Origin of the sequence: Brevibacillus borstelensis, from assembly GCF_003710865.1 — a bacterium.
In the GTDB taxonomy this organism is placed as follows: domain Bacteria; phylum Bacillota; class Bacilli; order Brevibacillales; family Brevibacillaceae; genus Brevibacillus; species Brevibacillus borstelensis.
Genome location: NZ_RHHO01000033.1, coordinates 227,108 through 273,691 on the forward strand (window position 1 = coordinate 227,108; position 46,584 = coordinate 273,691).

At 53.3% G+C, this 46,584-nt stretch carries 31 protein-coding genes (1 of these 31 running past the window's edge); 29 read left to right on the top strand and 2 right to left on the bottom strand.

Annotated elements, in window-relative coordinates; translation table 11 throughout:
* The 25 genes from EDM54_RS17035 to EDM54_RS17160 all read left to right on the top strand — a co-directional run.
* On the top strand, positions 1 to 8,134 hold the 3' portion of the coding sequence (locus EDM54_RS17035) for a non-ribosomal peptide synthetase (protein WP_122958504.1). The gene continues 2,396 nt to the left of window position 1, outside the view; 8,134 of the gene's 10,530 nt are visible here — the last part of the coding sequence; its start codon lies beyond the left edge, outside the window; its stop codon occupies positions 8,132 to 8,134.
* 178 nt (positions 8,135 to 8,312) lie between these two features.
* Entirely contained in the window at positions 8,313 to 9,263 is a 951-nt protein-coding gene (locus tag EDM54_RS17040; RefSeq protein WP_031931897.1) for a GHMP family kinase ATP-binding protein, read from the top strand.
* A complete protein-coding gene (locus tag EDM54_RS17045) occupies positions 9,241 to 10,293 on the top strand; it encodes a cysteine synthase family protein (protein WP_003389549.1) in 1,053 nt (350 codons plus the stop codon). The genes EDM54_RS17040 and EDM54_RS17045 overlap by 23 nt, the downstream gene beginning before the upstream one ends.
* Positions 10,268 to 11,023 carry a hypothetical protein gene (locus tag EDM54_RS17050; protein WP_051925349.1) on the top strand — a complete coding sequence of 252 codons (756 nt, stop codon included), beginning with the start codon at positions 10,268 to 10,270 and terminating at the stop codon, positions 11,021 to 11,023. Before EDM54_RS17045 ends, EDM54_RS17050 begins: the two co-directional genes overlap by 26 nt.
* Positions 11,020 to 11,742 carry a thioesterase II family protein gene (locus tag EDM54_RS17055; protein ID WP_238986187.1) on the top strand — a complete coding sequence of 241 codons (723 nt, stop codon included), beginning with the start codon at positions 11,020 to 11,022 and terminating at the stop codon, positions 11,740 to 11,742. The genes EDM54_RS17050 and EDM54_RS17055 overlap by 4 nt, the downstream gene beginning before the upstream one ends.
* A 515-nt stretch (positions 11,743 to 12,257) precedes the next feature.
* Positions 12,258 to 13,604: an MFS transporter gene (locus tag EDM54_RS17060; protein WP_122958505.1), complete on the top strand. Its 1,347-nt coding sequence runs from the start codon at positions 12,258 to 12,260 to the stop codon at positions 13,602 to 13,604.
* 170 nt (positions 13,605 to 13,774) lie between these two features.
* Positions 13,775 to 15,007 carry a M20 family metallopeptidase gene (locus EDM54_RS17070; RefSeq protein WP_003389545.1) on the top strand — a complete coding sequence of 411 codons (1,233 nt, stop codon included), beginning with the start codon at positions 13,775 to 13,777 and terminating at the stop codon, positions 15,005 to 15,007.
* Positions 15,008 to 15,159: 152 nt separating this feature from the next.
* A complete protein-coding gene (locus EDM54_RS17075) occupies positions 15,160 to 16,848 on the top strand; it encodes a sigma-54 interaction domain-containing protein (protein ID WP_024983395.1) in 1,689 nt (562 codons plus the stop codon).
* 129 nt (positions 16,849 to 16,977) lie between these two features.
* Complete coding sequence (locus tag EDM54_RS17080) at positions 16,978 to 17,910, top strand: NAD(P)-dependent oxidoreductase (RefSeq protein ID WP_227277884.1); 933 nt, start codon at positions 16,978 to 16,980, stop codon at positions 17,908 to 17,910.
* Between the two features lie 214 nt (positions 17,911 to 18,124).
* The gene (locus tag EDM54_RS17085) at positions 18,125 to 21,022 is read left to right on the top strand and encodes a WG repeat-containing protein (RefSeq protein WP_122958507.1); all 2,898 of its coding nucleotides are present in this window, start codon (positions 18,125 to 18,127) and stop codon (positions 21,020 to 21,022) included.
* 392 nt (positions 21,023 to 21,414) lie between these two features.
* Positions 21,415 to 22,422 (top strand): asparaginase, encoded by a 1,008-nt coding sequence (locus EDM54_RS17090; RefSeq protein WP_003389540.1) that lies wholly within the window; start codon positions 21,415 to 21,417, stop codon positions 22,420 to 22,422.
* Positions 22,423 to 22,525: 103 nt separating this feature from the next.
* Positions 22,526 to 23,953: a leucyl aminopeptidase family protein gene (locus EDM54_RS17095; RefSeq protein WP_122958508.1), complete on the top strand. Its 1,428-nt coding sequence runs from the start codon at positions 22,526 to 22,528 to the stop codon at positions 23,951 to 23,953.
* A 112-nt stretch (positions 23,954 to 24,065) separates the two neighbouring features.
* Positions 24,066 to 24,758, top strand: a complete 693-nt coding sequence (locus EDM54_RS17100) for a copper homeostasis protein CutC (protein WP_003389538.1) — start codon at positions 24,066 to 24,068, stop codon at positions 24,756 to 24,758.
* 250 nt (positions 24,759 to 25,008) lie between these two features.
* Positions 25,009 to 26,307, top strand: a complete 1,299-nt coding sequence (gene hcp, locus EDM54_RS17105; protein WP_122958509.1) for a hydroxylamine reductase — start codon at positions 25,009 to 25,011, stop codon at positions 26,305 to 26,307.
* A gap of 414 nt (positions 26,308 to 26,721) precedes the next feature.
* Positions 26,722 to 27,690 (top strand): agmatinase, encoded by a 969-nt coding sequence (gene speB / locus EDM54_RS17110; RefSeq protein WP_003389535.1) that lies wholly within the window; start codon positions 26,722 to 26,724, stop codon positions 27,688 to 27,690.
* 117 nt (positions 27,691 to 27,807) lie between these two features.
* On the top strand, positions 27,808 to 29,280 hold the full coding sequence (locus tag EDM54_RS17115) for an aldehyde dehydrogenase family protein (RefSeq protein ID WP_031931891.1): 1,473 nt from the start codon (positions 27,808 to 27,810) through the stop codon (positions 29,278 to 29,280).
* A gap of 510 nt (positions 29,281 to 29,790) precedes the next feature.
* Entirely contained in the window at positions 29,791 to 30,594 is an 804-nt protein-coding gene (locus EDM54_RS17120; RefSeq protein WP_122958510.1) for a serine hydrolase, read from the top strand.
* Between the two features lie 116 nt (positions 30,595 to 30,710).
* Entirely contained in the window at positions 30,711 to 31,580 is an 870-nt protein-coding gene (locus EDM54_RS17125) for a YitT family protein (RefSeq protein ID WP_003389530.1), read from the top strand.
* 264 nt (positions 31,581 to 31,844) lie between these two features.
* Positions 31,845 to 32,315 (top strand): nucleoside deaminase, encoded by a 471-nt coding sequence (locus EDM54_RS17130; RefSeq protein ID WP_122958511.1) that lies wholly within the window; start codon positions 31,845 to 31,847, stop codon positions 32,313 to 32,315.
* A gap of 264 nt (positions 32,316 to 32,579) precedes the next feature.
* Positions 32,580 to 32,933 (top strand): DUF1516 family protein, encoded by a 354-nt coding sequence (locus EDM54_RS17135; RefSeq protein ID WP_003389528.1) that lies wholly within the window; start codon positions 32,580 to 32,582, stop codon positions 32,931 to 32,933.
* Between the two features lie 187 nt (positions 32,934 to 33,120).
* The gene (locus EDM54_RS17140) at positions 33,121 to 34,044 is read left to right on the top strand and encodes a MurR/RpiR family transcriptional regulator (RefSeq protein ID WP_003389527.1); all 924 of its coding nucleotides are present in this window, start codon (positions 33,121 to 33,123) and stop codon (positions 34,042 to 34,044) included.
* A 28-nt stretch (positions 34,045 to 34,072) separates the two neighbouring features.
* Entirely contained in the window at positions 34,073 to 34,834 is a 762-nt protein-coding gene (gene nagB, locus EDM54_RS17145) for a glucosamine-6-phosphate deaminase (protein WP_003389526.1), read from the top strand.
* A 140-nt stretch (positions 34,835 to 34,974) separates the two neighbouring features.
* Positions 34,975 to 35,727, top strand: a complete 753-nt coding sequence (gene hemQ, locus EDM54_RS17150) for a hydrogen peroxide-dependent heme synthase (protein ID WP_003389525.1) — start codon at positions 34,975 to 34,977, stop codon at positions 35,725 to 35,727.
* Positions 35,728 to 35,874: 147 nt separating this feature from the next.
* A complete protein-coding gene (locus EDM54_RS17155; protein ID WP_170208331.1) occupies positions 35,875 to 37,590 on the top strand; it encodes a YcdB/YcdC domain-containing protein in 1,716 nt (571 codons plus the stop codon).
* Between the two features lie 135 nt (positions 37,591 to 37,725).
* Positions 37,726 to 39,978 carry an S-layer homology domain-containing protein gene (locus EDM54_RS17160; RefSeq protein ID WP_122958513.1) on the top strand — a complete coding sequence of 751 codons (2,253 nt, stop codon included), beginning with the start codon at positions 37,726 to 37,728 and terminating at the stop codon, positions 39,976 to 39,978.
* Positions 39,979 to 40,052: 74 nt separating this feature from the next.
* Here the strand turns inward: EDM54_RS17160 and EDM54_RS17165 are convergent, their stop codons facing one another.
* Positions 40,053 to 40,889, bottom strand: a complete 837-nt coding sequence (locus tag EDM54_RS17165) for an SDR family NAD(P)-dependent oxidoreductase (protein WP_003389521.1) — start codon at positions 40,887 to 40,889, stop codon at positions 40,053 to 40,055.
* A 295-nt stretch (positions 40,890 to 41,184) separates the two neighbouring features.
* Between EDM54_RS17165 and EDM54_RS17170 the strand changes: the two genes are divergently transcribed.
* The 4 genes from EDM54_RS17170 (at position 41,185) to EDM54_RS17185 (ending at position 46,176) form a co-directional block, all read left to right on the top strand.
* A complete protein-coding gene (locus EDM54_RS17170; protein WP_122958514.1) occupies positions 41,185 to 42,678 on the top strand; it encodes a sensor histidine kinase in 1,494 nt (497 codons plus the stop codon).
* Entirely contained in the window at positions 42,675 to 43,367 is a 693-nt protein-coding gene (locus EDM54_RS17175) for a response regulator transcription factor (RefSeq protein WP_122958515.1), read from the top strand. The genes EDM54_RS17170 and EDM54_RS17175 overlap by 4 nt, the downstream gene beginning before the upstream one ends.
* Positions 43,368 to 43,496: 129 nt before the next feature.
* A complete protein-coding gene (locus EDM54_RS17180; RefSeq protein WP_122958516.1) occupies positions 43,497 to 45,005 on the top strand; it encodes an S-layer homology domain-containing protein in 1,509 nt (502 codons plus the stop codon).
* Positions 45,006 to 45,192: 187 nt separating this feature from the next.
* On the top strand, positions 45,193 to 46,176 hold the full coding sequence (locus EDM54_RS17185) for an aromatic acid exporter family protein (RefSeq protein WP_122958517.1): 984 nt from the start codon (positions 45,193 to 45,195) through the stop codon (positions 46,174 to 46,176).
* Between the two features lie 102 nt (positions 46,177 to 46,278).
* On the opposite strand, the gene EDM54_RS17190 is transcribed toward EDM54_RS17185, so the two are convergent.
* A complete protein-coding gene (locus tag EDM54_RS17190; RefSeq protein WP_122958518.1) occupies positions 46,279 to 46,539 on the bottom strand; it encodes a hypothetical protein in 261 nt (86 codons plus the stop codon).
* Positions 46,540 to 46,584 lie beyond the last annotated feature (45 nt).

Below are 46,584 nucleotides of genomic sequence, written 5' to 3' on the forward strand. Positions count from 1 at the left end.
CTACGGACCATCGGAAAGCCATGTGGTAACCAGCTACACCTTGCAGGGAGAACCGGAGGAGTGGCCTGTCCTGCCGCCAATTGGACGGCCGATTGACAACGTACAAATTTACCTGCTCGACCAGCATCTGCAGCCTGTGCCGATTGGCGTGCAGGGAGAGCTGTATATCGGTGGCACGGCACTCGCCCGTGGCTATTTGAACAGACCCGATCTAACCCTTGAAAAATTTGTTCCACACCCGTTTTCTACCGATCAGACGGAGCGCTTGTATCGCACAGGCGATGTAGCCCGCTTTTTGCCGGATGGGACGATTGAGTATATCGGCCGGATCGATCACCAGGTAAAGGTGCGCGGCTTCCGAATTGAGCTGGGAGAAATTGAAGCAACGCTTGGACAGCATCCGCAGATCAGGGAGACAGCCGTGGTTGTACGAGAGGATGTTCCAGGCGACAGGCGTCTGGTCGCTTATGTCGTGACCGAAGCAGGTGCTTCCTATTCCACCAAGGAACTTCGCGGATTTCTGCAAAAGCGGCTGCCGGAATACATGATTCCCGGCACTTATGTGCAGTTGGAGGCTCTTCCACTGTCGCCAAACGGAAAGATCGACCGGCGTGCACTGCCTGTTCCTGATTACGCAAATAGGAGCATGGAGCGAGAGTACGTACCCCCTTCGACACCGGAAGAAGCATGCGTGGCCAAGATCTGGAGCGAAGTGCTGCGTACAGAGCCGATCGGTCTTGGCGATAACTTTTTTGAATTGGGCGGTCACTCGCTGCTCGCCACACAAGTGATCTCAAGACTAAACCATGCATTCCGGATGGATATTCCGCTGAAGACATTGTTTGAAGCTCCTACCGTCCGCGCCTTGGCTGAGTCCATTGCCCACGCCCGGCAAAAACGGCAGGAAAATGATGCACCCCCGATCCAGCCGGCGCCGCGTGAACAGGAAATGCCGCTTTCGTTTGCCCAGGAGAGGCTATGGTTTTTTGAGCAGTTTGAGCCGGGGACGGCCACGTACAACATTCCGGGAGCAATTCGCTTGGTTGGTGTGCTCGATGTTCATGCATTGGAGCGCAGCTTTGCAGAAATCGTGCGCAGACATGAATCACTTCGTACCGTTTTTTCGGCATCAAATGGCAGACCGATTCAAACCGTCCTCCGGGAAATGAAAATTCCATTGGTGACAGTCGACTTGCAACAGCTTCCGGCCGACCGTCGGGAGAGTGCCTTGCGTGAGCTGATCAAAACAGAAGCGGCGCTGCCATTTGACATCACGCAGGGGCCACTGCTTCGTACCACTCTTGCAAAGCTGGGGGAGACCGAGCACGTTCTGCTGATCACCATGCATCACATCATTTCCGACGGGTGGTCTCTCGGTGTATTCATTCGTGAAATGGCGGTACTCTATGACGCGTTTTGCAATCAGGCCTCTTCACCGCTGCCGGACCTCGATCTGCACTACGCCGATTTTGCCTATTGGCAGCGGCAGTATCTGCAGGGAGAAGAATTGGAAAAACAACTTGCCTATTGGAAAGGAGTCTTCCAACAGGAGCCTCCCGTCCTGCAGCTTCCGACCGACCGGCCTCGCCCGGCATCGCAAACATTTAACGGAGACGCCCAGCGCTTCGTTTTGGGAAAACAACTGACCGATGCACTCAAGACACTGTCTGTCCAGTCCGGAGCGACCTTGTACATGACCCTTCTTGCCGGTTTTAAAACGTTGCTGCACCGCTACAGCGGGCAGGAAGACATTGCAGTGGGTTCTCCGATCGCAAACCGGAATCGGAGCGAGTTGGAAGGGATGATTGGTTTTTTTGTCAATACACTGGTGATTCGCAGTCAGCCAAACAGTGTGATATCGTTCCGTGAATACCTGGACCAGGTGCGTGAGGCAGCCGTCGGTGCTTTCGCCCACCAGGACCTCCCGTTCGAGCGGTTGGTAGCGGAGCTCGTACCGCAACGAAACAGGAGTGCCTCCCCGCTGTTTCAGGTGCTGTTCGTATTGCAAAATACGCTTGCATCAGACTTGGCATTGCCGGGACTGACAATGGAGCAACTAGATGCTGAAAGCGGAACTGCAAAATTTGACCTGACCCTCTCCATGCGGGAATCAGGTGATGAACTGATCGGCTATCTCGAATACAACACTGACCTGTTCAACCCAGATACAATTGCTCGCTTGATTGGACATTTTGAAACGCTGCTCGGGTCTATTGTCCAAAATCCGGACTACAAGCTTCACGAGCTGCCGCTGCTTACAGACAAGGAACGCCACCAATTGTTAATGGAGTGGAATCAGACACAGACGGACTATCCATCTCTTAGTTCGATCCAGCAGGTATTTGCCGAGCAGGTTGCCAAGGCTCCTGACGCAATCGCACTTGTCTGTCAAACAGAACAAGTAACTTATGATGAGATAAACCGCCGTGCCAATCAACTCGCCCGCCACCTCGTGAAGCTGGGTGTCACAAGGGGAGAGTTGGTCGCGGTCTGCATGGATCGTTCCATCGATCTGATCGTCGCATTTTTGGCTATTCTCAAAGCGGGAGCAGCTTTCTTGCCGCTAGACCCTACTTATCCGAAAGAACGCCTGGCCTACATGCTGGAGGACGCACGCGCATCCGTTTTGATCACGGGTGGGAAAAGGGAGGATGTTCTGCCTTGGCAGCATCTTCGCGTGATTGACCTTGATCGAGACAGGCAGCAGATTGCCAGCGAAAGAGAGGGAGACATCGATACCGGCACAACTGCTGACGATCTAGCCTACGTCATGTATACGTCGGGCTCTACGGGCAAACCGAAAGGAGTTTGCATCCCTCATCGCGGAGTCATTCGCTTGGTGAAGGGGAACGGCTATGCCTCTTTTTCGCCGGAAGAAGTCTTTCTGCAATTTTCTCCCGTTTCATTTGATGCGTCCACGTTTGAAATCTGGGGCAGTCTCTTGAACGGCGCCCGCCTGGTCCTGTACCCAGGCAGCAAAGCGTCTCTGGAGGAATTAGGAAAAACGCTGCGGGAGCATCGGGTTACGACCTTATGGCTGACGGCGGGGCTGTTTCACCAGATGGTTGACCAGCGTCTGGATGATCTCATCCATGTAAAACAACTGTTGGCCGGAGGAGACGTCTTGTCCGTCTCTCACGTGAAAAAGGTACTGGAACACCTGCCCGGCATTAAGCTGATCAATGGATATGGACCTACGGAAAACACGACGTTTACCTGCTGCTATCCAGTGACAGACGGGAGTTTGGTTCAAGGATCGGTTTCGATTGGAAGGCCGATCGCCAATACGCGCGTATACATTTTGGATTCGTATCTTCAGCCGGTTCCGGTGGGAGTAACAGGCGAGCTCTACATCGGCGGAGACGGCTTGGCCAAAGGGTACCTCAATCAACCGGAGCTTACCTCAGAGCGATTTGTTTCCCATTCGTTCGATGCAAATATGGATACCCGTTTATACAAAACGGGCGATCTTGCTTGCTATCGCCCGGACGGAAACATCGAATTTCTCGGGCGGGCAGACCAGCAAGTGAAAATTCGGGGGTTCCGAATTGAATTGGGAGAAATAGAAGCTGTCTTGGATCAACACCCCGCTGTGCAGGAGAGTGTCGTCCAGGTATGGCAGGGAGAGAATGCCGATAAGCGACTGGTGGCTTATTTGGCTATTCCGCAAGAACCAAAGCCGGGCGTTGGCGAACTGCGTGCCTATCTCCAGAGCAGAGTGCCTGAACATATGATTCCTTCCTTGTTTGTTCTACTGGACGCTTTTCCGCTAACGTCAAACGGCAAAGTGGACAGAAAATCACTGCCGGCCCCTGATGAATCACAATTCGCACGGGATCGGGAATGGGTTGGTCCGCGTACACCTGCCGAACAGTCCCTGGCGGAGATTTGGTCGGAAGTGCTGGGCGTCCAACGAATAGGGGTTCATGACAATTTCTTTGAAATCGGCGGCCACTCCCTTTTGGCGACGCAAGTCATTTCGCGGATATCCTCCCATTTTGGGGTTGAGGTCTCTCTGCGAACGTTTTTTGAACAACCCATCATCGAACATCTCGCTGCCCTTGTCGATAACCGTGATCGTTCAGATCGACGGATTCCACTGAGGCCGCTGCACTCACCCGCAAGGGAACTGGCCCCGCTTTCCTTTACCCAGGAGAGGGTATGGTTTTTTGAACAGATGGAACCGGGAACCGGCGTTTATCACATTCCAGGGGCGATTCGGCTGAGTGGGCAGCTTGACATTTTTGCATTGCAACGGGCCTTTGGGGAAATTGTTCAACGTCATGAAGCGCTGCGGACGACATTTGTCGAGGCAGATGGTCACCCGATGCAGAAGATTCATCCCACGATGAATATTTCTGTACCATTTTCCGATTTGCGAAACCTTCCGGAGGAGTTGCGAAATAGGGAAGTGGAGCGGCTGGCCAGTGAGGAAGCGGAACGTCCATTTGACCTGGCTGCCGGGCCGCTGGCACGGTTTCGACTGCTCCAGCTAGAGGATCGGGAATACGTGCTGTTGTTTGCCTTGCACCATATCATTTCCGACGGCTGGTCCATCGACATCCTTTTCCGTGAATTCGGTGCACTGTACGAATCTTGCGTAACGCGCAAAAAACATGCTCTTCCCGAGATGACGATGCAATACGCCGATTATTCCGAATGGCAGCGGGATTGGCTGCAAAGCGAAGAACGCAAACGGCAGCTCCACTACTGGAAAGGCAAGCTGGGCGGGCATCTTCCGGTCCTGCAGCTCCCGACAGATCGGCCGCGGCCGGCGGTTCAGACGTTCCGGGGGGCATCTGAATCATTTACATTGTCAAAAGAGTTCACGGATACACTCAGTGCGATCAGCCAACGGGAAGGTGCGACTCTGTTCATGACACTGTTGGCGGCATTCAAGACGCTGCTCTATCGTTACTCGGGCCAGCATGACATCCTGGTAGGGACGCCAATTGCCAACAGGATGAATCGCGATTGCGAGAGTGTTATCGGATTTTTTGCCAATACGCTTGTATTGCGATCGGATTTGTCCCATGAATTGTCCTTCACACAGTTGCTGGCCCAAGTCAAACAAACGTCCATCGATGCCTACGCCAATCAAGAATTGCCGTTTGAGAAACTGGTGGAGGAGCTCCAACCGGAGCGTACTTTGAGCCACTCGCCTCTGTTCCAGGTGATGTTTGTGCTGCGGAACACGCCGAAGACGGATGTCGTCCTACCAAACCTTGCGTTTGTTCCTGTTCAGGCGGAGACGCGGGTCAGCAAGTTTGACATCACCTTGTTCATGGAACAGACGGATCAAGGGTTGACCGGCAGCTTCGAATACAATACCGATCTCTTTGACGCAAGCACGATTCAACGCATGATTGGCCACTACCAAACACTGTTGGAAGGCATTGCTATGGAACCTGGCTGCCAGATTTCCAAATTGCCGCTTTTGACCGCGACAGAGCGTCATCAGCTGTTGGTTGAGTGGAACGATACAAAGGCGGAGTATCCGGAAGACATGTGTTTTCACCAGCTGTTTGAAGAACAGGTGGAAAAGACGCCCGACGAGGTAGCAGTCGTCTGCGGAGATGTGCGGTGGACGTACAGGGAATTGAATCGGCGGGCCAATATGCTAGCCCGCTATTTGCAAAAAAACGGTGTTGGACCGGAGCAGCTCGTTGGGATCTGCCTGGAACGCTCCGCGGAGCTGGTCTTGGCCATCCTTGGCATTCACAAGGCGGGAGGCGCCTATGTACCGATTGATCCGGGGTATCCGAAGGAGAGAATCTCGTTTATCGTGAGCGATGCGAAACCGTCGCTGTTGTTGACACAAGAGCGGTTGTGCAGCGTTCTGGAGCCGGGAGAAACAACCGTGATCAATCTGGATGCGGATTGGGACATCGTGCAGCAAGAGAGCGACAGCAACCCGGTTTGCATCGCAACGCCGGAAAATCTGGCCTATGTAATTTATACTTCGGGTTCAACGGGAACGCCGAAGGGAGCCCTAATCATTCATCGGGGACTGGTCAATTATTTGCACTGGTGCAAAAAGGCATATCCGGCAGAAGAGGGCACGGGTGCTCCTGTTCACTCGTCCGTTGCCTTCGATTTGACCATCACGAGCATGTTTGTGCCACTGATCGCGGGAAGAACCGTGATGATGCTCCCCGAGACGGCGGGAGTTGAGGGATTAGGGAATCTCCTGAAGGAATCGGAAAACTTCAGTTTGGTGAAAATCACACCGGCTCATATTCAGCTCCTCAATCAACAGCTATCGCCTGACCATGTAAAAACATGCACCAGATCGCTCGTCATCGGGGGAGAGAACTTATTGGCAGAGACAGTTGCCTTGTGGCGCAGGCATGCCCCGGGGACCGCACTGTTTAACGAATACGGTCCGACAGAAACCGTAGTAGGTTGTATCGTTTATCAAATACCGGAGAATATGGCGGCTACCGAATCGGTTCCGATCGGTCGTCCGATCGACAACATGCGCGTGTATTTGTTGGATTCAAACATGCAGCCCGTACCCATTGGCGTTCCAGGAGAAATTTATATCGGTGGAGCGGGCGTGGCACGTGGGTACCTCAATCGCCCCGAGTTGACGGCTGAGCGATTCATCGAGGACCCGTTCTACCCAGAACAAGGTTCGCGTCTTTACAAGACAGGGGACTTGGCTCGCTATCTGCCGGATGGCACTCTGGAATATTTGGGGCGTACGGACCACCAGGTGAAAGTGCGCGGATATCGGATAGAACTCGGAGAAATTGAAGGGGTGCTGAGTCAGCATCCCGCTGTAAAAGACAACGTCATTGCCGTGATGGCTGACGGCAGCGGAGAGAAAAGCTTGGTTGCCTACGTGGTGATGAACCCGGACACCCGATCTGCCCATGTGGAACTGCGGGCGTATTTACAGGAAAAACTGCCTGTGTACATGGTTCCCTCCCATTTTGTCACGCTGGATGAATTGCCATTGACGAGCAACGGAAAAGTTGATCGGAATGCCTTGCCTTTACCGGAAAGAAGCGGGACGGAGCTGGAGAGCAGCTACATGGCTCCACGAAATCCGGTGGAAGCAAAACTGGTCACGATCTGGGAAGAGCTGCTGTCGGTAAGCCCGATTGGCGTGTACGACAACTTCTTCCGCCTGGGAGGCCATTCGTTATTGGCGGTCAGGTTGTTTGCGCGAATAAAGGAGGAGTTCCATCAGAACGTCCCGTTGTCCGTTCTTTTTAAAGATCCTACGATCGCCCACCTGGCGCAAATGATCAGCCAGTCAAAAACAGAAATAGGCCATTCTTCGCTTGTTACCATACAGCCCAACGGTTCGCATCTGCCTTTCTTCTGCGTCCATCCGATTGGCGGAGGTGTCTTCTGCTATCAGCGTTTATCCGGTTTGCTAGGCAGTGAACAGCCGTTTTACGGATTACAGTCCAGGGGCCTTGCAGATGATCAGGAGCCGTTAAGCAGTGTGGAAGAGATGGCGATCCATTATCTGGAACAGATTCGATCGGTTCAAAAAAGCGGGCCGTACGTTCTCGCAGGCTGGTCATTTGGAGGAATTGTTGCGTATGAGATGGCGTATCAACTGCGGGAGGCGGGAGAACAAATCGCTGCCTTGATCTTGATGGACAGCTTTGCCCAAGCATACCGCAAAGACGCTGTACATGATCAGGTTACCGTGCTTGCAATGTTTGTCCAAGATTTGCTGGGCATAACAGCAAAAGAGATCCCCGGCTGGTTCCAATCGTTGCGCGATATTCCGATAGAACAGGCGATCCATACGTTGATGAACACCCTGATTGAACAGGAACTGCTGGGACAAAGCACATCATTTGAAGAGTTCGCGAGACTTTTTCGAGTATTCCAAGCCAACTGGACGGCCTACCGCCACTACGTGCCGAAGTCTTCCGGGCAGCCTATCATTCTCTTTACATCAGGCGACCGGGATGAGGGAGTCACCGGTATTTACAGCAGCCCGTCGAACGGGTGGGAAGAGGTGACAAACGGTGAAATAGAGATTCACGAACTCCCCGGCAATCATTTCACCATCCTGCAATCGCCCGGCGTTGAACAGATTGCCCAATCCATTGCAACTACAATGCGGAGAATCCATGATCGGAACTGGCTGCCAATGAACAGGTGATCGCCGTTGTCCATTCTTTCCCTCGTCGGGAGGAGGTAAGTGCACGATGAAGCAAGATCTTTCAGAAGAGATGACGTCCACCGGAAGAATCGGATGGTTGGAACGAAAATTACGAATACAGTCCAGGTATAAACAGGTAGAAGCCTTGCTAATTTCGGTGGGGGGGTAAATCGTCCATATGAGTTTTTACACGCAAAGCAATCCAGTCAAACATTCACTGGAACCCAAGATGTTAGGGAGAGGCAGTTCATATGGTACGTTCGGCGAGTTATTGCAGGGCGTTTTGGAGGAAGACAATTCAGATTTTCTCGTTACCTTTCCGATCAATCGTTATGCCCATGCATTGTTTGTTCCCGAGCCGGAAAGCGACACCGTATCTGTTTATCCGTCACACAAGCAGAAATCACGCAGACTGGCAGAGATTATTCTGGACCATTTTTCATTGCCAAAGGGAGCCACATTAAAAATCTCCGGCAACATTCCCGTCGGCAAAGGATTGGCCAGCTCTTCTGCTGATCTGGTGGCGACGGCCAGAGCGATAACCGACTGCTATTCCCTCCATCTGCCTGTGACACTCCTCGAAATGCTCATTCGGCAGATCGAACCCACCGACGGTGTGATGTATCCGGGAGTGGTTTCCTTTTACCACCGGAGGGTACAGCTTCGCGAGTCAATCGGTGAGCTTTCGCCGCTTACCATCGTCAGCATTGACGAGGGGGGCGAAGTGGATACCGTTGAGTTTAACAAGCTGCCAAAACCGTTTACAGCAGCAGAAAGACAGAAGTATCAAAGCCTTCTGGATACCATCACCATCGCCATTCGGCAAAATGATCTGGCTTCCGTGGGGAAAGTATCGACAGAAAGTGCGCTTCTTAACCAGAAACTTCGGCCCAAGAGGACGCTTGATGCCATGCTGAGCATCTGCGAAGAAATCGATGCGCTTGGCGTTTGTGTAGCGCATAGTGGTACCTGCCTCGGACTTCTGCTGTCACCTGAGAGCAGCCGCTATCAGGAGCAATTGACAGCGGCCGGCGCACTTCTGGAGAAAGTGGCCGGCGAAGTGATGTTTTATCAGTCGTGGTCTTATAAGGAAGGATGGGACAATCATGCTGCGTTCAACGATTATTGATGCTATCGGACAAACGCCGTTAGTGAAACTTCGCCTGGACGAAAATGCGATAGGCCCGGTATACGCAAAGCTGGAAATGATGAATCTGTTCGGGATGAAGGACCGGGTGGCAAAAAAGATTATTTTGGAGGCAAAACGGGACGGAATTCTGCCTGACGGGGCTCCGATTATTGAAAGCTCCTCCGGAACAATGGCCTTGGGTGTCGCTCTCGTAGGAACGTATCTGGGACACCCCGTTCATATCGTGACCGATCCGCGAATCGATTTGATCACCCTTCGAAAACTGGAATCGCTCGGATGCCAGATTCATGTTGTGGAAAAGATGACCGGCCGGGGTTGGCAAAGTGCCCGCCTGGAACGGCTGCATGACCTGTTGGAACAATATCCGGGAGCCTTTTGGCCCCGCCAGTACGAAAATCCCAACAATCCGCTGGCGTACGCGGCATTGGCGAAGGAATTGCTTGATGACATTGGCAGAGTGGACATTCTCGTCGCCTCCGTTGGCAGCGGCGGTTCCTTGTGCGGAACTGCCCAAGAGCTGCTCAAGTACAATCCGGAACTGCGGGTAGTGGCCGTCGATTCCGTCGGCAGCGTCATTTTCGGTCAGCCGGATAATCCGAAGCGGCTGCAGAGCGGATTGGGCAACAGTCTGGTGGCGCCCAATGTTAATCACGAACTGGTTGACGAAGTTCACTGGCTCAGCGACGAGCAGGCCTTCACTGCGACGCTGGAGCTGGCCAAACACGAAAAGGTCTTTGCCGGAAACAGCTCTGGTTCCGTATATGCGGTGGCCCGCTGGCTGAGCAGCCAAGTATCGCCGGAAACAAACATCGTGGGGATATTTCCCGATCGGGGAGACCGTTACTTTCAAACCATTTACGATGAACAATATCGTCGGGATAAGGACATCAACTCATCCGTACCGCTTTCTCAACCGGCCAAGGTATCGTATCAGAGCGTGGTGACCTCCTGGTCGTACGCAGCGGTCAAAAGGGGGAACAGACGTGAAAAAGCTCCTGCTCTTCGTTGAGTCAAATACGACAGGTACGGGCATGATTGCTCTGAAAAAGGCGCAAGAGCGGGGCTTTTCCCCCGTTTTTTTAACAAGCAAGCCGGAGAGGTATGCGGGTCTGGCGGAAACGGGATGCAGGGTTCTCGTATGTGACACCAATTCCTTGGACGCATTGCGAACCACGATTAAAAAAGAGCTACCCGCAGACCAGATAGCCGGGATTATGACGACAAGCGAATTTTACCTCGTCACGGTTGCGACGCTAGCAGAAGAGTACGGTTTGCCCGGCAATCCGCCGGAAGCCATGCTTGTTTGTCGCAACAAGGCGCAAACCCGGTTGCGATTGGCAAAAGCCAATGTGGCTCAGCCGCGATTTGCGATTATTCGTACAGCCAAGGAAATCCCTGAAACGGTGAAGGCGATCGGTCTGCCGTGTGTAGTAAAACCTACCGATGACAGCGGTTCAAACGATGTAAAGCTGTGCAGCGGTTTCCTGCTATCTGGCAAAGAAGGTACGTTGCAAAAAGTAGAAGGGGTTGAGGAGGTCCGCAGCATGCCAGGCATACGGAATGTGACGATTTCCGCAAGAGCGGGAGATCGGGTGTATATACCGCAAAATGCGTACCATCGCTTGGGGTATGTAATAGCTTCCGGCGGTACATATGCGCAGACCGAGTATCGTTTACAAGAAGCGGTAGACAACATCGTGGTTACCGTGAAGGAACAGGTGGAAGCGAGTTGGAGATGATGATGAGAAAGGGAAAACTATTTATGCTTCCTTACGCAGGGGGAAGTGCATCTGTATATTTGAGCTGGAAAAAACACCTGCCTGCGGAAGTCGAACTCATTCCCATGGAGCTGCCAGGCCGAGGAAAACGCTATAAGGAGCCCCTTATTGATTCCGTGCAGAATATGATCCCAGTTTTACTGGAAGATATCACATCACATGAATTATCCACTTCATACGCCATTTTCGGGCACAGCATGGGAAATCTACTCGCACTGGAGTTGGCCAGAGAGCTGGCGAAACAAGACCACCCCTTGCCTGCTGCATTATTTTTATCCGGCAGAAATCCCCCGCATGTGAAGAGCAATTTTTTACGACATGTTTTGTCTGAGCAAGAGCTGGTGCAAGAGATCCTAAAATTGGGGGGGACTCCGCCAGAATTAATGGAAAACCGCGAATGGCTTGAACTGTTTTTGCCGATTATCCGCTCCGATTATAAGCTAGTAGAGACCTACCAATTCAAATGGGATGCACCTCTCGATTGTCCTTTCATGATCTTCAACGGAAAACAGGACCTGCTTATTGATGCGGGGCAAATCGAAGAATGGAGCCGATTTACATCGAGGGAGTATTCTGCTGCTTGGTTTGAGGGAGATCATTTTTATATCCATGACCAGGCGGAGGAAATATGTCGGCAAATGGTGCGGCATCTCGGTACCCCCACATCTCCTCTGCACTGACAATCGAATGGAAAATGGGCCAATTTGGTGGCCCCAGGCTGTCGAGAGAGTCTCGGCAGCTTTTTTTATGCCCGTGATGCAATCAGGTGTGAAAACAAAAAGTGACGGGATAGTTGTGCAAAGAGACGGGACAGTTATGCCCGCTTCTAGTTTGAAAAAGCTATGCAAACATACAAAACTCATATGCAAATGTGCATAAACGCAAGTGCATCCTGTTGTGATGCGCTTTTTGTTCGTCGCTTGAAAAGAGGTGACGCGTTCGGATTATGCGTTTTTACATAAAAAGCAAGACCGCCTTGGCATATTGAAACAGCAGAAGTCTGAATATTCTTATCCATTTCCGGCGAAACGCTGCCCCGAGCCTATCGTTGGCACACTCCTTGCGTTATGAGCTTCGCATGAAATGATTTTTGATAGCGCTTACAAGTCATCGGGAAAGGGGGCGGGAGGTCGTTCATGAGAGCGGCTGCAGGGTACGGCATGCCTCATCAAATAACTTTGAAAGGAAGAGGTGTATGAACGCTATCGTAAAAAAAGCCTGGGGATACCGGCATATCGTCTTGGTCGTGCTATGGCTGCTGTACATTATCAACTACTTTGACCGGCTTGCGGTACTTACCTTTTTGCCCTTCATTCAAAAGGACTTGAATCTCACACCTGTTGAGCTGGGGCAGCTCGCATCCGTCTTTTTCTTTGCGTATTCGCTGGCACAGGTGACCGCAGGATTTTTGGCGGACAAATTCGGTCCGAAAAGAATCATGAATATCGCCATCATCGTCTTCACGCTTGTGACCGCACTGACTGGCGCCGTGAAGTCTTTTGGTCAGTTTCTGGCATTGCGGATCGGACTTGGACTGGGAGAAGGGCATCATTTTGCCCCGGCGTGCCGGACGATCAACAACTGGTTTCCGATTGCGGAGCGCGGGCGTTCCGTCTCCTTTTTTGCCACCTCCTGGGCTGTCGCTCCCGCTATCGTACCGGTTTTGATCACAAGCATCTCGTTCTACTTTTTTGACGGCTCCTGGCGCCCTGTCTTTTATCTGCTTGCGATACCCGGTCTGATCGGCATATGGGCCTTGTGGTACTTTATCACCAACACGCCAAAGGAGATGCTGGAAAAGGGGAGACTCAGCCAGGAGGAGTACGCCCATATCATGGATGCAAATTCAGCCAGTTCCGTGGAAGAGCAAGCTTCCGCTGAGAAAAAGGCGGATAAAAAAAGCAACCGGATTTTTCTCCAGGATGGATATTTCTATGTTTACACAGTCTTGTTGTTTTGCCAATGCGCCGTTTATTGGGGCACGACTACCTGGCTCACGACCTTCCTTGTTCAACAGCATGGCCTGAATCTGAAAGAGATGGGCTTCTTTGCTTCGGCCCCTTATATCGTCGCCTTTTTTGCGATGATGCTGGGGGGCTGGCTGATGGACAAGGTCATGCATCGGATGAAGCCTGTCGCGCTGATCGCCTACATCGGCTGCATTCCGGTCCTGTACCTTCTGGGGAGCGTAGAAAAGGGACAGACCGGCTTGCTTTTGCTGATGCTGCTGCTGGCTGGCTTTTTCGTCAACCTGAACTTTGGCACGATCTATGCCTACATCCAAAAACGCTACCCGACCGAGGTGGTCGGCGGAGCGACCGGCCTTGCCAACGGCATCGGACAAATGGGCTCATTCGTCTCGCCGCTTGTCGCCGGCTATCTGGTGGTTGTTCAGGCTGACGGGTCGCAGGATTTCAGCCGGGTATTCCTCTTCTTTTCGCTGACGGCCGCTGTCGCTGCTGTATGCGCTATGATCCTGAAAGAATCCAAGGTGAAAGCGGCAGAGACCGGAGTGAGGAAAGAAGCGGAGCAGGCGGTTTGAGTGTACAGGCGGCTTGCGGAAGCAGGCAGTTTTGCAGAACAAGCCATAGAACAAGCCATATGGAAGAAACAAATGAACTGGAATAGTAGATTTGGCAGTAATAGCGGTTTGAGGCGACAGGAGCGGCTTGCAAGGCTCAGAGAGAAAAAGAACGGAGAGGATGGGAAGCAATGGAAAGAGGGAATGAAAGAGAGAACACCGTAAGCGGGAGCGGGTTGGAACAGGCATTTTCCTTGATCGACGAAGCGGATGCCGTCGCTTTCTTGCAGCAATTGATTGCGATCAACAGTGTAAATCCGCCGGGGAACGAAACGGCTGTAGCCGAAGCGATCAGGCGCAGGCTGACAGCCGCCGGCATACAGGCAGAGCTGGATGAAGTTGAACCGCAGCGGGCCAATCTGCTGGCTGTCTTGAATAAAGCGGATGCATCCCTGTCAAAAAAGGTGCTCGTCCTCAGCGGTCACCTCGATACGGTTCCGACCGGGAGTATCGAGTGGGAGCATGAGCCGTTCGGGGGAGTGCGGGTTGGAAACAGACTGTACGGACGAGGCAGCACGGACATGAAGGGCGGCGTCGCGGCCATGGTGCTTGCGATGGAGTATTTGCATCGTGCCGGAATTCGGCTCGGAGGAACCTTGCGCTTTGCGGGGACAGTGGGAGAAGAGGTCGACTGCCTCGGGGCAAAGGCAGTTGCAAGTCGGGGGCAGATCGATGATGCGACAGCGATGGTGATCTCCGAGCCGAGTAACAATCAACCGTTCATCGCGCACAAGGGAGCGCTTTGGCTGGAAGTAGCGACGTACGGCAAGACAGCTCACGGCTCCATGCCTGATCAGGGGGTCAATGCGATCATGGCCATGGCGAGATTCATCCATAAGCTAAACAGCTATCGTTTCAGCTATCAGCCTCATCCGCTGCTGGGCGGACCGACGATGAATATCGGAGTGATCCAGGGAGGCGTAAAAACAAATGTCGTGCCAGATCAGTGCACCATGATGCTGGATATCCGCACCGTTCCTGGACAAAGCCATCCGGAGATCATCGATGGACTCAACTTGCTCTTGGAACAGGTATGCGAACCGGCCAATGCCCGTTTCGCCATCCGTGCGGTGAACGATCTGCCGGCAGTGACAACCGCTGCGGAGGATGCGTTTATCAAGCTTTCATTGGATACAGCCAAGCAGTATTTGGGCCGGGAGTCGACTGTCAGAGGCGTCAATTACTACACCGATGCATCTGTCTACGGACCCCGTCTGGACATTCCGATCCTGATTTACGGCCCCGGAGAACCGACGATGGCCCATCAGCCGGACGAATGGATAGAGGTAGACAAATACATGGAGGCGATCCGCTTTTACATGGGACTTGCGGTCGCATACCTGGGCATTTCCAAAGATCAATAAGGCAGGAATGAAAATTGTAAAAATTTATTCTATTCTGTATAATGGTGGGACAGAAGCGATGTGCCTCCTCCCGCAACGGTCCGAAGTGTGATCGTTGGGGGAGGTATTTTGTATTCCTGCGCTGTTTCTCGATCCCGGAGAGGAGGGGAAGCGTGACGCTGCAGCAAGCATGGAATACCTCTTTTGCCGCAAGCCCGCAGTCCGCATGGAGAGATGCTGTCCGAGGCATGCAGGAAGATGTGCTGTTTATTCTCGCAGAAGATGGCGCTACTGTATCGGGAGCCGTTTGGAAAACGAATCCGGGTCGGGTCGTTTCTGTCGGATCGTCTCAGGCCGAGGAGATTGAAGCGCGTGAAGCCGAGTGGAACGTGCACGAGATCTGGGTATTTGTCGATTCAGCCGGCACGATTCAGGGATGGATGAAAACAATTGACCTGTATCGCCATTTTTATCAGGTGTATAAGGAAAGGCAGGCGTACTATTCACTCGAGCTGGAAACCGTGTTCAACACCAGCTACGATATGTTTTACATCTCGGACGGTCAAGGAATCACGCAGCGCGTAAGTCCATCTGCCGAAAGAATTTACGGGTACAAACCGGAAGATTTGGTCGGGAAAAGCATTTATGAGCTGGAGCGGACAGGCGTATTTCGACCGTCTATTACCCGATTGGTGCTGGAGAGGAAGGAAAAGGTGCAGGTCGTGCAGACGACAGGACTTGGCGGCCGGCTGATGGTCGTCGGTACGCCGATCAAGGACGAGCAGGGAAACATCATCCGCGTCGTCAACTTTTGCCGGGACATCTCCGAGGAAAGGCGGCTGCAGGCCGAGTTGGAGGACGCCCGGGAGCTGCTTGAGGGCTACAAGCAGGAATTGCGCAAGCTGAGTGAAATGACCGCAAAGGAAGCGGGACTGATCTACAAGAGCGAAGCGATGAAACAGGTAATAACGCTTGCCGGAAAAATGGCCGAGGTGGACTCCACCGTGCTGATTCTGGGCGAATCGGGAGTAGGCAAGGAAGTGGTCGCCTCTTATATTCATCAAAACAGCCACCGGCGGGACAAGCCGTACATCAAGCTCAACTGTTCGGCGATCCCGGAGCATTTGCTGGAATCGGAGCTGTTTGGCTATGAAAAGGGCGCGTTTACCGGAGCGACAAAAGAAGGAAAGCCCGGCTTGTTTGAACTGGCCAACGAGGGGACGCTGTTTCTCGACGAGATCGGCGAGCTGCCCCTTTCGCTCCAGGTAAAGCTGCTCCGCGTGCTCCAGGAGCATGAGCTGGTTCGTATCGGCGGCACCAAGCCGATCAAGATCGACGTCCGCATCATCGCCGCCACCAATCGCAATTTGCAGGAAGAAACGCGGCAGGGGCGCTTTCGCGAGGATTTGTACTACCGCCTGAATGTCGTTCCGGTCCATATTCCCCCTTTGCGGGAGCGTACCGACGATATCCTTCCACTGGTCATCTTTTTTCGGGACCGCTTTACCAAGAAGTACAAAAAAGAGAAAACCTTCTCGCAGGAAGTGCTGGATTGCCTGCATCTATACCGTTGGCCAGGCAATGTGCGGGAGCTTCAGAACATCGTGGAGCGTCTGATCGTCATCACTGATCAGGATGTGATCGAAGCGCATCATCTGCCGGAGATGCTTCACTACGTCCAGCCTTCTGCGACAAAGGTAAGCGTAACAGATATTCTTCCGTTGAAATCGGCTGTAGAGCTCCTGGAAAGACAGCTTCTGGGGATGGCGAAAGAGAAGTACGGCACGACGACCAAAATGGCAGAGGCGTTAGGAGTCGATCAATCGACCATCAGCCGGAAGCTCGGAAGATGGAAGCTTTGAAATGAAAATCGAACCTTTAGATGGAGGGCCGTGGACTCAATGCACCGGCTTTTCTGCTCCGTAGCCAGCATAAGATGGCTGAAGAAAAGGATAGAAGGAAATTCCGGAAAGTAAAGAGAAGTTAAAAATTTGGAACACCGCAGTAGAGAGAGGAGAAACGAAATGACAGCACATACGGCAGGAAAGATGATCGGGTTTGTGGGTATCGGGGTGATGGGCAAAAGCATGGCCGCCCATCTCATGAAAGCAGGGTATGAGGTGCTCGTGTACAACCGCACCAAGCAAAAAGCGGAGGAGCTGTTGGCGCAGGGAGCCGTATGGAAGGATCAGATTTCGGAGCTGGCTGCCGAAGCGGATGTCATTATCACGATGGTAGGATACCCCAAAGACGTAGAGGAAGTCTATCTCGGAGAAAAAGGAATTGTCGCCCATGCAAAGCCGGGCAGCTACCTGATCGATATGACCACCTCCAAGCCGTCTCTGGCGCAAAAAATCTATGAAGAAGCCAAAAAACGCTCTCTGCATTCCCTGGATGCGCCTGTATCCGGCGGAGACGTGGGGGCCAGAGAGGCCCGCCTCACGATCATGGTAGGCGGTGACTCGGAAGCGTTTGCGGCGATGGAACCGATTTTCAAACTGATGGGAACCAACGTCATCCTGCAAGGGGGCCCCGGAGCCGGTCAGCACACGAAGATGTCCAACCAGATCGCGATCGCTTCCAATATGATCGGGGTCTGCGAGGCCATCGCGTACGCCAAAAAAGCAGGGCTCGATCCGGTAAACGTATTGAAGAGCATCGAGGCGGGAGCGGCAGGAAGCTGGTCTTTGAGCAATCTGGCTCCACGCATGATCGCAGGCAACTTTGCCCCCGGATTTTATATCAAGCATATCATCAAAGATATTTCGATTGCGCTGGAAGCGGCAAAAGAGATGGGGCTTGCGACGCCCGGCTTGGAGCTGTCCCTCTCGCTGTACCAAGAGCTCGCGGAACAAGGTTTGGAAGACAACGGCACCCAGGCGCTGATCAAATGGTACGACAAGCATTTTGGTGAGAATGGGTAAGTCTCGCTGTGAATAAATAGACAAATGAAAGAGGGTCCGAGTCGTGCAGATGAAGGGCTCTTTTTCTTTTGGTACGACACTTTTTGCACAAGGCAGAGTAAAGGCGGGGGTAACGGTGAAGCAACAAACATTCCTTCCGCACGTGCAACATTTTTCCTCCGCCAGCGTCAAAGATAGACCAACATTTTGCTGACACGTCAGGAGGAAAACAGATGTGAAAAAACGCATTGTTGCACTTTGCGCGGCTGCTGCACTTAGCTGGAATGCATGGGCTGTTCCGGGGCAAGCAGCCAGCTTCGCTTCCATTCAGCCTTACATCACCGACTATAAAATCGGATTTACAAACGGACAAGCGCTGGTCACCAAGGCCGTCTATGACGAGTTTTCCAAAGTCGGCTTCTATTACACCGTAGTGAAAAACGGGAAGAAGGGAATCCTCGATGCCCGTACCGGAAAGGAGCTGACTCCGCCAATCTGGGACGATGTGGAGATTCCTGAACAAAAGCAGATTGCAGTGGTTCGCAATGGCGGATGGTTTCAATACATCGATCTAGCCAAAAAAAGCGTCTCGAAAAGCAAGTACGCGGGAGCACATACCTTCTTTTTGTCTCAGGCCTATCCGAGCGTTATTTTGATGCAGGGCCAGACCTCGATGCTGCTCGATCCATCCGGCCGGACCCTGATTGCTCCGTTCGCGGGAAAAATCGAGTTTGCCGATTTGGCCAAGCCGGGAAAGAACGGCGAGGAAGAGACGACACGGTACCTGGTCACCACGACGGCGAAACAGCTTACGGTCTATGATCCAGTAACGGTTAAGCCGATGTTTTCCCTGCCCAAGGCGACCTTGGCTCCGAGCGGCGGGAATCGAATGCCCTATTTCAAAGTGATCGTCGGCGGCAAATACGGTCTTGTCGATGTAAACGGGAAGTACGTCCTGCAGCCGCAATACACAAGCGTCCAAATGATGGGCAGCAGTGGTTTTTTTCGCGTGCAAAACCAAAAAGGAAGCGGCTTGTGGAAGGATGGCCGGATGCTTGCCGAGCCGCAGTACGCCGAGGTCAGAGTCGAGCATGACATGGCAGACGGTTATGTAGTGCTGCAGGGCGATCTGGAGACGTACCACTCCATTTCATCCGGTACCTCCTTTTCATTGAAGAAAGGGGCCAAATATTTGCATGACGGCTACGTTTTGGGGCAGGACCCGACAACCTCCCGTTACGGAGTGAAACGGATCAGCGGTGAAACGGTAGTGCCGTTTGAGTATCCGCGCCTGGAAGGGGTACCGGCGATGTGGCTCTTGGTTCGCTCCGATGGCAAAAAGGGCATCCTGCGCGCAGCGTGGGGAAAACCGGTAAAAGAGCCGGATGCCTGGTTTGATGCGGTGACGACGCTCGGGGGATACGACCTCGTCAGTGTTACGGACGGGAGCAAGACCGGACTCTATTCGCAGCAAAAAGGGCTTCTCGTCCCGCCGCAGTCGGGCACAATCGTCCGCTATGACTCAAAATTCGGGCGCGTGCTGGTCCAGGGACCGGACGGATCGACGCGCGAATACCGGCCAGACGGCACTTCGCAAGACACGGCTGAGCCCAAACCGCAGCGGCTGACGGATGCCCTTTCCTTTATTTATAAGCCAGGAGAAGGAGTCTTTCTCGTGGACACAGCTAGCGGCAAGCCGATCAGCAGTCACGCTTACCAGGGGGCCAATGTGGCTGCAGGCGGAAAACTCGTCGTGGCCTTCAGTGCCGGAGAAGCCGACCTGTACACGGCGGAGGGGACACTGCTGACAGCGGATGTCAAGCTTCCGGCAACCCATTCTCCACAGGAAGGGACGACAGTAACGCTCTTTCCGTCGGGAGAAAGCATGTATGCAGCCGGGATGAAAAAAGGGACACAGCAGCAAGCGTTCATCCGCGTAGCGGGCGGGGCAATAGAAGCGCTGACAGATTTTGTGTATCGCAGCGTTTCGATTCAGCCATGGGGGGATCGGCAACTGATCGCGCTGCAAAGGGCTGATGGCAGCTTTGATCTTGAGGTATTGGCGAGCGGACAGATTGCAGCCAGGCTGGAGCAAGTGCAAAACTATCGGCTGGAAGAATCGCAGTCCGGACTGTTTGTCCAGAAATCGGGCGGATGGGACGTCTACTCGGCCGATTTGAAGCAGATGACGAGTGGAAGCTACGGCCGGCTTGAGGTTTTGTCCACGTACAGCGGTGCGAAACTCGTCACGTATCGGGACAAGAAAACGGGACTTCTCGGCGTGCTAAGCAAAGACTGGCGGACAGCCGCTCCTCCGGCGTATGAATCGATCAAGCCGATGGATCAGGTGTTTCCGATGCTTGGCGTGGAACAGCTTCCGGCACCATTTGTCTTTACGACCAAGGACAAGTTTGGCTATCTGGACGCGAACGGCGCCGAGCTGTTTCGCGCCGCTCTTTTGACCAAACGGCCGACAGTCACGTATCAAAACGTAACCGCCCAGCCATTTCCTGCCTACCAGCAGCTGCTTCAGAGCGATCCGCTGAAGCTGGTCGATTTCGGCAAGCCGTACAAGTGGGATCGCGAACTCAGCGGAGAGGCGAACTTCTTTGCCAATCTGGCCTTGTATTTCGACCTTCCGACCGGTTCCGGGAAGCGGGAAGTGCTGGCTTTCCTGACCGGAAAAGGAATTCTGCAGCCAGATCCCGCCCGTACGGATTTTGCGGGAACCGACTTTTACGCACTGATGCATAATGTCGTCCAGGGAACGAGCGGCAAGTCGCTGACCGAGCAGCAGTTGGTAGATTGGGCGACCAAACGCGGGCTTGTGCGTGAGCGGGGCGGCCATTACCAGGGAGACATCTATGCGGATTATCACCAGTTGTTTTTCCAAGAGCTGCTCAAAGCCCAGGCCGGAAAAGGCAGCTACAAAGCAAAGCCTCTGGCCCTTTCAGCCCTCGATGAATCCCAGCGAAGCATGCTGAGCACGCGGATCATCGTAAACGGCAGGGCATTCGAACAGCTCCCCGTCCCGCTGCCGAGTGTCGAACTGGACCGCCATCTGAACACATTGATCCAGCAGTACAACAAGCATGCGGCTTCCCTGCTGCAAGCAGCGGTAAAGCAATTATAGAAAGCAAAAGTCCGTCTTGTGCATGTGAGCATAGGACGGACTTTCTTTTAGATCCGGACAGTCAATTCCCAGAGCACCGTACCCTGAGCATTTTTCTCCCTGTTTCAATCTCCTTCATCAAAGCCAGCCTTTTCTCCCAAGACCTTCAATTTCGAAAGTTGAAAAAAGAAAGTTGACGATGCTATACCCGACTGTTACTATCAAATTAATAACATGGTTGGAGAAATTAAATGAGGAAATATGGTTCTTTGACGTTTTCTATTCCATCTTTCCACATTGCCTCCACTAGTTTTTTCAGGTTAACCCATTATTTAATACCATCAGTGGATTAATTCTGTACTGTTGGTCCTTCCTTTCCACACATACCATTAAGACAGAGTTGGTGATTAGAAATGAATTACAGCACATTGGTGGAAGAATACCGCGGTGGAGTGCTGGAGAATATCCACTTTGGCGTCATCTGCGGCGTAGACGAATCAGGAAAAGTCATCTTGTCCGCGGGCAGCGAAGAGCATATGACGTTTCTCCGCTCGGCGGCAAAGCCGTTCCAGGCCATCCCGGTCGCCAAACAGAAAATCGACGAAAAATTCGGGCTGACCAGCCGTGAAGCCGCCCTTTTTGCCGCTTCCCATCGCGGCGAGACGTATCATATGGAAGGATTGGAGTCGATCCTGAAAAAAACCGGCATTTCGGAAGAAGAATTGCTGACCTGCCCGACCTATCCGCTCAACGAAGAACCGAAGTTCGCCTGCCTGCGCGAAGGCGTGCCGAAGCGCCGTCTTTTCCACAACTGCTCCGGCAAACACCTGGGCTTTCTCGCCCTTTCCAAAGAGATGGGCTATCCGACAGACAGCTATTACGATGTCAGCCATCCTGCCCAACAAAGCGCTTTGGAAGCGTTTGCTTATCTGGCTGAGTATCCAAAGGACAAGATTGGCCTCGGCGTTGACGGGTGCGGCTTCCCTGTTTTTGCCGTGCCGCTCGTGAACATCGCCAAAGCGTATTTGAAGCTCGCTTGTCCCGATCTGATCGCGGACGCAGAAACGAGAGAGGCAGTCGTGAAAATTACCGGATGGATGTCAGCCAATCCCGACATCATCGCGAGCCACAATTTCGTTTGCACAGCGCTGCTGACCGATCCCAACATCATTGCCAAAGGGGGCGCGATGGGGGTATACGGCTTTGGCCTGAAAAAAGAACGCATCAGCTTTGCCCTGAAGGTTCTGGATGGCTCTGAACTGGTGTGGCCGCTGGTAATCGCCTCGATTTTGGAGCAGATCAACTACGAGAACAAGGACACCATTGAACGCCTGCGTGCGCTGGTGCCAAGCGAGATTAAAAATGACAACCATTTGGTCGTTGGCGAAAAGCGCACGGTGTTTCAGTTGGAAAAACGATAAGACGATGAGGGCAGCATGATACGTGAACCTGTTGCCTGAATAACGCCGCAAGCTGTCTGCATGCCGCTTGCATGACCAGGCAAGAAGAAAGGGATGGAAGAGGATGGACATTTCGGTTGGACAGCAGCGGGAGATGGAAGTCACGATCCGCCTGCTTTTCCAAGACTCGCCAACAGAGCACCTGCCGTATGCGCTGCGCCCGCACATGAAAGCGAAGGGAGCTGTCACCTGGTTTTTTGGCCGCGGAGAAGAAGGGCATGAGCTCATTATCGGACTAGGGGAGCGGGCGCGTTTTGACCTGGAGGCATTGCGCGATGCGGCGGGCAATGCGGGTCGGGCCGCGGAGAAGGAAAGGGTTACAGAAGCATGTGTGACGTTTGATTCGCTGGAGCCGCTGTTTGCTGCCGGACTGGACCGTCATAGCGCAGTCACAGCCTGGACAGAGGGCTGGCTTCTCGGTACATATGTGTTTGACCGGTATTTGTCAAAGGCGCAAGAACGGAGTGTCTCTATGCTGCATATCGCTTGTCCGGGTGCAGAAAAGGCGGAGCAGGCGATCGAATGGGCCCGTATCCGTGCAAAGGGTACATGCTTTGCCCGCGATCTCGTGAATGAACCGCCCAATCAACTGACGCCGGTCTCCTTTGTCGAGCGGCTGCAGAACCATTTCGCCGCACGAGACGTGGATGTGACGGTTCATAGCGGGGAGGCGTTGGAGCGTTTGCAGATGGTCGGCCTGATCACGGTTGGCAAAGGCAGCGTCCATCCGCCGGCTATGGTGGAAATCCGATACTGCACCGACCCGTCCCTGCCGCTGACCGCGCTGATCGGAAAAGGAGTCACCTTTGACATGGGCGGCATGAATGTCAAGGCCGGGCGGGATATCAGCGACGCCCGCATGGATATGGGCGGAGCGGCTGCTGTCGCGGGCGCGCTGGACATCCTCACTTCCGTAAAGGCAAGGGCCAATCTGCTGGTGCTTCTGCCGATCGCAGAAAACGTGCCGGACGGCGGAGCCTTCTTGCCATCGGATGTGATCCGCTACCCCAACGGTCTTTCTGTGCAGACGGCCAATACGGATGCAGAGGGGCGTCTCATTTTGGCCGATGCCCTGATTCACGCCGACAGGCTGGGAGCCAAGCAGGCAATCGATATTGCCACGCTGACGGGGAATGTCGGGGAAGCGCTCGGCTTAAAGCTGGCCGGTATTTGGGGAGATTCCGGGATGACCGCCAAGCTCATCGCGTCAGGTAATGACTGTGGAGACAGACTGTGGCGGATGCCGTTGGTAGACGATTACGAAGAATTGCTGAAAAGCGACTATGCCGACATGACCAACATCAGTCCGATCAGCTACGGTGGAGCGATTGTCGCCGCGTTGTTTATCCGCAGGTTTGTGGCCGACGGCATGAAATGGGTGCACATCGACATGGCTCCCCCTGTACAGGCGAAAGCCACCGGAGGCTATCGCGTCATGGGTGCCACCGGATATGGGGCGAGACTGCTCGCGGACTACGTGCTCGCTCAATAGACGGGCAAGGCAGAATTGTCAACCAGCAGCGCGGAAGATCAGCCCTTGGCGTTGCTGTTTGTCATCGAAGCGTTTTACAATAACAGGAAAACGGACGGGAGGATACCGTGCTATGTTGTTGGAAGTCATCGCGACCTCTGTAGAAGACGCCAAACGAGCGGAAGCGGGAGGAGCCGACCGGCTCGAGCTGATCACCGGGATACTGGAGGGCGGCGTAACCCCGAGCTGGGGCTTGATCGATGCTGTGGTCCGGGCCGTATCCATTCCGGTCAATGTGATGGTGAGACCGCACAGCCAGTCGTTTGTGTACACGTCTGACGATTACCGGGTCATGCGCGAAGACGTGCGAATCATTCGCGAGCTCGGCGCAGCAGGTATCGTCACCGGCATGCTTGCTCCTGACGGCCAGATCGATACGGAAGGGCTGGAAAGCCTGCTGGATCAGGCGAAAGGGCTGGATGTGACATTCCACCGCGCATTTGACGAGGCGGCTGACCAGTTGGAGGCCGTGCGGCTGTTGATGCGTTATCCGCAAATTTCGCGGATTCTCACCTCCGGCGGACAGAAAAGCGCCATCGATGGAGCGGAACGGATTGCCGAGCTTGTCCGGATGACCGCTGGGGAGCATTTGAGCATTTTGGCCGGAAGCGGGCTGGGCCTGGCAAACATCGCTGATTTCGTCGGTCGTACGGCTGTAACGGAAGTCCATTTTGGCACCGGCGTTCGGGAAGCCGGAAGCGCGCTCAAGTACGTAGATCAGGAGAAGGTAGCGGCTGTCAAACGATTGATTGCGGCAAAGTCATAACCAGGGAGCAGAGGAAGCAGCAAAATCGAAACGGCTTTTTCCCGGGCCCCGGTTCATAATTTGGCTACAAATCTTATTTCATAGAGAAACATGCGATACAAGGTCCTCGCCCAAGTTTAGGGAGAGGGCTTTTTTTGCGAATAACCGAAAAGAATGGCAAATAGACGAATCTGTGAAGTACATCACATCTTACGTTTTTCGCCTCCTCTATAATCCGGAGTAAGAAGTGATCCATAGGGGAGGTATTGATATGTTTTGCTATCAATGCGAGCAAACACCGACAGGCGGTTGCAAAACGGTGGGAGTATGCGGAAAGACTGAGGAGCTTGCCAGTATACAGGATACGATCATTTTTGCGCTCAAAGGGATTGCGGCATATGCAACGCATGCCCGACAAATGGGACACATCGACCCGGAAGTGGACGGCATTACACAGGAAGCACTCTATTTTACTTTGACTAACGTGAATTTCAATTTAGATGAACACTTGAAAATGGCAATGAAAGTGGGCCGTGCTGCAATTCGCGTCATGGAGCTGTTGGATCAGGCCCATACGAGCCGGTTCGGCATCCCTCAGCCCATCCGCGTTTCGCAAAACAAAATCGAAGGAAAGTGCATCGTCGTGACCGGGCACAACCTGTTTGCGCTGGAGGAGCTGCTGAAACAGACGGAAGGAAAAGGAATCAATATCTACACCCACTCGGAGATGCTCCCCGCACACGGGTATCCCGCCCTCCGCAAGTACAAGCACCTCAAGGGAAATATCGGGAAAGCGTGGTTTGACCAGCGCCGGTTGTTCGAACAGTTCCCGGGTGCGATACTAGCCACGACCAACTGCGTCATGCCGATCAAGGGGACATATGCCGATCGCTTCTTCTCGTATGATGTGGCCGGACTCGAAGGCGTTACCAAAATTGAGAATGACGACTTCGCGCCTTTGATCGAGCGGGCACTCGCATTGCCGGATGCGGATGTAGAGTCGGATCAGACGCTGCTGACCGGATTTCACCATGAGACCGTACTGGGTATTGCCCCGGAAATTCTCGACGCCGTAAAGGCAGGCAAAATCAGCCGCTTCTTCGTCATCGCGGGCTGTGATGCTCCCGGAAAAGGCGGAGACTACTACCGGGAGCTGGCCACCTCTTTGCCGGCGGATGCGGTGATCATGACCACATCCTGCGGCAAATTCCGCTTTAACGATGTCGATTACGGCAAAGTACCGGGTACGCAAATCCCTCGCTACATCGATCTGGGGCAGTGCAACAACTCCATCTCGACGGTCAAAATAGTCGTCGCTTTGGCGGATGCGCTGGACTGCGAGGTCAACGATCTGCCTGTCAGCATCGTCCTCTCCTGGTTTGAGCAAAAGGCGGTAGCGATTCTCTTGGGGCTGTTCAGCCTGGGAGTCCGCGACATTCGCATCGGACCGAAGCTGCCCGAATTCATCCAGCCCGGGGTATGGGAGGTGCTTCAGAATTTGTTTGGAGTCAAAGCAATCGGAGAAGCACAGGCAGACCTCCAGGATATGATGGGACAAAACGTTTCGTAAGCCTGGTCTGGAGAACAGTTGCGCCAAAGAGACATGCCCGTTTCAAAACAGGCTCCCTCCGGTCTGCCGGCCCACATGACGTCAGAAAAGCTCCGAGCAGAACAGGCAGGCAATTATGCTTGGACCTATCACATTTCATCCGAAAACACCTTGCAAAAACCATGCAGGGAATTAACCAGAGACAGAACGTCCGGATATCATCAGGACGTTCTTTTTCATTGTTTTAGAAAATCCCTTTCTCGCAAATGGGATCGTATTCCAAAAAATGAGAAACGGACAGAGCGAACTGGAGCGCAGAGAATGCGAGTTGATGCGGTTTCCACGCAAAAAGCCTTCGTCTTTCATTCACGTTCCGTTTGGCATGCGGTTTGCTACATGGATGGGTACCATGGACGAAACACGGAGGTGAACAGCTTGCAATATCCGTTGTCTCCAGACGTAAAACCGGAATTTTGCACCACGGGCTCTTACATGCGGCTGCCGGCACAAAGGGAGAACGCCAGAGTAGCCATCGTCGGCCTGCCCTTTGATACGGCTGCGTCTTTTCGCGTAGGAGCCCGCTTTGCCCCTCAGGCGATCAGACAGGCTTCCATGCTTCTGTTTCCGTATCATCCCGTTCACAAGGTCTTTCCATTTGAGGACACAAGAGCTATCGACATCGGGGATGTGCCGGTGATTCCGCACAATATCCATCGCAGCTACGACCGGATGGAAGCCGTCATGCTGGACTTGATGGCCAAAGGGATCGTACCGATCGGACTGGGAGGCGACCATTCCGTCACACTGGCCACATTGCGCGCCGCCAAAAGGGTGTGGGGGTCAGTAGCGCTGATTCAGTTCGATTCCCACACCGATACATGGGATACGTATTACGAAGAGAAGTACTGGCATGGCTCTCCGTTTATCCGCGCCCACGAGGAAGGGCTGCTGTTGCCGGACAAGGTTTTTCAGATCGGCATCCGCGGTACGCTGAACCACCCGGGTGACCTGGAAGCCAGTCTGGAGCTTGGCTATCACGTGATGACGACCCAGGAGCTGCGCAAGACCGGAGCCGCCGAAACGGTGAGAAAGATAAAAGAAGCGATTGGAGATACTCCCTGTTTTCTCAGTTTTGATATTGATTTTGTCGATCCCGCCTATGCGCCCGGGACAGGAACGCCGGAGGTCGGAGGATTTACAAGCTTCGAGACGCTGGAGCTGATCAGAGGACTGACGGACTTGAACTACATCGGCTTTGATCTGGTGGAAGTGCTGCCGCCCTACGATCCGGCCCAGACAACATCGCTGCTCGCGGCGACGCTCATCCACGATTTTGCAGCACTTGTTGCCCTGCGGGAGAAGCGGCTGTTGGCAGCGGGGGAGATGGCGGCAGATGCCGAGTAACGACAACAAGTCCCCTTGCGGACAGTGGCCGCAAGCCTTTGCGGATAATGGCTACAAGCATCGTCACTTGGGTAATCAAGCACACATCAGTAATACGAGGAAAGGTGGGGCATGCAGATGTTCAATCTGAAGATGTACATGGCTGGCGAGTGGGTGGATGCGGAAAATGGGGAGACTCGGGAGATTGTCAATCCGGCCACAGGAGAAGTGATTGCACGGGCGGCAGAGGGAACGGAGGAGGATGCCAAAAAAGCGATTCGCGCGGCACGCGAAGCATTCGACAGCGGGAGCTGGTCCGAGCTTGCGGCTGCAGAGAGGGCGCGGTATTTGTTCGCCATTGCTGACAAGCTGGAGGAACGCGCTGAGGAATTGGCTGCTTTGGAGACGCTGGACAACGGCAAGCCGCTGCGGGAAGCCCGCTTTGACGTGGCGGATGCGGCCGCTTGCTTCCGCTATTACGCCGGAATGGTCACCAAGCCTGACGGACAAACGTACCACGTCGCGGACCCGGTACAGGCGATGGTCGTGCGCGAGCCGGTCGGTGTCTGCGGACTGATCGTCCCGTGGAACTACCCGTTGCTGATGGCTGTTTGGAAAATCGCCCCCGCGCTGGCGGCCGGAAATACGATTGTCTTCAAGCCGTCCGAGGTCACGCCTGTTACGGCGATCAAGCTGTTTGAGATCATCGAAGAAGCAGGGGTGCCAGGCGGTGTGGCCAATCTGGTCATGGGACCGGGCCCTACGGTCGGACATGAGCTGGCCGCAAGCCATCTGGTAGACAAGGTTTCCTTTACGGGAGGCACGGCGACCGGCAGAAGCATCATGACTGCGGCTGCAGGCAACATCAAAAAGATTTCGCTGGAATTGGGGGGCAAGTCGCCCAACATTGTCTTTGCCGACGCGGACTTTGAGACAGCCGTAGACTACGCCTTGTTCGGAATCTTCGCCAATCAGGGGCAGGTCTGCTCGGCAGGCTCCCGGCTGCTTCTCGAGGACAGCATTCACGACCGCTTCGTCGAGCGGCTGGTGGAGCGTGCGAAAAAGATACGGGTAGGAGCGGGAGACGAACCGCAGACCGAAATGGGGCCGCTGGTAAGCGAGGCTCACATGGAAAAGGTACTGCGCTACATCGAGTACGGAAAAGCGGAAGGAGCGACACTCGCCTGCGGCGGCAACCGTCTGACAAATGGCGGTTTGGAAAAGGGCTATTTCGTCGAGCCGACGATCTTTGTCGACACGAGGCCGGACATGCGAATCGTCCAGGAAGAAATTTTCGGCCCTGTATTGGCCGTGCAGCGCTTCCGCGATGAAGCGGACGCTATCCGCCTCGCCAATGACACCGTCTACGGCCTCGCCGGGGGCGTCTTTACCCAGGACGGAGCCAAAGCGATGCGGGTCATCAAAAAATTGCGGGCAGGCATCACCTGGATCAACTGCTACCACCCCACCTACAACGAAGCCCCCTGGGGCGGCTACAAGCAAAGCGGAATCGGCCGCGGCCTGGGCACCTTCGGCTTCGATGAATTCACGGAAGTGAAACAGATCAATGTGAATTTGCAGGTGCAGCCAGTCGGCTGGTTTGAGAATTAAGGAAAAAACAGTGAGACACACGTAAACGGACTGGATCAGAATTAGAGAAGGCACGTCAGGGAACGCCACCCCTGATCCGACTTCCTGAATGATCTAAAAAAACAACGAAACAATCCAAAGCTGTAGAGATGAAAAAGGGAGAAAACGCGAAGGTCTTTGGGACACCACCCAGGCGGAATGGAAAAAGCGGAACACTCTTTCAGCGTCCAACCTCTGAGACGCTGCCTTGAGTAGGCTGCTTTTGGACGCAGCTTACGCTTTTGGAATGGAGCCGGACAGTAACGGCTTCCCGCAGTGTCCCACCGTACCCTGAGCATTTTCTCCCTTTTTCATCTCCTCCCCAACAGCCCTACAGGCATTTCCAATCTCGCCAAAGAAGCTTTCACAGGCTATTTCTCAAAACCAAGGAAGGATTCCAACTCCCAGCCGGGGAATTTCCCCTCATTGGCAAAACATTGGCTGTCAATCAGACCACCAGGTACGGAAGAGAATAAAGGAGGAGCAGGCCACATGAAGAGTTTGCAGGAGAAGCTGGAGACGATCATCGCTGCGGCCGGCGGACAATGGGGAGTGGTAGTGGAAGAAATCAACGGAAGCTTCTACTGGGAACACAACACCACGCAGACTTTTGCAGCCGAAAGCATCATCAAAGTCCCCATCATGGCCGCCGTTTTCGACGCTGCCAGCAAAGGAAACGTCCGCTTTGACCAAGCGGTTCGGATGAAGCAAACGGATCAGGTCGCAGGTTCCGGTGTCATGCAGCATCTCACACCTGATGCGCATTACCCTGTGTACGATCTGATCACCCTCATGATCATTCAGAGCGACAATACCGCGACCAATATGCTGATCGACCTCATCGGCGAAGATCAGGTGCGGCTCACAATGGCAGAGCTTGGCATGCACGACAGCTGCTACAGCCGAAAGCTGATGCTGTACCCGGCGGACAGTCCGCCCAACAACATGATTACCGCTGGTGACATCGCCCGGATGCTCAAACGGCTGGCAACAGGAACGTTTCTTGGCGAGCATGCCTGCCGCCAGATGATCGGGATCATGAAAAAGCAGCAGGTGCGAAATGCGCTGCCTGCCCGGCTACCCCGCATCGAGGAGGGAGTGTCGGACGCCGCTGCCGTGTGGGAAATGGCCAATAAAACCGGCTGGGACACAGGCCGCCAGCACGATGTCGGCATCCTGTTTGCAGGCGGAAAAGCGTACTCCCTGACAGCCCTGTCGGAGAATGCTCCCCCGGATGCCTCCCTGCAGGCGATGGCCGCTATCGGATATGAAGTGTACCGCTGTGCGGTGAGCTGACCATAGAGAGCGAGTACAGAAAAAATCCCCAGTTTGCTTGGGGGTTTCTTTTTTGGGCAAAACATGGTAATGTATGGACGGTTTTCATCTTAGTGAAAAAGGCAGGAGAAAGAAAAGTGTCACGAAAACGTCGGACAGGTGCAAGCTTGAACAGTCCGCAGCGCAAAGCAGTCGAATACGGCATGCTGCTCGTGGGTTCCTTTGTGCTTGCCACCAGCTTCAACCTGTTTCTCAACCCTAATCAGCTAGCATCGGGAGGAGTATCGGGCCTCTCTGTCATTTTGTACCATCTCTTTCACTGGCCGCCGTCCATCGTCCAGTGGGCGCTGAACATCCCGCTGTTTTTGTTGGGCTTTTGGCTTTTAGACAGGCAGTACAGCATGAAGGCGGCGGTAGGCTCTATCGTCCTGCCGTTGTTTGTCGCGCTGACCAGCCATCTTGAGCCGCTTACGGATAACACGCTGCTCGCCAGCATTTACGGCGGGATGGGCGTAGGGCTCGGGATCGGCATCGTCTTCCGGGGCCGGGGCTCTACAGGAGGATTTTCCATCGCTTCGCAAATCCTGCACAAGTACAGCGGCATCAGCCTGGGCGTATCCGTTGCTGTCTTTGACGGCTTGGTCATCCTGCTAGCCGGTTTTGTCTTTACTCCCGAAAAGGCGCTGTATGCCTTGATTGCCCTGTTTGTGACCAGCAAAACGATCGATATCGTGCAGATGGGCTGGAATACGTCCAAAGTGGCGTACATCATCTCCGATGAAACAGACAAGATGCGCGAGGCGATCTTGTTTGATCTGGACCGGGGCGTGACGCTGCTGGACGGCGCTGGGGGGTATACCGGCGACGAGCGCAAGGTGCTGATGGCCGTGGTGAGCCAAAGCGAGGTCAGCAAGCTGAAAATGCTGGTGCGCTCTGTTGACGCTGAAGCGTTTATCATCCTGTGTCCGGCTCAGGAGGTATTAGGCGAGGGCTTCCGGGCTGTGTAGCGGGCATGTGGAGCCGTGGCCTATTGGTGAACGATGTCAGCTTTTGTGTGAAAGCACCAAACAATGAAAAAAGCGTTGCATCCAACAGTTGGATGTATCGCTTTTTACTTTTACAGGCATATCGTGGGGCTCGCGTGCACATTTTTCAAAGACAGCCTCATGAAAGTGATTGGGAAAAGCACAGCAGAGCGACAAGCCTGCAGGAAACCCTGTTTCCATGCTACAATAAACAAAGGAAAATGTCCGGTCAGGGGAGGAATCATGATGACAAAACAGGCATTCATGCAAAAAGCGATTCAGATGGCGTGCGAAAACGCGTCGTCCGGCCACGGTACCCCCTATGGTGCCTTGGTGGTGAAGGACGGCCACATTATTGGAAGCGGTGTCAACGAGGTGACAGCCACCAACGATCCTACGGCTCACGCCGAAATCCTCGCGATCAGGGAGGCGTGCAAGCACGAGAACAGCATCAAGCTGGAGGGCTGTGTCATCTACGCGAGCGGAGAGCCGTGTCCGATGTGTTTGGCCGCCATTTACTATACCGGGATCAAAACGGTCTACTACGGCTATTCCAAGGAAGAAGCAGTGCCTTTCGGATTCAACTCCGGGGCGATTTACGAGCAGATTGCGCTGCCGATGGAGCAGCGTTCGGTCCAGATGAAAAAGCTGGAGAATGATCAGTCGGAGCCAAACCCGTTTGTCATCTGGGAGCAGACACAAGGGAAGCTGGACTGAATGGCTTGCCTGCCTGATGCGACAACATAGATAAGCTCGTGCTGCAGGCATGCGAGACAAACAAAAGGAGTTCATGAGCTACAACCCCTTGGTCGCAGCAAAATGGTCAAGGGGTTATTTCTTGTTCAAAAAAGGAGAGTAGGGATAGCTGCTTATCCGAGTGCTTCGTCACAAAAATGTCGCACATCGCGGGTCCTGTACTTTTCCTGACTTTACGTTATAATAAGTTTAGTAAAATGACTGTTGGCAGGGAGTGAACGATTCGTGTATAAAGCGTTGGTGGAATCCCACGTTGGTGGCTGGGAAGTGGCCTTTGTCCTTCTGATCATCGGCTATATCCTTTACCGTGCAGGAAAAGAACGGGTAGCAAAAATTCTACATATGATTTTGCGTCTGATGATTGTGATCATTGCTGTGTCCGGCATTTGGATGCTGTTTGCGTTTCGTGCGGGCGACTGGCTGTACTACGTCAAAGGCCTTCTCGCGCTGATTGTCTTTGGACTGATGGAAATGTCGCTGGGCCGCGCGCGCCGAAACGAAGCGAGCATCGGCTTTTTCGTCGGGGCGCTGGCGCTGATGGTCATCGTGATTCTGATCGGATATCGGGTAATCGTGTAAATAGTGTTTTGCAAGGAGACAGGCCAATTCCTACAAAGGGATTTGGCCTTTTTATATGCCAAGAAAACCGGAGAGACGATGTTTTTATTCCCCAATTTTTCTTTTTGGAGAAATACTCCACTTTATGATAACATATTGGAGGAATCATTCGTTTTTCTGCGCGAAGCAATAGCCAAGGAGGTAACCGATGACAGAATCAACAGCAGACAGGGGAGAATGGACGACAACGAGTACAGGCAAAACAGCCACACTGCTGGAGATCAACAGTCTTCTTCCTTCCTACACCAAATCCGAACGCAAGGTAGCGCAGTACGTTCTGGCCCATACCGAAACCGTTATTTATGCGTCGGTCATTGATTTGGCGGAGAAGATCGGGGTGGGGGAGACCACGGTTTTGCGCTTTTGCCGAAAAATCGGTTTCCGCAGCTATCAGGAATTTAAGCTGGCACTCGCCCAGGAACTGGCAAATCCGTCCCAGCATTCCCGCGATGAGGTGACCAAGGAAGATTCATTGCATGCGATTGCGCAGAAGGTTGCCGCTTTTAACGTCCAGTCGATTCACGATACAGACGCCCTTTTGGATGTCGAACAACTAGGGCGCTGCGTACAGTTACTCATAGAGGCGAGAACGATTCATTTCTACGGGGTAGGTACCTCGGGGGTGACAGCTCTTGACGCCAAATACAAGTGCCTGCGTATCGGGCTTCGAGTAGACGCCTTTTCCGATGCGCATTTGCAAGCGATGGCAGCATCCACGCTGGAGCCGGGCGATGTGGCTGTAGGCATATCTGTATCGGGCAGTACAAAGGATACGATTGACGCCCTGAAACTGGCGAAAGAAGCCGGCGCCTCCGTCATCTGTCTGACTCATTACCGCCGGTCCCCGATTACGCAGCATGCCGATATTACGCTCTTGACCGCCGCCAAGCAGGGGCCGCTGGAGGGCGGTTCGCTCGCTGCGAAGATCGCCCAGCTTCACGTGATTGACGTACTGTGCACAGCGGTATCCCAGAAAATGAGCGACAAGGCGTTGACCTACAAGCAGAAGACAGCCAAAGCCGTATTGGATAAAGTGTATGAGCCAGCCCAACCGGGCAAAGGCAAACCATAAAATGAAAGAGATTGGACAGGTGACTTACATGAAGTGGAAAATCGTTGAGAATTACGAGGAGTTGAGCGCGGAGGCAGCCAGGCTTGTCGCTATGCAGGTCAAGAAAAAGCCCGACTCTGTGCTCGGACTGGCTACGGGAAGCACGCCGGTCGGCATGTACAAGGAATTGGCTCGTATGTATCGCGTAGAGAATCTGGACTTTTCCCGGATTACCACCTTTAATCTGGACGAATATGTCGGACTGTCGGTCGATCATCCGCAAAGCTATCATGTCTTCATGCAGGAGCATTTTTTCCGCCACGTAAATCTGCTCCCGGAGCATACTCATATTCCGAGCGGAGACGCCTCCGACCTGGCGACGGAATGTACCCGATACGAGCAAGCGATCAAGGCTGCAGGTGGAATCGATGTGCAAATCCTGGGGATCGGGGGGAATGGCCACATCGGGTTTAATGAGCCTGGTTCTGCGGCTGACTCCCGGACGAGAGTCGTTCAGCTCGCCCAAAGAACGATCGAAGACAATGCCCGCTTCTTTTCTTCCATCGAGGAGGTCCCGACAGCAGCGGTATCCATGGGAATCCAGACCATTCTGGAGGCCAGGAAGATCGTGCTTTTGGCCAGCGGCGAATCCAAGGCAGAAGCCGTTCACCGCATGCTGGAAGGAGAGCCGACAGCGGAAGTGCCAGCGTCCTTGCTCCAGCAGCATCCAGACGTGGTCGTCATCATGGATCGGTCGGCTGCCAGCCGTCTCAGCGCCGAATGCAAGGAAACCGAACACGCCCGTCTGTAAGGCGTGTTTTTTGCTGGACACGAAATGCAGAAGGCAGAGGGTTGTTCACCAATTCGTATCGGATAACCCTCCGGCGATTATGCTATACTGGGAATGGTAACAGGAAATACAAGCCATATCACGCAAAGGAGCTGATCCTGATGAGTACAAACGAAGCGCTTCTCACGTTGGAAGGTTGGTATACGTATCACGATTTCCGCAAGATCAACTGGGAAAAATGGAAGAAGGCGACTCCGGAAGAGCGCAATGCAGCTGTGGACGAGCTCCAAGGGCTCCTGAAAGCATGGGACGCAAACGAGCAGGAGCAGGCAGGCAGCACTGCCGTCTATTCCATCCTCGGACACAAGGCCGATCTGGTGTTCATGTTCCTTCGCCCGACCATGCAGGAGTTGGACGCGATCAAAACCGCCTTTAACAAGACGAAATTTGCCGACTTCACGGAAGTGGATTATTCCTACGTATCTGTAGTTGAATTGAGCAACTACGTACATAATCCGGGCGAAGATCCGAAATCCAACCCGCACGTCCGTGAGCGGCTCTATCCGACCTTGCCGAAATGGGAGCACATCTGCTTCTACCCGATGAACAAAAAGCGCGACGGACAAGACAACTGGTACATGCTGACCATGCAGGAGCGCGCGGAAATGATGCGCTCCCACGGCATGATCGGCCGCAAGTACGCAGGCAAGGTCAAGCAAATTATCGGCGGTTCCGTAGGCTTTGACGATTGGGAATGGGGCGTCACCCTGTTTGCCAACGATCCGCTCGAATTCAAGCACATCGTGTACGAAATGCGCTTTGACGAAGTAAGCGCGCGCTACGGCGAGTTTGGCAACTTCCTGGTGGGAAATCGCGTGACTGCGGAGTCCCTGCAGGCGATGCTGCAAGTGTAAAGAGGCGCCATCACGAAGGCTTCTGACCAACAAAACCAGTGCAAACATACAAAAATCTACCGCTGCAACGAGCGGTAGATTTTTTATTTTTCCAAATTAATGGTAATATAACTAATGATGTGTAAATTTGGGAAGGGGTTGTATGGCTTGAAAAACAAAAAACAAACCTGGCGGCTCACGGCCGGACTGTCAGCGGCTGTGTTGTTGGCGTCGCTGCCTTTGCCCGCGGGAGGAGTTCTCGCGGCTGGGAGTACGGGGGCTGCTACTGCAGCAGCGGAAGCTGACACGGCAAGCTTAACAAAAACGCAAGTAATGGATAGGGCGGGGGAAATTGTCAGCATTCCGGCTGAGTTTACATTGGAGGGAGCCTCCCTTACAAACAATTATAGTCTTCCGCCAACTTGGAATCTCAGGTGGAAAAGTGAAGGTGATGAATCTAAATATATCCATATGGAGATCGATGCCCGAACAGGTACGCTCATTGAGTACTCGAGAGATACCGGCAAATCAAAAAAAACGGGCGGGAATTTGGTAGAGGAAGAAAAAGCTCTGGGCTCAGCAAATGGTTTTTTAATCCGAGCCTTGCCAAAGGAAGAATGGGAGAATCTCTCGGAACCAAATGAATTTGGGTTGAATTTCGACTACTACTATGATTCGGCACAGGAACGGGTCTATACCTTCACCCGTATGCATGACGGCATTCCATTTATCGAGAACGGCGTTCAAATCGTTACAGACCGAGCCGGCGTAGTTGTCAAATACAAACGATACTGGACGGATGAGCCTCTTCCTGAAGCAAAAGACATCCTGGCGGAAGAGGAGGCAGTCAAACGTCTGGCTGAAAAGACGAGGCCGTCACTCGTGGTTGTAGATTTGCCTTCTCGTAGGAGTGGCTTTAGCTTTGACGAACACGATGCTTTTTATGAAAAGGGAGAGGCGTACAAACTCGTCTACGGCTATCTAGGCAAAGACCCCCGCTATCTGGACGCGAAAAGCGGCAAAATGCTGAACATATGGGGAACGGAAGCAAAAGACTATGAGATTACTCCGCTTGGAAACACCATCAGCAAGTCAACGGGAGAAAAATCGATAACGCAGGCAGAGGCGAAAAAAATCGCGGACGATCTGCTGAAGAAGCTTCCGGGTTCATACCGGTTTCTGCAATTTAGAGAGGGCAGCTCCGCCCAAAACCTAGAGCAAGTAGTGGAACGACACGCAGGTATGGAATATGTGCCCGCAGATCCGCAAAAGGAAAAGACCGAGAAGGTGACAGTGATTATTAGCCCTAAAGGCGAACTGCTCCAATATTATAAAGAGATAAATTCAGAAAGCAAAAAAGTTGACAAGGCAATTTCCTATGAACAAGCGAAAGAAATTGCCCTTCAGATGGTGAAGACCTTAATGCCTGAACGTTTGGGGGAACTGTATCTGATCGAACGAAATCCTCCTTCCGATCAAGAGGTCGAGGAGATACTGGCAAGTGGGAATCGGAATTATGTGTTCAGTTACGGTTTACTGATCGATGGCATCCCATTTGATCCTCTTTATCTTGATGTCAGGGTAAAACCTGGTACAGGGGAACTGGTGGAATTTGGATTTCTACAAGACGCAAAACCCCCAGCCACCCTCCCAGCAGCAAAAATCGACCGGGAAGCAGCAAAGAAGATCGAGCAGAAGAATCAAAAAGCCATGCTCACTTACTTTCTGCCGGAGAATTGGATGGATAAAGCCAAACGTGGAGAGAAGCAAACACCAATGCTCGTCTACCGCTACATAGGCGATGAAGGACTCGTAGATGCGGTCACCGGCGAATGGATCATTCTGGATAAACAGAGAGAGAAAGAAAGCAAGGGCCGAAAATAAGCGGAAAAAGAACCGATGTATCTACGGCATGAGGTACGGCATGAGGAAAGATATCCATGACAAAATCTCTGTTTAATGGCAAAATTGATGTGAGCAAAATGAACAAAACGTAAAAGTCGAAAGGAGTTGGACGAAGTGACGAGAAAAAAGCAGTCCTGGAAGCTTGCAGCCGGGCTGACTGCAGCCGTGTTGATGACGTCATTGCCTTTACCCGCAGGAGGACTTCTGGCAGTGGGCAGTACCGCATTTGCGGCAGAAGCGAAAACGGGCGGGATGACAAAGGAAGAAGCGGTCAAAAAACTGCAAGGCTATGTATCCATCCCGGGTGATTTCAAGCTGGAGCGGGCTACCTACCTGGACCCGGAAAGAGAATCCTTCTATGATCGCCCATCCTGGCGCCTGAGCTGGGATGATGGGAAAGAAGGCGGTATTTACGCGACGATCGATGCGAAGACAGGCGTTTTGCTGGACTACTCGAAATATACGGAGCAGCGGGAAAAAGGGGCAGGGGAAGCAAGTCTGGAGGAAGAAGCCGCTCTGGCAAAAGCGAAGGAGTTCATAAAAAAGGTAGCGCCAAAAGATGAGCAGCGGAAGCTCTCCCAGCCGAATGAATACAAACAGCTGCTTCCTTACTACTATAGTTTGGGAAGTGAACACACATTTGCATTTACGCGGGTGGAAAACGAAATACCCTTCCTGGAGAACGGTTTTCAAATCGTCGTCTCCCAGGACGGGGAGGTAGTAGAGTATCACAGGTTGTGGAGTGACGAGGCGCTCCCGGACGCAAAGGATGTGCTTGGGGCAGCGGAAGCAGAGAAGCTGCTGGCGGAACGGACCAGCCCTTCTCTTGTGTTTGTGGAAAAGTCATCACTGACCAGGCAGCCCCTTCAAGACCGGAGTCAGTATCAGCTAGTCTATCGCTACCTGGAAAGCGACCCCCAGTTTTTGGATGCGAGTAGCGGCAAAGCCTTGAACCAGCGGGGCGAGGAAGCGAAGGAATCCGTGTTCAAGCCACTGGGTAGCGCAGTCCGCAAGACGGACGGTGAAGATCGCGTCATAACCAAAGAAGAGGCGCAAAAAATAGCCGACCAGGTGATCAAGCTTCTCCCCGGCTCGTATCGTTCCGATGGCAATCGGGGCAGCGGAAGCAGCACAGGACCTGACGGAATCGAACGGCGCAACTGGAGCTTTGATTACACTCCGCTTCACACCCAGGAGAAAAATGTGGAGCCGGTCAAGCTTCGGATCAGCGACCGGGGAGAGCTGATCGAATATTCCAGCAAGGAACGAGGTTTTCGTGCAGAGACTGGCAAAAAGATCGAAAAAGCGGTTTCCTACGAAAAAGCGAGCGAGAGTGCCCAGCAACTGGTGAAAACGCTGCTTTCCGACCGCCTGGGCGAAATTTATATGATTGATCGCACGCCTACGGAACAACAAATCGAAGAGCAACTGGAACGTGGTCAATACTACTACATTCCGTTTGGCTGGATGAAAGACGGCATTCCGATCGAGCATGCCGAGTTTGAAGTCGTGGTCAATCCTGAGACGGGTGAAGCGGAAACGTTGAACCTTCGCGGGGAAGGCTATCCGAAGATCGAGAGCCCGACAGCTGCCAAGATCGACAGGGAGGCGGCCAAAAAAGTAGAGCAAGAGCAGCAAAAAGTGTTGCTCACCTACTATCAGCCGCAGGCGAACTACTACAGGGCAGCGCCGGACAAACAAAAGCCGCTTCTCGTCTACCGCTATGCAGGGGACCGTGGCATGGTGGATGCAATCACTGGTGAATGGATCAGTCTGGACAAGCAGCTTGAAAAAACGAAGGCAAGCGATATCTCGGATCATCCTGATCGGGAGGCATTGCAATTTGCCGTTCGTTTGGGCCTGTTTCCGGTAATCGACGGGAAGGTTGAGCCGGATAAGGAGGTGACCCGAGGCGAAATGGCCGTCATCGCTTCCCATCTCATTGAGCGAATCGAATTTCACCGTTCGTACAGCCTCTCCAGCGACGAGGGGCGACAGCCGTATCGCTTTGATGATGTCGATCCAAAGCATCCGCTGTACGGCGTCGTCCAGAAGGGAGTTCAGACCGGTCTCTTCGCCAAGAAAGGGAGCAGATTCGAACCGGATCGTCCGATTACCCGGGCGGAGGTGGCTGAATTCGTAGCACGCCTGCTGGGATACGGCGACCTTTTGGATAAAACGGACATCTTTTCTGCCCCATACGGAGACGTAGAGAAAAACGCTGTTCCAGCGATAGCGCTCGTCCATGCGTTCGGGCTTCTGGGCGAAAAGGGGAAAGCCGATTTTAAGCCGAACGGGACGCTTACCAGAGCAGAAGCGGCCAGGCTGGTTCAGAAGCTGATCGAACTCAAGAAAGACTACAGATAGAGAAAAATAGCTGGCTTCGGTCAGATGGATGACTGCCGATTTTGCAAAAGAAATCGGCAGTCTTTTCCATGTTTCTATCCGAGACGGAAGGGAGGGATCGTTCTTCCATCGATATCTGTAAAGCCGTATTCCTCTGCCAGCTCCCCTACTCTCACGATTTGACCGCTTTTTTGCTTCACTTCCGGGTCACCTGCCAATGCGCAAATGGCACGCCCGATGTAGTGAGGAGTTTCGGTGTTCTTCAATTCCTCGACAGCTTGCCAATGGTCTGCGTCCGTGTTGAACGCGGCCAGCACAAGTTCTGTTCTCATCCATCCCGGAGAAACCGCGACAACGGCGATGTTGTCAGCCTGAAGTTCTGTTGCCAGTCCGTAGGCCATTCGGTTTAACGCGTTTTTTGCTAAATCATAGTAAAAATGTCCAGTGTATTTGTGATCGTCCCAAAATGTTGTATGCACGATCAGACCTGATTGGCGCCTTCGCATAAGCGGGACGGCGAAGTGGTTGGTCGCAAGCTGTGCCCGCACACCTGCCTGAAACATGTGATCCCAATGCAGCAAGGGCAGCTCCCAAAAAGGCTGATATTCGATAGCCAGCTCGTTCCCGCCCCACACATTATTCACCAGGATGTCCAATCGTCCTTGCTCCTGTTGGATGCGGTCAATGACAGCTTCTGTTTCTTCGTCGTTTGTGTGGTCGCAACGAACGGCAAATGCGGTTCCTCCATGGGATTGAATTTCTGCTGCAGTGTCGTCAATTGTTCCCGGATAGTTTTGCGTAGATTTTCCTCTGACACTTCTCCCGGTGACATACACCGTCGCCCCGGCTTTCGCCAGCTCCACCGCAATTCCTCGTCCGGCGCCTCTGCTTCCCCCCGTGACCAAAGCGATTTTGCCTGTCAATGGATTCATGGAACAGATCTCTCCTCTCGATTAACCTTGCGTAAAAGCAAGTCATGCCTCTATTTTTGCAGGCCAATATGACATCTGCTGTCTTGATTGCCAAAATTTCAGTTGGCTTCTTTGCCCTAGGGTTGTCCCTCTTTTCAGCTCCTTTACGAAAGCCCCGGCAGAGGTGCAGATGAAACCTGAAAGCACGGCAGAAGACTTTCCTGCCTCACGATGCTACAAGAAGACAGCCACCACCCAATCCGAATCCATTGCAGTCATCAACATTTCGTGTAAGATGGGGAAAGGAGGGGTGCCCATGTCTATTCGGCTGCGATTGCTGCTTTCCTATACAGCCATGCTTTTGATTACCGTGATTTTATTTGTCGCGGCCGTGTTTCTCATCGCCGTGGCGGTGACAGGGGACGTCAGGCATGTACGCGACCTGTACACGAGCCGCTATGCCGTCATGCCGTTGACCGAGCCGGAGGAGACCGTGTCTGTAGAGACCAAGTTTCTCGGCAAGAGCGACCCCGAGCAGCTCCTCGACGCGGCATTTTTGCGGGAGCTCGAGCAGCGGTTGGCTCCTGTTCAGGCGGGGATTCTCGTCCGCAAGGGCAGCGAAATCCATCACGCGACGCCGATGCTGCAGGTGCCAGGGATGAAGGCGGCGCTTCCGCCCTACGAATTCGGCAACCTGCATGTACGCGACATTTTGGAGACGGAGGGCCGCTTTTTTTCCTACGTCAAGTTTGATTTTCACTTTGCCGACAAGACAGAGGGCGGCGTTTACGTAATGAAAGAGGTAAGCCCTTATGCGGAGCTGACCCGCAGCCTGTTGCCTGTCTTGATCCTGTTTTTGCTGTTGATGCTTGCGCTGATGAACGGCTTGCTGAACTTCCTCGTCTCGCGGAGTATTATCCGGCCGCTGTACCGGTTGAAAACGGCAACGGAGCAAATCAGGGACGGCGAGCTGGATTTTCATATTGAGCAGTCCGGCCGCGATGAGATCGGCCAGCTCTCCCAAGCCTTTGAGGATATGCGAAAAAAGCTGAAGGAATCCGTGGAGCTCCAGCTGCAGTACGAGGAAAACCGCAAAGAGCTGATCTCCAATATTTCTCACGACCTGAAAACGCCGATCACCTCCATTCTCGGATATGTAGAAGGGATTCGCGACGGGGTGGCGGACACGCCGGAAAAGCTGGAAAAATATCTCGATACGATCGCCCGCAAGGCAAAGGGTATGGACCAATTGATCGACGAGCTGTTCCTGTTCTCGAGGCTGGATCTCGGAAAGCTGCCGTTTACCTTTGAACGCTTGGACATCGGACGCTTTCTGGAGGATTACGTAAGCGAGCTGCGATTTGACCTGGAAGAGAAAAATGTGACGGTCGAGTTTGAACGGCAAGGGTCAGCAGTTTCGGCAGCCCCATCAACGCCCCCGGCGCTCGTACTGGCGGACCGCGACAAGCTGAGGCGGGTTCTGGCCAATGTCGTCGACAACAGCTTGAAATACAATGACAAGCCGGAAAAGCGGATATCCTTTTCGCTGCAAGTCGATACTGGACAGGTGCGAATCGAGATTTCCGACAACGGTCCGGGAATCGATCCAAGAGCGATGCCGAATATTTTTGACCGGTTTTATCGGGCGGAGCAGTCACGTGGTACGGACACGGGAGGGAGCGGCCTTGGCCTGGCCATCGCCAAGCAGATCGTCGATGAGCATCGGGGCACGATCAAAGCGAGCAGCATTGCTGGCGAAGGAACGGCCATCCTGATCACCCTGCCGCGTGTAGAGGGGGCAGAAGCATGACGAAAAGCATTCTCGTCGTTGAAGACGATAAAAGCATTGCAGAGCTTCAACGTGATTATTTGGAAATAAATGGGTTCCGTGTGGATGTGGAGCACTCCGGCAGCGCTGGACTTGCAAAGGCGCTGAAAGGCGACTACGATCTGATCATCCTTGATGTCATGCTGCCCCATGTGGACGGATTCGAGCTTTGCAAGCAGATTCGTACGAGCAAAGACATCCCGATCCTGCTGGTCACGGCCAAAAAAGAGGAGATCGATAAGATCAGGGGGTTCGGTCTGGGAGCAGATGATTACGTGATCAAGCCGTTCAGTCCCGGAGAACTGGTGGCCCGCGTCAAGGCGCATCTGGCCAGGTACGAACGCCTCTCGGGCGGAAGGGAGCAGCGCAGCGACGAGATCCAGATCAGGGGTTTGCGGATCGACAAAGCGTCGCGTCGCGTCTTCGTCAACGAGAGGGAGGTGCCTTTTACCACGAAGGAATTTGACCTGCTGGCGTTTCTCGCAGCCAATCCGAATCGCGTTTTTAGCAAAGAACATCTGTTTGAACGCATTTGGGGACTGGATTCCGCGGGTGATATTTCTACCGTGACGGTCCATATTCGCAAGCTCCGGGAAAAGGTGGAGACCGATCCCTCCCATCCCCAGTATATCGAGACGGTCTGGGGTGCCGGGTACCGGTTTACGGTGTAGGAGAAGCTTGTTTAGAAAATGTTTCGACCCGCTTAAGGTTTTTTTAAGAACTGCTTTAGAACGGGTTTAGATTTGCTCCCTATCCTGAGGAGGAACGAGAATCCTCTGGAATGGAAGGAGCGTTACCACATGAAAAGAAAAGCTTCGCATACAATCACCGGACTGCTTGCCACCGCTGCAATTGGTACGTCTGTTCTGATACCTGTTCAATCTGCCTGGGCAGCGGCCAACTTTGCCGATATAAACAAAGCCGGGTCCTATCAGGCTGCAGTGAAAACGCTGGCAGAACAGCACGTATTCGAAGGATACGGTGCTGATCTGCTCAAGCCGCAGCAGGCGATTACCCGTGCCGAGCTGGCCAAGTTGGCGGTGGCGGCATTCGGTCTGCCGACAGGTCAGGGAAGCGCAGCTTTCACCGATGTAGGAAGCGGCGACTGGTTTCATCCGTACGTGACGGCTGCTGTCTCCGCGGGCATCATGAGCGGAGACGAAGCAGAATTCCTGCCTGATCAACCGCTGACCGTCAGTGAACTGGTGCATGTCGTGGCGAAAGCAAGCAAAACAGATAGAGCGGCCCTCCAGAAAATCCTGGGCAATGCGCAGTCTCAGGCGAAAGCATCCAGAGCCGAGGCGGCTTATCTGGTGGTCGAGGCCAAGCGTACGGCCAAGCAGGCCCAGCAGGTTCAGCAGGTTCAGCAGGCAGCCGAGAACAGAGTGACGAGCATCGAAGCGCAGAACGTGATTACGCTGGTCGTGAAGTTCGCGAAGCCTTTGCCAAAAGAAGAAGTGGAGCTGGAAGCAGCGAAGAAAAACTTTGTCTTTGACAACGGCTTGACCATCCGCAATGTGCCGCAGCTGATGACAGGCACTGAAGCGACGTATATCGTGCCGACCACCGTTCAGAAAGAAGGAACCACCTACACATTGACGTACAAAGGGAAACAGGCAGGCACATTTGAAGCCAATCCGGAGAAGCTTGCCCTCCGTTCGACCCAGCAGGTTACAAGCGACACGTTTGAAGTGGAATCCAGTCTCGAAGACGGCGTCACTGACTACGGAAACGTCATCGTAGCGTACCGCAACTCTCGCCCGAATCCGTTCGCTCTCGACGAGAACAACCAGTACAACGGAAAAACGTATGAAATTCTCTCCTCGATGCGGGATATATCCGTCACGATCACGCCAGAGGGCGGCGATCCGATCAGAGCGGGCTACGTTCCTTTCACGCAAGCAACCGATGGCCGCCAGGCGCCAAAGTTCCGACTGCCTGACGGACAGAAGCTGAAGCCGGGCACCACGTACACGGTGACAGCGGATTGGGCGACGCTGCAGAAAAACACGTTCGTCGCAACCGAGAAGGCGCCGCTGACGATTGAAGAAGTGAAGGCTGCGGATGAAAAAACGCTGTCTGTCACCTTGGCCGAAGATCCGAAGGACGAGCTTTTCGCCTTGCGCAGCATTACGCTGACAGCACCGGACGGCACCAAGCTCACTGCCGATTACAAGCTGACAAGCCGCAAGGGTCAGGTAGGGACATTTGAATTGAAAGACGGAGCGCTTGAAGCGGGCACGACATACGAGGTCGCTCCTGCAGGCGACTGGGCGATTGCGGATAGTGTCCGTGTAACGCTTGAATAGAATGTTGATCTCCCGCACAAGTTTATGAATTCTTTGCCGCGAGAGTCTCTCATGAGGAGAGACTCTCTTTGTTTTGCACGGCGTTTTTGATACTGTATTAAGAGGAAACAAGCTCTGCCGGACATGGCCGGGAAAAGGGACAAGAACAAAACAAAGATGACCAACCAAAGAAGGACGGAACAGCAATATGCCTTTAAAAATTGGATACCGAACGATAAAAACCGCAATTGGTACGGGAGCGGCGATTCTGATCGCCCAGCAGCTAGGCCTTTCTTTCTATGCTTCGGCCGGAATTATTGCGATTCTCTGCATTCAGGTGACGCGAAAACAGTCGTTTCGGACGGCGATCAACCGCATTCTCGCCTGCCTGCTGGGGTTGGTGGTCGGGGTTGCGCTGTTTGCCCTCCTCGGGTTTCAGCCTGTAGCGCTGACGCTGCTCATCCTCGTCTTCCTCCCGCTGGCTGTCCGCTTTGGCATTCAGGAGGGCTTCGTTACCAGCATGGTCGTCCTCCTGCATCTCTATTCTGCGGAGCGGATGGACGTGCCCGTCATTTTAAACGAGCTTGCCCTCGTTACCATCGGCGTTGGCGTTGCCTTGCTGGCCAACCTCTACATGCCCAGCCTGGAAAAGGAGCTGAAGGGCATGCAGGCGGCCGTGGAGCGGAACTTTGCGACGATTTTGCAGGAGTTCTGCTTTTACCTTCGCCACGGCCAAAGCGATTGGGACGGGCGCGAGATGATCGAGACCGAAAAAATGCTGGAGGAAGCAAAGCTGCTGGCCTGGCGGGATGTGGAGAACCGCATCGGCCGCAAAGAGGAAGACACCTACTACGAGTATTTCGTCATGCGGGAAAAGCAGTTTGAATACCTGGAGCGGATGCTGCCGATCGTATCGACACTTAGCGTGCAAGTGCCGCAGGGGCATCAAATCGCGGATTTTCTCGACCACCTGAGCCATTCCATCCATCCGGGCAATACGGCGTACCGCTTCCTCGACAAGCTGCAGGTGATGCGCGAAGAGATCCAAGAGGCGCCGCTGCCCCAGTCGAGAGAAGAATTCGAAACCCGCGCGTCGCTCTTTACCTTGCTCCGGGAGATCGAGCAATACTTGTATATCAAGCACAAGCTGGGCAGGAAAAGCCCGGTGAAGAGGAAACAAGATGGGTATTAAAGGGTGTAAACGACGTGCGCGTATGGAGTATTTTTCCGTATGCGCACGTCTGTTTATTTGTATTAGGATTTGCCATAACGCTTCAGCCAGTTTCGAGTATTTTTACAGCGTTGACCAATACCATACGAAAACGATTAATCCCATAAGATCAAGAAATAGCGTTGCATACATAGATGCGTTGTTGGCTTTTCTCTTCATTTCGATCAAAGCTAATAGAAGAGACAAAAAATAGAGGACGATGAGGACATACATAAGCCATCCAGCAAGTAGCCAGTTTAAGTGAGTCCGTTCCAGCCAAAGATACGAAAGGAATCCTCCATTCGCCAGCAAAGCAAGAATAAATGAAAGATTGATTTTTTTCACGTATATTCTCCTCTCTATTGGGGGCTGTCAAGATTTTTGTGTAAA

Coding starts and splice junctions, on each gene's coding strand:
- EDM54_RS17040 (WP_031931897.1), top strand. CDS start 8,313: ATGAGTTTTTACACGCAAAGCAATCCAGTCAAACATTCACTGGAACCC.
- EDM54_RS17045 (WP_003389549.1), top strand. CDS start 9,241: ATGCTGCGTTCAACGATTATTGATGCTATCGGACAAACGCCGTTAGTG.
- EDM54_RS17055 (WP_238986187.1), top strand. CDS start 11,020: ATGATGATGAGAAAGGGAAAACTATTTATGCTTCCTTACGCAGGGGGA.
- EDM54_RS17060 (WP_122958505.1), top strand. CDS start 12,258: ATGAACGCTATCGTAAAAAAAGCCTGGGGATACCGGCATATCGTCTTG.
- EDM54_RS17070 (WP_003389545.1), top strand. CDS start 13,775: ATGGAAAGAGGGAATGAAAGAGAGAACACCGTAAGCGGGAGCGGGTTG.
- EDM54_RS17090 (WP_003389540.1), top strand. CDS start 21,415: ATGAATTACAGCACATTGGTGGAAGAATACCGCGGTGGAGTGCTGGAG.
- EDM54_RS17095 (WP_122958508.1), top strand. CDS start 22,526: ATGGACATTTCGGTTGGACAGCAGCGGGAGATGGAAGTCACGATCCGC.
- EDM54_RS17100 (WP_003389538.1), top strand. CDS start 24,066: ATGTTGTTGGAAGTCATCGCGACCTCTGTAGAAGACGCCAAACGAGCG.
- hcp (WP_122958509.1), top strand. CDS start 25,009: ATGTTTTGCTATCAATGCGAGCAAACACCGACAGGCGGTTGCAAAACG.
- EDM54_RS17115 (WP_031931891.1), top strand. CDS start 27,808: ATGTTCAATCTGAAGATGTACATGGCTGGCGAGTGGGTGGATGCGGAA.
- EDM54_RS17120 (WP_122958510.1), top strand. CDS start 29,791: ATGAAGAGTTTGCAGGAGAAGCTGGAGACGATCATCGCTGCGGCCGGC.
- EDM54_RS17130 (WP_122958511.1), top strand. CDS start 31,845: ATGACAAAACAGGCATTCATGCAAAAAGCGATTCAGATGGCGTGCGAA.
- EDM54_RS17140 (WP_003389527.1), top strand. CDS start 33,121: ATGACAGAATCAACAGCAGACAGGGGAGAATGGACGACAACGAGTACA.
- nagB (WP_003389526.1), top strand. CDS start 34,073: ATGAAGTGGAAAATCGTTGAGAATTACGAGGAGTTGAGCGCGGAGGCA.
- hemQ (WP_003389525.1), top strand. CDS start 34,975: ATGAGTACAAACGAAGCGCTTCTCACGTTGGAAGGTTGGTATACGTAT.
- EDM54_RS17165 (WP_003389521.1), bottom strand. CDS start 40,889: ATGAATCCATTGACAGGCAAAATCGCTTTGGTCACGGGGGGAAGCAGA.
- EDM54_RS17170 (WP_122958514.1), top strand. CDS start 41,185: ATGTCTATTCGGCTGCGATTGCTGCTTTCCTATACAGCCATGCTTTTG.
- EDM54_RS17175 (WP_122958515.1), top strand. CDS start 42,675: ATGACGAAAAGCATTCTCGTCGTTGAAGACGATAAAAGCATTGCAGAG.
- EDM54_RS17180 (WP_122958516.1), top strand. CDS start 43,497: ATGAAAAGAAAAGCTTCGCATACAATCACCGGACTGCTTGCCACCGCT.
- EDM54_RS17185 (WP_122958517.1), top strand. CDS start 45,193: ATGCCTTTAAAAATTGGATACCGAACGATAAAAACCGCAATTGGTACG.